The 57,671-nt window shown below is 60.3% G+C and carries 43 protein-coding genes, 1 rRNA gene and 1 pseudogene; 18 read left to right on the forward strand and 27 right to left on the reverse strand.

Going from position 1 to position 57,671, the window contains the following annotated elements; genetic code table 11:
• Positions 1–72 precede the first annotated feature (72 nt).
• Positions 73–188: ribosomal RNA gene (gene rrf, locus H8S56_RS21410) — 5S ribosomal RNA — on the forward strand.
• A gap of 70 nt (positions 189–258) precedes the next feature.
• Here the strand turns inward: rrf and H8S56_RS21415 are convergent.
• The 7 genes from H8S56_RS21415 to H8S56_RS21445 form a co-directional block, all read right to left on the reverse strand.
• Positions 259–738 carry an SRPBCC family protein gene (locus H8S56_RS21415; protein WP_024689436.1) on the reverse strand — a complete coding sequence of 160 codons (480 nt, stop codon included), beginning with the start codon at positions 736–738 and terminating at the stop codon, positions 259–261.
• 34 nt (positions 739–772) lie between these two features.
• Positions 773–4,225, reverse strand: a complete 3,453-nt coding sequence (locus H8S56_RS21420; protein ID WP_187519706.1) for a non-ribosomal peptide synthetase — start codon at positions 4,223–4,225, stop codon at positions 773–775.
• Positions 4,222–5,169, reverse strand: a complete 948-nt coding sequence (locus H8S56_RS21425; RefSeq protein ID WP_187519707.1) for a diiron oxygenase — start codon at positions 5,167–5,169, stop codon at positions 4,222–4,224. Before H8S56_RS21425 ends, H8S56_RS21420 begins: the two co-directional genes overlap by 4 nt.
• 64 nt (positions 5,170–5,233) lie before the next feature.
• Positions 5,234–6,010 carry a DUF3050 domain-containing protein gene (locus H8S56_RS21430; RefSeq protein WP_024689439.1) on the reverse strand — a complete coding sequence of 259 codons (777 nt, stop codon included), beginning with the start codon at positions 6,008–6,010 and terminating at the stop codon, positions 5,234–5,236.
• Positions 6,011–6,792: 782 nt separating this feature from the next.
• Positions 6,793–7,524, reverse strand: a complete 732-nt coding sequence (locus tag H8S56_RS21435) for a GntR family transcriptional regulator (protein WP_187519708.1) — start codon at positions 7,522–7,524, stop codon at positions 6,793–6,795.
• Between the two features lie 313 nt (positions 7,525–7,837).
• Positions 7,838–8,854 carry an aldo/keto reductase gene (locus H8S56_RS21440; protein ID WP_187519709.1) on the reverse strand — a complete coding sequence of 339 codons (1,017 nt, stop codon included), beginning with the start codon at positions 8,852–8,854 and terminating at the stop codon, positions 7,838–7,840.
• A 134-nt stretch (positions 8,855–8,988) separates the two neighbouring features.
• Positions 8,989–9,678: an HAD-IA family hydrolase gene (locus H8S56_RS21445; protein ID WP_024689442.1), complete on the reverse strand. Its 690-nt coding sequence runs from the start codon at positions 9,676–9,678 to the stop codon at positions 8,989–8,991.
• 336 nt (positions 9,679–10,014) lie between these two features.
• Between H8S56_RS21445 and H8S56_RS21450 the strand changes: the two genes are divergently transcribed.
• Positions 10,015–11,496, forward strand: coding sequence for a YdgA family protein (locus H8S56_RS21450; RefSeq protein ID WP_024689443.1), 1,482 nt, complete (start codon positions 10,015–10,017; stop codon positions 11,494–11,496).
• A 26-nt stretch (positions 11,497–11,522) separates the two neighbouring features.
• Here H8S56_RS21450 and cysC read toward each other — a convergent pair whose 3' ends face one another.
• From cysC to tssA, 18 genes and pseudogenes are all read right to left on the reverse strand, one after another.
• On the reverse strand, positions 11,523–12,122 hold the full coding sequence (gene cysC, locus H8S56_RS21455; protein WP_187519710.1) for an adenylyl-sulfate kinase: 600 nt from the start codon (positions 12,120–12,122) through the stop codon (positions 11,523–11,525).
• Positions 12,115–12,810 carry a sulfotransferase family 2 domain-containing protein gene (locus H8S56_RS21460; RefSeq protein ID WP_187519711.1) on the reverse strand — a complete coding sequence of 232 codons (696 nt, stop codon included), beginning with the start codon at positions 12,808–12,810 and terminating at the stop codon, positions 12,115–12,117. Before H8S56_RS21460 ends, cysC begins: the two co-directional genes overlap by 8 nt.
• 262 nt (positions 12,811–13,072) lie before the next feature.
• Positions 13,073–13,684 (reverse strand): annotated as a pseudogene (locus H8S56_RS25050) (Imm43 family immunity protein).
• Between the two features lie 140 nt (positions 13,685–13,824).
• Positions 13,825–14,046, reverse strand: coding sequence for a hypothetical protein (locus H8S56_RS21470; protein WP_187519712.1), 222 nt, complete (start codon positions 14,044–14,046; stop codon positions 13,825–13,827).
• A 133-nt stretch (positions 14,047–14,179) separates the two neighbouring features.
• Positions 14,180–14,842 carry a hypothetical protein gene (locus tag H8S56_RS21475; RefSeq protein ID WP_187519713.1) on the reverse strand — a complete coding sequence of 221 codons (663 nt, stop codon included), beginning with the start codon at positions 14,840–14,842 and terminating at the stop codon, positions 14,180–14,182.
• Between the two features lie 11 nt (positions 14,843–14,853).
• Positions 14,854–19,305: an RHS repeat-associated core domain-containing protein gene (locus tag H8S56_RS21480; RefSeq protein WP_235986842.1), complete on the reverse strand. Its 4,452-nt coding sequence runs from the start codon at positions 19,303–19,305 to the stop codon at positions 14,854–14,856.
• A 12-nt stretch (positions 19,306–19,317) separates the two neighbouring features.
• Positions 19,318–19,743 carry a DcrB-related protein gene (locus tag H8S56_RS21485; RefSeq protein WP_187519714.1) on the reverse strand — a complete coding sequence of 142 codons (426 nt, stop codon included), beginning with the start codon at positions 19,741–19,743 and terminating at the stop codon, positions 19,318–19,320.
• 15 nt (positions 19,744–19,758) lie between these two features.
• The gene (locus H8S56_RS21490) at positions 19,759–21,693 is read right to left on the reverse strand and encodes a type VI secretion system Vgr family protein (protein WP_024695766.1); all 1,935 of its coding nucleotides are present in this window, start codon (positions 21,691–21,693) and stop codon (positions 19,759–19,761) included.
• A gap of 42 nt (positions 21,694–21,735) precedes the next feature.
• On the reverse strand, positions 21,736–24,417 hold the full coding sequence (tssH, locus tag H8S56_RS21495) for a type VI secretion system ATPase TssH (protein ID WP_024687046.1): 2,682 nt from the start codon (positions 24,415–24,417) through the stop codon (positions 21,736–21,738).
• Positions 24,410–25,462: a type VI secretion system baseplate subunit TssG gene (tssG, locus tag H8S56_RS21500; RefSeq protein WP_024687047.1), complete on the reverse strand. Its 1,053-nt coding sequence runs from the start codon at positions 25,460–25,462 to the stop codon at positions 24,410–24,412. Before tssG ends, tssH begins: the two co-directional genes overlap by 8 nt.
• Positions 25,426–27,285: a type VI secretion system baseplate subunit TssF gene (tssF, locus tag H8S56_RS21505; RefSeq protein WP_187519715.1), complete on the reverse strand. Its 1,860-nt coding sequence runs from the start codon at positions 27,283–27,285 to the stop codon at positions 25,426–25,428. Before tssF ends, tssG begins: the two co-directional genes overlap by 37 nt.
• Positions 27,282–27,794, reverse strand: coding sequence for a type VI secretion system baseplate subunit TssE (gene tssE, locus H8S56_RS21510; RefSeq protein WP_408003839.1), 513 nt, complete (start codon positions 27,792–27,794; stop codon positions 27,282–27,284). The genes tssF and tssE overlap by 4 nt, the downstream gene beginning before the upstream one ends.
• Positions 27,791–28,240, reverse strand: coding sequence for a hypothetical protein (locus tag H8S56_RS21515; RefSeq protein WP_024695769.1), 450 nt, complete (start codon positions 28,238–28,240; stop codon positions 27,791–27,793). Before H8S56_RS21515 ends, tssE begins: the two co-directional genes overlap by 4 nt.
• Positions 28,237–28,695, reverse strand: a complete 459-nt coding sequence (locus H8S56_RS21520; protein ID WP_024687051.1) for a type VI secretion system amidase effector protein Tae4 — start codon at positions 28,693–28,695, stop codon at positions 28,237–28,239. Before H8S56_RS21520 ends, H8S56_RS21515 begins: the two co-directional genes overlap by 4 nt.
• A gap of 71 nt (positions 28,696–28,766) precedes the next feature.
• Positions 28,767–29,255 (reverse strand): Hcp family type VI secretion system effector, encoded by a 489-nt coding sequence (locus tag H8S56_RS21525; protein WP_024687052.1) that lies wholly within the window; start codon positions 29,253–29,255, stop codon positions 28,767–28,769.
• A 163-nt stretch (positions 29,256–29,418) separates the two neighbouring features.
• A complete protein-coding gene (gene tssC, locus H8S56_RS21530) occupies positions 29,419–30,912 on the reverse strand; it encodes a type VI secretion system contractile sheath large subunit (RefSeq protein WP_187519716.1) in 1,494 nt (497 codons plus the stop codon).
• A 15-nt stretch (positions 30,913–30,927) separates the two neighbouring features.
• Positions 30,928–31,443, reverse strand: coding sequence for a type VI secretion system contractile sheath small subunit (gene tssB / locus H8S56_RS21535; RefSeq protein ID WP_024687054.1), 516 nt, complete (start codon positions 31,441–31,443; stop codon positions 30,928–30,930).
• A gap of 95 nt (positions 31,444–31,538) precedes the next feature.
• Entirely contained in the window at positions 31,539–32,567 is a 1,029-nt protein-coding gene (gene tssA / locus H8S56_RS21540; RefSeq protein WP_187519717.1) for a type VI secretion system protein TssA, read from the reverse strand.
• 393 nt (positions 32,568–32,960) lie between these two features.
• Here tssA and tagH point away from each other — a divergent pair, with 393 nt between their 5' ends.
• The 15 genes from tagH (at position 32,961) to H8S56_RS21615 (ending at position 54,055) form a co-directional block, all read left to right on the forward strand.
• A complete protein-coding gene (gene tagH / locus H8S56_RS21545) occupies positions 32,961–34,412 on the forward strand; it encodes a type VI secretion system-associated FHA domain protein TagH (protein WP_187519718.1) in 1,452 nt (483 codons plus the stop codon).
• A 47-nt stretch (positions 34,413–34,459) separates the two neighbouring features.
• On the forward strand, positions 34,460–34,966 hold the full coding sequence (gene tssJ / locus H8S56_RS21550; protein WP_187519719.1) for a type VI secretion system lipoprotein TssJ: 507 nt from the start codon (positions 34,460–34,462) through the stop codon (positions 34,964–34,966).
• A gap of 15 nt (positions 34,967–34,981) precedes the next feature.
• A complete protein-coding gene (tssK, locus tag H8S56_RS21555) occupies positions 34,982–36,316 on the forward strand; it encodes a type VI secretion system baseplate subunit TssK (RefSeq protein ID WP_187519720.1) in 1,335 nt (444 codons plus the stop codon).
• A 6-nt stretch (positions 36,317–36,322) separates the two neighbouring features.
• Complete coding sequence (locus H8S56_RS21560; RefSeq protein ID WP_024687059.1) at positions 36,323–37,636, forward strand: DotU family type VI secretion system protein; 1,314 nt, start codon at positions 36,323–36,325, stop codon at positions 37,634–37,636.
• Positions 37,633–41,136, forward strand: a complete 3,504-nt coding sequence (tssM, locus tag H8S56_RS21565) for a type VI secretion system membrane subunit TssM (RefSeq protein ID WP_187519721.1) — start codon at positions 37,633–37,635, stop codon at positions 41,134–41,136. Before H8S56_RS21560 ends, tssM begins: the two co-directional genes overlap by 4 nt.
• Positions 41,133–41,786 (forward strand): type VI secretion system-associated protein TagF, encoded by a 654-nt coding sequence (gene tagF / locus H8S56_RS21570; RefSeq protein ID WP_187519722.1) that lies wholly within the window; start codon positions 41,133–41,135, stop codon positions 41,784–41,786. The genes tssM and tagF overlap by 4 nt, the downstream gene beginning before the upstream one ends.
• Positions 41,786–42,514 carry a PP2C family protein-serine/threonine phosphatase gene (locus H8S56_RS21575; RefSeq protein ID WP_187519723.1) on the forward strand — a complete coding sequence of 243 codons (729 nt, stop codon included), beginning with the start codon at positions 41,786–41,788 and terminating at the stop codon, positions 42,512–42,514. Before tagF ends, H8S56_RS21575 begins: the two co-directional genes overlap by 1 nt.
• Positions 42,515–42,525: 11 nt before the next feature.
• Entirely contained in the window at positions 42,526–45,579 is a 3,054-nt protein-coding gene (locus tag H8S56_RS21580) for a serine/threonine-protein kinase (protein WP_187519724.1), read from the forward strand.
• Complete coding sequence (locus tag H8S56_RS21585; protein ID WP_187519725.1) at positions 45,579–46,295, forward strand: ABC transporter ATP-binding protein; 717 nt, start codon at positions 45,579–45,581, stop codon at positions 46,293–46,295. Before H8S56_RS21580 ends, H8S56_RS21585 begins: the two co-directional genes overlap by 1 nt.
• Entirely contained in the window at positions 46,295–47,488 is a 1,194-nt protein-coding gene (locus H8S56_RS21590) for an ABC transporter permease (protein ID WP_187519726.1), read from the forward strand. Before H8S56_RS21585 ends, H8S56_RS21590 begins: the two co-directional genes overlap by 1 nt.
• Positions 47,481–49,205, forward strand: coding sequence for a formylglycine-generating enzyme family protein (locus H8S56_RS21595; RefSeq protein WP_024687066.1), 1,725 nt, complete (start codon positions 47,481–47,483; stop codon positions 49,203–49,205). Before H8S56_RS21590 ends, H8S56_RS21595 begins: the two co-directional genes overlap by 8 nt.
• An 86-nt stretch (positions 49,206–49,291) precedes the next feature.
• Positions 49,292–50,233 (forward strand): type VI secretion system-associated lipoprotein TagQ, encoded by a 942-nt coding sequence (gene tagQ / locus H8S56_RS21600; protein WP_187519727.1) that lies wholly within the window; start codon positions 49,292–49,294, stop codon positions 50,231–50,233.
• 89 nt (positions 50,234–50,322) lie between these two features.
• Positions 50,323–51,228, forward strand: a complete 906-nt coding sequence (locus tag H8S56_RS21605) for a hypothetical protein (RefSeq protein ID WP_024687068.1) — start codon at positions 50,323–50,325, stop codon at positions 51,226–51,228.
• Entirely contained in the window at positions 51,225–51,731 is a 507-nt protein-coding gene (locus H8S56_RS21610) for a hypothetical protein (protein WP_187519728.1), read from the forward strand. Before H8S56_RS21605 ends, H8S56_RS21610 begins: the two co-directional genes overlap by 4 nt.
• A 662-nt stretch (positions 51,732–52,393) precedes the next feature.
• On the forward strand, positions 52,394–54,055 hold the full coding sequence (locus H8S56_RS21615) for an acyl-CoA synthetase (RefSeq protein ID WP_187519729.1): 1,662 nt from the start codon (positions 52,394–52,396) through the stop codon (positions 54,053–54,055).
• On the opposite strand, the gene H8S56_RS21620 is transcribed toward H8S56_RS21615, so the two are convergent.
• Complete coding sequence (locus tag H8S56_RS21620) at positions 54,022–54,834, reverse strand: hypothetical protein (protein ID WP_187519730.1); 813 nt, start codon at positions 54,832–54,834, stop codon at positions 54,022–54,024. The genes H8S56_RS21615 and H8S56_RS21620 overlap by 34 nt on opposite strands.
• Positions 54,835–55,010: 176 nt before the next feature.
• Between H8S56_RS21620 and H8S56_RS21625 the strand changes: the two genes are divergently transcribed.
• Positions 55,011–56,942 carry a RecQ family ATP-dependent DNA helicase gene (locus H8S56_RS21625; protein WP_024695779.1) on the forward strand — a complete coding sequence of 644 codons (1,932 nt, stop codon included), beginning with the start codon at positions 55,011–55,013 and terminating at the stop codon, positions 56,940–56,942.
• Positions 56,943–57,009: 67 nt separating this feature from the next.
• Here H8S56_RS21625 and H8S56_RS21630 read toward each other — a convergent pair whose 3' ends face one another.
• A complete protein-coding gene (locus tag H8S56_RS21630) occupies positions 57,010–57,492 on the reverse strand; it encodes a glycine zipper domain-containing protein (RefSeq protein WP_024687073.1) in 483 nt (160 codons plus the stop codon).
• Positions 57,493–57,671 lie beyond the last annotated feature (179 nt).

Consider the following 57,671-nt stretch of genomic DNA (forward strand, 5'->3'; position numbering starts at 1 on the left):
GGTTTTGTCTTTTAGTAGAAGTCATTCATTTTCGCCGATACGTCGCTTATTGACGGATTGGCCACAGAATTTCTTGACGACCATAGAGCATTGGAACCACCTGATCCCATCCCGAACTCAGTAGTGAAACGATGCATCGCCGATGGTAGTGTGGGGTTTCCCCATGTGAGAGTAGGTCATCGTCAAGATTCAATTCCGAAACCCCTCATCGCTCGCGCGGTGAGGGGTTTTGTCTTTTCCGGCTATGGAACGTCGAAGTCAGGCAAAGAGACTGCGGACATTGCTCATGGCACTGTCTGCAAACCCCTGTAGAAACGTCTCGAATGCCGGCAGTGCCTCGGCTCCTCCCTGGTCAGGTTCGGCAATGATCGTCCACGTCGCGATGCACTCATTCTCGCTCACAGCCAGTACTGTCATCGAAGCCCATAACTGACCCACAGGCAGACTGGTGTGGATCAATGACCAGGTCATGTACAGGGCCTGATCATCTCGGCTGTTCAATTGTTCGATCGCAACGTTACCGTCCTTGAACAGCTTCTTGCGCACCGAGCGAACACCTTTACCCGTGACCTCAGTGCTCTCCAGGGCAGGAATAAAGGCCTGAAAGCCTCCAAAGTCGCCTACGACTGCCCAGACGCTGTTGGCATCACTGGGGATCTCCACTGCCGATACAACGCGGCACAGGGTCGGATTTTTGATCAGCGTGTCGGGCTTGAGATTGTTGTGGATTGTGTTCATGTCGTTCTCCATTGCACTTGATTGATGACTCGACTCAGATGAAGTCGATTTCCTTCAGGTAATCGCAGCCCTTGCGCAACAGCGCCGGGGTTTTCTGCGGGTACTGCTCGCCCATTTGGCGGATACCAGCCAGGGTGTTCTGGTACTCGATCATCGAGATGTCCCCGATGTCCTCTTCAAAGCCATCCAGATAGAAGCCGAGTACGCCAAACAACGCGTTATCGCTATCGACCCGGTTAAGCTGAGCCTGCCATTGGGCAACGCTGACCAGCTCGAACTCGCGGCCCGCTTCGCGGAACGATTCCACGTAGCCGTTCCAGCTCAGGGGTTCGGGGTTATGCAGATTGAAAACGGCACGCTCGGACTGATAACGGCTGGCATGAAAGCCAATGAAGCGCGCCAGGAAGTCCACCGGCATCAGGTCGAAATTGATGTCGAACTCCGGAACCTGCCCCAGCTGCAGTGACCCCTTGAGCATCAGCATCAAGCGGTTCTTTTGTGGCTGGCACACGCCGGTATGGCGGTTGAATGCGATGTTGCCGGGACGGTAAATGTTGACCCATACGCCTTGATTCCTGGCGTGTTGCAGGATGCGTTCGGCGACCCATTTGGAGAGGTTGTAGCCATTCTTGATGTAAATCGGTGGGGTGTCGGCAGCGGGTTTTTCAAGCACCGTGCCGGCACTATCGATGGCGCTGCAGGCTGACAAGGTCGAGACAAAATTGAAGACCTTCTTGCTGCGCCCCTCACATAACTTCAGGCATTCGAAGACCGGCGCCACGTTGTCTCTGGCCAGCGTCTCGTAATCCTGAACATGGTTCACGTTGGCTGCGTTGTGGACCAGTGCTCCAAATTCCCGGTCCAGCCGTTCATACACCGCCTCGCTCAAACCCAGACAGGGTTGCGTGACATCGGCGGCATAGACCGTTACCCGACTCAGGTCCAGATGACCCAGCCTGTTCTCGGCGAGCGATTGTTCGAAGCGATCCTGAGCGCTTTGCCCTGACGACTCACGCACCAGACACGCAATCTCGGTCGCACCCCAGTCCAGTAGCGCCTGCACGATATGCACACCCAGAAACCCGTTGGCCCCGGTGACGATCACTTTATGCACGTCGCCCAGTTGGCTGACAGGCAGCGTCGTCAACTGGATGTCCGGCCTGGCGTCCCGCAGCGCTTGTGGACTGATGGTGTAGCCTGAGCTGCCTTCGCTGTCGATCAAGCCTGCCAGCGTCAGCAAGGTGGGTGCTTCGATGAAGCGGTTGATGGGAATACTGCGTCCGAACCGTTCCCGAATCTCCAGCAACATGCGCGACAGCAAAATCGAGTGACCGCCCAGATTGAAAAAGCTTTCGTCCGTCGAGATATCGGCCGATGGCAGTTCCAGCAGTTCGGCCCATAGCGCTAACAGCTGCTCCTGGCGCTCGGTCTCTGGCAGGCGCCGGGAATGCTGATCGCTGAAAACCACGGGGATCTCCAGCAACGCCTTGCGATCCGTCTTGCCGTTGCTGGCAAACGGCAAGGCGTCGACTTTTGTGTAAGCGATCGGGTGCATGTAGTCAGGCAGCAACTGCTGCACATGAGCCTTCAGGGCGCTCAGTGTCGCGTCATCACCTTCAGGCCCATGTGGCTGAGCAACGAAGGCCAGAATGCGCCGGTGCGCATCGACGACCACTGCGACCTGCCTGTACAGCTGGCTCGCACGCAGGCAATGCTCGATCTCTTCCGGCTCGACCCTGAAGCCGCGAATCTTTACCTGATTGTCTCGACGCCCGCTCAGCTCGATGCCGTCCGCTGTCCACTTGGCCATGTCTCCAGTGCGATAGGCCCGTAATCGTTCACCGTCCGGGCGCTTCAGCCATACATAACGCTCAGCCGTCAGCTCGGGATTGTTGATATAACCCAGGCCGACCCCTGGCCCGACGATGTACAGCTCACCCTGAGTCTGTTGCGCCACAGGCTGCAGTTGCTCGTCGAGAATCCAGACCTGACTGTTGGCGATTGGCTTTCCGAGATTGCGATTGCTGCTGTGTGGCTGGAACTGGCCTGCCGTCACCAGCACGGTGGCTTCGGTGGGGCCGTACAAATTGTGGAAATGGCACTGCGCAGTGAGCTGCGCGATGACGTGAGGCTCACAGACGTCCCCACCTGTCACGACATGTTCAAGCCCCAGTGGCTGATCGAGCGGCAGAATGCTCAGCAACGCGGGCGGCAGAAATGCATGAGTGATGCCCGCTTTCAAAACACTGATCAGTTGCAGCGGGTCGCGTCGCTGATCTTCATCGGGCACTACCAGTTCAGCACCACTGAGCCAGGTCGGGAAAATATCGATCACTGATGAATCAAAACTCAAGGTCGAAAACTGCAGCACTCGACTGTATTCAGTCAGGCCAACATAGTCGGCATACCATGCCGTGAAGTGGCTGAGGTTGCGCTGGCTGAGCAATACGCCTTTGGGATGGCCGGTCGTGCCGGAGGTATAAAGCGCCATGCACGGCGCATCACAGTCCGGTGAAAAAACCGAAGCGACATGGCCCGTTTCCGTAAGCTGCATAGCGTCGATGTTGAGCGCGGGGAATTCGGCGGCAGCCAGCGGGTGCGAGCCGTCATGCAACAGCAGCATCGCCCCCGAGTTTTCCAGAATGTATTGCTGCCGTTGAAGGGGAAGAGCCGGGTCGAGTGGCAGGTAGACAGCCCCACAGCCCAGAATCGCGAGCACCCCGGCATACAACGCTGTGCACTTGGGCAGGCAGAGGCCGATCACAGGTGGCGCGTCGGTCTTGTTCGCCTGTGCAATCAGTGGCAACAAATGAAGCTGGATAGCGGCGGCGTGCATTGCCAGTTCGCGATAGCTGCAGGACTGACCCTGAACCGACAGGGCTGGCCGCTCGGCGAAGGTCTGTAAGGCCGTTGCCAGCCACTGGGTAAGCGGCGTCTCGGCCCGTTGCAACAGATGAGGCCGCTGCGTGTTGTTCAACTGATGTTCGAACAGCAGCGCATCAATGGCACTCAATCCCTCTTGGCGTTCGCTTTGAGCGGGCTGTGCTGCTGGCAAATGCACGAAGTAATGATCGTCCCGAGAGCGTCGGCTCACCTGCAATGCAACGATCTCCACCCACGCGGCAATGGCCTCATCGCGCAGCATTCGTCCGTTGCCTGATGACTCAACGGGCAGACATTGCCGAATGATCAAACGCCGGGCCTTGGCCGAACCGTGCCAGCACAGCAGTTCCAGCCGCGGCAGCGAACCCGGGACGGGCTCCAGGCCCACGCGCAGACTTAGAAGCGCCGGTTCGCCCAAGCCCTGCAATTGCTCGCTGCTCAACGCAAGGCTGCCATCTTCGATCAGCATTGAAACGGGATCACACGACTGCAGCGCAGCAAGGTCGGACAGGTGATGCACGGCATGGCCATGCGACTGAAGCTCGGTATTCAGTTCGCTCAGGGTCAGGCTATGACCAACAAGCAAGATCTCCAGGCGCTTCATTGCAGCATCCCCTGCGCAGGCAGGTATTGAGCCAGGGACCGCTGTACGCAAGGGGTTTCCAGCATCGAACTGGCCTTGAAGAAGCGCACGATGTTACCGATCAGCGGGTGATGACGATTGATGGGAAAACTGACCGCCAGGGTTTCGGCCTTGAGGGCTTGTTTGATGGGTTCAGCAACGGGCAGATGTTCGATCAGGGCGAAATCGAAGCCGTGCTGGATGTCGCTGGTCAGGTACTGTGCGATGAACACCGGCATGATGTCGGCGATGCACTGGCGGTCGTTCTCGCTAGCGGTGTGCCAGTAAATACGCACCAGTCGTGACCAGAAACCTGAGTGCCGACCTTCGTCCAGCAGGTGGTCAGCCATCAGACCCTTGACCGATTGCTTGACCGAATCGTCCTTGGCAAAAGCTGCCACGTCGTTGGTCACCGTGTTCTCCGCGATGGCCACGCAGATCAATTCCACAGCGCTGCGCAGATGTTCCGGTGCCAGCGCCAGCGCCGCCGGAATGGCCCGGCTCAGCTCGATTTCGCCGGGCAGCTCGATAGGGTCAATACCCGTCAGCGCGATGGTCTGCTGCATGAAGTCCATCGCGACCAGCGCGTGATAATCCTCATCCACTACCACCGTCATCGCGTCATAGCGGCAGGCGAACGGGAAGCGAATCGCAAAGTGGTCCTTGGCGATACTGCGTGCGGTCTTGTCGACGATCTCTGTTTCGAAGATCACCACATCGTTGATGAATTTGTAGAGGCTCTGCACCAGAGCGTAATCACGCAGGTGCGCACATTCGCGGCTAAAGGTCTCGCTCAGCACCAGCGGCTGTCGGCTGAGCGGATAGATCAGTTTTCCATCGTTCTCGACGATCCGGCGTGGGCGAGTACGAATGGTGGCGCGACCTTCCCACGCATCGATGAACGAGCTGTAGTCTTCTGCTTTCATGATGGCTTCCTTGGAGTGGCTTGAGGGCTGATTCCTGAGAGCAGCCCTTGGGAGCGGACCGGTGTTAAGCGCTGACCTGCATCTGTGGGGCGCGCAGGGTGACGCGCAGCGTGTCCCACAGCTGGAGCCTGCTTTCCACTGCGGCGATGGCGGCCTCGTACACCTCGCTTTCGCGCCGTGGATCGCCCGCTACCAGTCGCGCCAGCAGGTTTTCTGCAGCGGGCCCGTGGTCTTCGGAGTCGACTTCGATGTGGCGTTCCAGGTAGTAACGAAAGGTCGGAGCCTGATCACCGGTGATGCCCCAGTCATCGAGAATGCTCTGGAACATCAGCGGGATGACGCTCTCGCGGCCATGCAGAAACGCCGCTGCCACACTGTGAGCGGGGGCGTGCAATGCTGTGTTGAGGGTATTCGTCACGAACACCGATGCCGCCTGACCTGCGTTGACACGCTGCAATGCGGTCGTGTAATGCACGCCTTGCTTCTGAAGCTCAATGAAACGTTCGATTTGCAGTGTGCTGGCGCCGATTTCGCGCATCGCATCCAGATACAGCTCGAAATGGCTGTAATGTCCGTGTCCCAACCGGTCATCCGATTCTTCACCCAATACAATTTCGTTGATCAACCTGGCCGCAGCGGCGTCCTTGGGCGGGAGCCAGGGCAGTTGTGTGCAGGTCAGCTCCTGTTGCAGGCGTTTGGTGAGCGACATGAAGTCCCAGACCGCGAATACATGGGTTTCCATGAACCGTCTTAATACCTCCAGCGAGCAGATCTCACCGAAAATGGCGTGGCGGCTAAGTTCAAGTTTCTTGTGGTCCAGGCGTGTTTTTTGGCAATGCATAGCGAGTTACCTTAGTCGTAGAAAGGCAGATGTATAGATTTAAAGTTGCAGTGTTTACGGCGCTGATGCACAGAGGTCGATACGTATTAATTGCAGGCAGCCAACAGCCTGTTAAAAGACAGAGTTCAGGGTCACTCCCATTCGTCGTACCGCTGCAAGTTAGGGTTCGGCGTACCGTGCGTTCGCCGACAGCCTTTTAAAACGCGGTCTCTGCGCGTTTAAGCAGTGTCCTGCTTCGGCTGTGTGGAAAAGTTAAAACACAATTAGCAACGTGCGCAATTATTTTCTTACATTATTTAAGTTGTCTGATTTGCAGGGTGTAAGTGGCTATATAAAACAGAGGGTTCATGTTTTACAGGGGTGTAGGCAACCCTTCCGATCAACAGGGATCAGAATTAATAATAATGAACGAATGCCTCGTTCAGCGTTGCCGTTATGCCGAACAATTAAAAGGTTTGTATTTTTTGCGAGCGATATCGGAAACGACTTCCAATGTCTCTCTGCCCGGTGCGCTGACTCCTTTTCATTGCGTTAAAATCAACAGATCACTGCCCGGTACCTGCAGGGCAGTTGAATCCTGACCAAAGTCGATCCTCCGGTTGGATCCACCCAGATCACGAACGAGTTTGCCTTATTCCAGTGGCATACCACCGGAGGGCTCAGGAAATTAGGCGTAAAAACGCGCCGTCAGACTGAACGTCTGCGGAGCCTGAGGCGGGCGGAGCGGGGGATGTGCAGTCCGGTAAGCGGCGCTTGCCGGACGTGCGGGGTAGCCGGCGCGGTCAGGCGGGGCTTTTCTTGCGAGTGCGAGGGGGCTCGGTGGCCGCTTTGCTGTTCAGGAATTGGGTAATTGCCTTAACGCCGCGGTTGAGGTGGTGCTGCAACGCTGCCACGATCGGTTCCACAGCTTTTTCTTCCGCCAGACGAAGCAGTTCCCAGTGGTCATCCTGAGAGAGTTTACCCAGTCCCATGGACGACAGATTGAAACGCAGAAAACGCTCTTCTTCGTTCAAACCTTGCTCCACCAGGTGCATCAGGCGCTTGCTCGGTGTTCTGGCATACAAGGACATGTGGAATAACCGGTTAAGCCTGCCGATCTGGGTGTAATCGGTCTCGACTTCGAGCTGCTCGATGTAGCCCCTTGCAGTCGCCAGGTCCTGCTCAGTCAACAATGGAACCGACAAGCGCAAGGCCTCTGACTCCAGCAAAATGCGCAGCGCATAGGCATCGACAGCGTCTTCGGTGATCAATGGCGCCACAACCGCACCTTTGTGCGTTTCGACACGCAGCAGCGATTGTGCTTCGAGTTGTCGCAGGGCTTCGCGTACTGGCATCCGGCTCACGCCGAACAGCGTTGCCAATTCCTGCTGGCGCATCGCAGTGCCGCTGGGCAGGCTGCCATCGATAATTGCGTTACGCAGTTTCTCTTCGATCACTGCCCTGGCAAGGTGCGCCGGGGGTTGCTCGTTGCCCAATACCGAGAGCAGGAAGGCCTCTCTATCTGATTTACGCATCGCCATACTTCTCTACCAACCTGGCTGGATAGGATCCAATAAACCACTGGATTGCTAACAGACTAGCCAAGACTTGCCGGGAAGTCGCGAGAGCAGAGACATCTTTCATTTTTTCAGCGCAGTACATGAAGTGCATTTCAGTGAGTCATCGTGGAACCCGTCAATAATATCTTAGCGCTCATCGGCCCCACATACTGAATGAGCTTTTATACGCCCATCGATTTACCACAATCATTTTCATGCCAAGGCGAGCTGAAACGCCTCTCTCAACTCGCCTAGTGAACCGTATCGCGGCATAAGGCCGCACGGTGGTTCAGGCCCGCTGGCGCGGCAGGCGCCCGGACACGAAATGCTGAACGTCGTTAAAGCCAGGTGTCGACGAATGGCCAGGCGTTACCAGAGAGTCGATGAACGCCTCGTCTTCTGCGGTGATGGTGACGTCCATCGCCTTGGTGTAGCCATCCCACTGCTGCTCGGTACGGGGGCCGACGATGGCCGAGCTGACCGCCTGATTGTTCAGCACCCAGGCGATGGCAAATTCGACCATGCCCACGCCTTTGTCCTGCACATAGGCCTGAATGCTTTGCGCGATACGCAACGACTCGACGCGCCACTCCGTCTCCAGCAGGCGCTTGTCCTGACGCCCGGCCCGGCTGCTGCTGTCCGGTGCGATATCGGGTGCATATTTGCCGCTGAGTACGCCGCGTGCCAGCGGACTGAACGGCACGACGCCGAGCCCGTAAAAGGCTGCCGAGGTGATCTGTTCGACTTCGGCCTGTCGATTGACAATGTTGTACAGCGGCTGGCTGACAACCGGCTTGTCCACCCCGAGCTGCTGCGCGACGTGGACGATTTCCGCAATCCGCCAGCCGCGAAAGTTCGAGACGCCCCAATGACGAATCTTGCCTTGGCGAATCAGCTCGCCGATGGCCGAAACCGTCACCTCCAGCGGCGTATCGTGATCTTCTCTGTGCAGGTAATAGATATCCACATAATCGGTGTCCAGCCGTCTCAGGCTGTTCTCGATTGCGTTGAAAACATGCTTGCGGTTAAGGCCTGAGCGGTTGGGCACAGTGGTGGGTGCGCTGAAGCCCAGCTTGGTCGCCACCACCCAGTCGCTGCGATTGGCTGCAATCGCCCGGCCCACGATTTCTTCCGAACGACCGGCGTTATAGACATCTGCCGTGTCGATGAAATTGACGCCCTGATCCCACGCCTTGTCGATGATGCGCAACGACTCTTCAGCGGCGGTCTGCTCGCCGAACATCATCGAACCCAGGGTCAACGTGGAAACCTTGAGGCCGGACTGGCCGAGAACACGATAATTCATGTTTAACATCCTCCATGTCATTCACGCGGTTTCAATCGAACATACCGGCGCGTTGAAAGGTCAGCGCGCCTGCAAGCAGACAGATGCACTGACCGGGTGTCGCTTGAGGCAACGACCCGTCAGCCTTGTGAGGATCACTTGAGGTCTGGCAGACCCCAGTCCTTGAGCGAGAACTCGGCCAGAGAGCCGATCACCAGATCTGCGTGCTCGTATTGCTCGCGCGGCATGTGTGAATCCGGCACTGCCACCGCGTACATGCCGGCCGCTTTGGCTGCCGTCACGCCAAATGGCGAGTCTTCGAAGACCAGGCAATCGGCGGGCGACACACCCAGACGGCTGGCGGCGATCAGAAAGATGTCCGGAGCCGGCTTGGCGGCCGTTACTTGCGGGTCATCCGCCGTGACCACGGTTTCGAACAACTCGAACCAGGCGCGATGCAGGGTGGTCTTGGCGTGGAAGTAGTGCACCGACGAGCTGGTGCCGACTGCAATCGGAATATTGTGTTCGGCCAGGTGGCGAACCAGCGCCTCGGCACCGGGCATGGCCGGGGAGTGCGGGAAGCGCTCGTCGAGCATGGGCTGACGAATCTCCAGGAACTCCTGCGCAGACATCGGCAACTCAAGCGTCTGGGTCACGTACTCGGCAAAATCCAGAGCACCCCGTCCAATGGTGTGCTGCTTGATCGCCCAGTCGAAGGTCTTGCCATGGCGGCTGGCGATCAGATGAGTGACTTCGGTGTAGATGCCTTCGCTGTCCAGCAACAGGCCGTCCATATCGAAAATGACAGCCTTGATCGGGCCTCGTTGGGTTTGAACTGCGCTCATGTGATTCCGTCCGGTTTGCAAATTTGTTTCCAGCCTAACGTTTCGGCAAAGAACATGGCTACCCCATGTTTCAGGGAATGGCTGGCAAATTCCCGATTCCATGGCGCGAGCCTGCAACAAAAGGCAGAAGGCCATGTCCAACAGCCCGCAATAAAAGCGTAATCGCCCACAGAACTGGCCGAGAACACTGGGCCGTTGTGAGCGGCCGATGATAACCTCTCGCGACTTTTCGGCAGTGCGCAAAGCCCTGTCGACCCATGAACCCTGCGTGCAAACACATGCGCTGTGGTTCCAGGGACGACCCCCCATCATCAGAACGGACATCTTCGAGTCACTATGAATAAATCAGCAGGTATAGCGGTTGGCGTGATCGTCGTGGCAGGAGCTCTGGCAACGGCTGGCGCCTGGTACACCGGTACTCAACTGGAAAGCGCGTTGACCGATTCGATCGGCAAGGCCAATCAGGAGCTGGCGAAGTCATTCAAGGGCACCGACACCAGCGTCACCCTCGAAATGGTCTCTCTGGACCGGCACTTCTTCAGCAGCACCGCGCACTACCGCGTCGACATTCAGAACCTTTCGGATAGCTCCCTGGGGGGGCAGTTCCTGTTCGTGGACCAGATTCAACATGGCCCGATCCCGCTGTCGCGCCTGAAAAAACTCAACCTGCTGCCGGTCATGGCGCTGAGCAACTTCGAGATGGAGAAAAGCCCCAGCGCGGAAAAATGGTTCGCCATGAGCAAGGATGTGTCGCCCATCAAGGGGCAGGCAAGCATCGGCTACGACCGCGCTACCAAAGGCTGGGTGCAGATGGCACCGCTGGAAATGAACGAGGCCGACGGCACGTTCAAATTTTCCGGCATGACCGTGAACGCCGAGTCTTCAGCGGACGCGCAGAAGTTCAGCCTCGACGGCAATCTGGACAGCCTGCAGCTCAATGTCACATCGCCTGACGGCCCGGTGAATATCGACGTCAAAGGCATGACATTCGATACGGGTGGCACCAAGGGCAGCTCCGGTTTTTATCTGGGGCACACCAACATGAAAATCCAGAATGCGGGCTTCCAGCCGTTGGGCAAGCCGCAGATCCAGATCAAGGATTTCACCAACACCAACCTCGCCCAGGAAGATGCCGGAAACTTCGCAGCTCAGGTCAACTACGATATCGGCATGATCGCGTACGGCGGCAAGGACGTGGGCGCTGCGCACATGGGCTTCAAGATCGGCAACTTCAATGCCGTGGCCACGCAGGCGCTGTACCAGCTCTACCAGAACACCATCATGCCGCAGCAGCAGGCAGCCATCCTTGAGGAGCGCCCGTTCGTATTGCAATTGACGCCTGCCGAACGTGAGCTGATGAACGCCCAGCTGAAAACCCTGCTGGCCGGCAAGCCGCACATCGAACTGGAAAAGCTCTCGCTCAAGACCGCCAACGGCGAAAGCCATGTCCGCCTTGCCGTGGACCTGACCGACCCGGGTTCGCTTGACCAGCCTGCCAACGCGCTGGCCATCAAATCGATTGGTGAAGCCGTCGCGAAAGTCGTGGTCTCCAAGCCGATGATTCGCGATATCGCAACTCAGCAGGCGATCCGCGACGGGCAGACCGACATGAAGGTCATCGCCGAGCAGGCCAGCGCTGCCAGTGATATGGCCAGTGCCATGGCCGAAATGATGCAGTTGGCCAAGGTCGACGGCGACAACATCGTCTCCGACTTCCATTACGCCAACGAAATGGTCGACTTCAACGGCCAGAAAATGACCCTGCAGCAGTTCGCGGGCATCGTCATGGGCAAGATCGGAGCGCTTGGCGCTCAGTAGTAAGCCATCAGTGATCGCTCAGGGCTTCATGAGGCCCTGAGCGTCAGGCGGGTCATCACGTCAGAGATAAATGCCTGGCAATCGTCCTGGCTGGTGTCGATGACGAACTCGGGATATCGAGGCACTTCGTAAGGACTGTCGATGCCGGTGAATCGGCTGATCAGACCTTGCTGCGCGGCGCGGTAAAGCCCTTTCGGATCGCGACGGGCGCACTCGGCCAAGGGTGTGCTGACATGGATTTCCATGAATTCGCCCGCTGCCAGCTGTCGCCTCACCGCGTCCCTGTCTGCCCGAAAGGGCGAGATGGCCGATACGATCACAATCAGCCCGGCATCGACCATCAACCTTGCAGCCTCGCCGATCCGTCGCACGTTCTCGTGTCGATCCGCATCCGACATGCCCAGATCCTTGCAAAGCCCTTGGCGTACCTGATCGCCGTCCAGCAGATAGCTGTGCAAGCCTTTGGCCTGAAGGGCTTCATCAAGTTGGTTGCCCAGCGTCGATTTACCCGCACCCGACAAACCTGTGAGCCAGAGGCAGCAGGCCCGCTGACGTTTCATCGCCTGACGCATGGCCTGGTTGACCGAAAGCGTAGGCGAGACGAGAAGAGGTCTGGCGCTATTCATAGGCGAACAGCTCGTAATCGCGAGCGTACACCTCACGCACCTTGCGGCGTGAAGCGGCGGAACAGGTCGTACCGGGTGAACCTCCACGGCTGGCAGACCGATTGACGTGCGGCAGCTCGCCTTTGACATGCAGATGGGCGCATAGGGTGCGAAAGTCCGCGTCGAGGTTCTCGTGGCGACCGATGAAATCGACATCGAGACTGCCCAGCGAATTCTGCAGAAAGTAGTGCTGCGGCGCGAAGTGAATCTGCCGTGTCACGTTTTCTGCGCACAACCAGTTGTCCACGAAGGCATCGAAACTGGGGTATTTGTTCACCAACTCGCCCGCAGCCTGATCCCGACCGGGCGTTGACTGCAACAAGTAGTGGTACGCCGAGAGCGCCCGCTGCAACGGGTCACGGACGAAGCCGAACTTGAAGTAGTGCCTGTAACGCTCATTGAACTGCTTTTCATACCAGTAAAGCGGCAAATGACCCGCCGGCGCGCCGTCAAACAGCGCTTTGGCCACACTGCTGCCCGCACATTTTGGTACATGGATGAAAAGACACTCCAGCTCGTCAAACACCTCGGGAAACCGGGTCTTGCCCGCCAGCGTCTTGCTCACGACCTGCCGGTCAATGACTGGAAGACGCTCGAGCAATAACTCGCGCTGAGACTTTGGAAGTAACTTCCAGAGAAAGCGATTCATGTAAAGGGACCGTCAGGGTGTGTAGAAGTCCGGACAGTTTACGAAGCAAAGATGAAAAAAATGTTTTGTTTCGAGTAATTTACTTATCGGGGGTATTCATGTCAGTTGTGTAGTGGATTGTGTGCGTTTGGACACGCTATGTTGCTCGGTGCGGGCCTGACAATGGAGTTAATCGGTGCAGCTCTAGGTTGGCGTATACCAAAGTCTGAGGTACGCGCCCTCGAATAACGTTGTCCGGGAGTGACCTGACTCCTCACCGCTATCACGCCCGCCTGACAGTGCCGATTTTTTCGGTGCTCACGAGCTCAAAGCCCTTCATTTCGTATTTCGAGAACGCCTCGGCAGCGTCCGACGAAACAAAGGTGTATCCCCAAAGGCTAATTTCAAAAATACTAAAAAAATCCAGCTTCACATCATCTTTGATCGCAAGGGCTATGACGTTTTTTATTTCCCCACTTTTCCTGTAGTTAATGTTCGACTTGTCAAAATCAATAACAGCAGGTGTCTCTTGTTCTTGCATAATCTGACGAATGAAGTAGTATTTTTTTGCCGGCACGCTTTCACCCTTCGGATTCACAATACTGATCTCGGCTGTTTCCCATTAGCCGGTTTTCAAGGTTTTGAAAATCGACAGGAATTGCTCACTTACAATATGGCCTTCAAACGCAGTGCGGAAGTCAAAGTCATAACCTTTATCCTTGGTGATGAGCAGCAATTTTTCAGGCAGTAGAGCAAGCGGCTCTCCCGGTTCAGAGTAGTACCAACTGCCTGACATGCCCTCATCGTAAGCACCTGGGTAGAAGGACTCACTGAGCACACCATCAATAAATACGGGGCAGCTCTTTTCTGTTTTGATCGCCAGTGTATAAAACATAAAATCCTCTTTAACAAAGTCGGCCGGTGCTTGATTTGATTCGTATGCGTCCAGACACAGTTTTCTTACGAAGGCTGCGTTGGAGGGATTCGACCTGCTGCCTTGCCTGAGCCTTGGATATGAATTCAGCGCTGTAACGGTTAATTATTCTGCTCAGTTTGCCAGATCCGGTAGCGTGCCTGCCAAACGGTGCGGTCATCTGTTTCGGTGAGTTGTTCCAGCAGGTCGTTGAGGTTGTTGTGGTAGTAGCGGATCTTTTGCAGGGTACCGCTGCCATCGACAGGGGTCATCGGGTCGTAGCTGTCTTCGGCGTAGACGTACAGGCTGGTCTGGCTGTGTTTGTGTTCCTGAATCAGGCGCATGTCGTCCACAGCCAAATGAAGCGGGTTTCGCCCAGCGGGAATCCTTGGTCATCGGGTTCGTGTTCGCCGATAGGCTTTCACTCTGACCACGCCGGGCGCTCATAATGAAAAGTCTGAGTAAGGCTGATACGTGTCAGGTGAACTGGATAAAAAAATAGCCGCCGTCTGCGCCTTCATCCAGTTTTTTTGCTCGGTTGTCTGCAAATATATAACCCATTCCGTTACCGAATAGCCCCTCATGCTGTGGGCTGATTTTTCGAATATCGTAATCGGTTATCTGTGCCAGAAAGTAGTATCTTGGCGTTTCAGGTATGAGGTCTTGAAGCCAGTGAGGTCGACCGAGCACTTTGCTGATGCTCGCCCCATTGATATCATCCTCCGCTTCTTCCGCATCATCATCTTCGTCAAATTCTTGTAAGTCGATGTACTTTTTGTTTATGAGCTCTCCAGCGCTTTCCGGGAAAATCTCTTCATTAGACTTTTCATGCAGAAGTACTTTGGTGTAGCCTTTTTTAAGGACGTCAAACTCGCTTTTTTGGTTGATGGTTATATTTCTTAATGAAGATCTTTTAAATGAATCTCCAGAACGCTGAACAGAGATGAATACAGTCAAGGCCATGCCTTCAGGGAGGTATTGAATATTCAGTGCATGTTCTGTCAACGTCAGGACAGGTAACATGAGATCTCCGGTTTCTGGATCGGTTGGCCATAGTTCAGTAGTGTTCAGCCAAGCGCCTCCTCCGATTTGTCCGAATGATTTATCCGTGTCCGAGGTTAGAATTTTTTTGAATCCCATTTTTTCGTCCTCTAAAAGCAGCCTTTCCGTTTTGCAAAGGCACTGGCAGATCTTCGTGCGGTACGAAGTTGCTGTTGTGTTATGACCCCTGTTCTGACCAGAGAGTTGTGTATGGCTTGTGACATTAATCTTATTTCAAGCTTTCCGCGTTTTAGCATTTGATTCGGCCCCATCCCCATCTTTGCACGAAGCCTGTTTTCTTCCGCATGGACGTCGTCATGGTGTTTGGGGGTGAGAGCAATGGATGGATTTCCTTTAACTCTTCGCCCTGTCGCAATCCCTTTGTCTTCAAGAAATTTATTGCGAAGAATTTCGTGCGCTTCCAGACCGTCATTTTTGTGGACTTTTGCACCATACCCAGCCACTTCTCCTTCATTCAGCAACCCCCACGGATCCACCCACCCAATCGGATTCGGCGCGTACTGATACAGGTTAATCCCACCCGCCAACCCAATCGGGTCCGGCGTGGTAAACCGGCCGATATCCGGATCATAAAACCGAAACGTGTTGTAGTGCAGCCCCGTTTCGCGGTCCAGGTACTGGCCCTGAAATCTCAGGTTCTGTTCTTCGAGGTAGTAGGGTTCGCGGATTTCTTCGGCGGTGTTGCCCCAGACCCGGTAGCGGGCTTGCCAGACGGTGTGGCCGTCGGTTTCGGTGAGTTGTTCCGGCAGGCCGTTGAGGTCGTTGTGGTAGTAGCGGATTTTTTGCAGGGCACCGCTGCCATCGACGCGGGCCAGTGGGTCGTAGCCGTCGTCTGCGTAGACGTACAGGCTGGTCTGGCTGTGTTTGTGTTCCTGAATCAGGCGCATGCCGTCCCAGGTGAAGCGGGTTTCGCCCAACGGGAAGCCGTGGTCGTCGTGTTCGTGTTTGCCGATGCGCCGACCCAGCGGGTCGTAGGTCATGGTCACGACAGTCGTGCGTGCGCCGTGTTCGGTGCGGACTTCGATCAGTTGGTGTTCCGCATCGTAGGCAAAGCGCTGCACGCGACTGCTGCCGCTGCGTTTTTCGATCATGCGGCCGAATGCGTCGTAGCGGTAGCGCTTGTCCTGATAGGTCAGCAGTTTGTTGTGCACCACCAGGCCTGCGCTGGTGGGCGGGCCGTCGAGCAGGTTGGCGGCGGCGTCGTAGGCAAAGGTTTCGCTCTGGCCCTGAATGTTGTCCTGGCTGGCCATGATGCGGCCGGTGCCGTCGTAGTGCAGCAGTTGGCGCTGTTCGCCGCGCGGCTGTTGATCCAGACGACCGATCAGGTTGTCCGCCGGGTCGTAGTCGAAGTGCTTCTGGGCGGGTGCCGGAAGAATCGGCGACTGGCTGGCGAGCCGTCGTTTGCGGGAACGCAGCCGACCGCTGCGGTCGTATTCGCTGCGCGTGCTTAGCTGTCCTTGGGTGCGCAGCACTTCGCGGTGCAGCCGGTCGCGCTCGAAATCGCTGATGACCTGGCCGTCCAGGTTGATCTGATGCAAGTGACCGCTGCCGTAATACAGGCGGTTGAGCCAGCGTCCGTCGGGCAGTTGGGTCTGGGTCACGTTGCCCAGTTCGTCGTAATGGTATTTCAGGCTGCCCGCTGCGCTCTGTTCTTCCCGCAACTGGCCGAGCGCGTCATAGGTAAAACCAAGTGTCTGCTCTTCGCCAGAAGCGCTGACGAACGCCACCCCTGTCAGGTCGTCCACCGGGCTGTAGTGATACTGCGTGCGGCCGTTATCTGTGACCTTGGCGATCAATCGACCCACCGCGTCGCGTTCCAACTGATGCTTGATGGGCGGTACCGGTTCGTTGGGTACCAGCGCCATCCCGTTGCCGAACGGGGCGGGGGCGTATTCCATCTGGATGACGTCGTCCAGCGCATCGTAGGCGTAGCGACGGGCGCTGCCATCCAGATCCTGCTGTTGGGTCAGGCGGTCGCCCGCGTCCCAGGCGAAGCGATAGCTTTCACCGTTTTCATTGGTCAGGGCCTGCAGGCGACCGTAGGCGTCGTAGCTGAATTGCACGGACCTGCCAACGGCATCGATGCGTTGACGCACCTGACCTCGCAGGTCGTATTGATACCGCGTGGTGTGCCCGGCCGGGTCGACGTAGCCGGTGAGCTGGCCGCTGGTGTCGCGCAGGTATTGCTCAATGCGCCCGTCCGGCAATTCACAGCGCAGCAGCCGACCTTGCCGATCGTGCTCATAAAACGTGCGCTCGCCCAAGGCATCAGTCACCACCTGCAGGTAGCCGTGCCGGTCGTAACCAAAGCGCGTCGGATAGCCCGAGCAGTCGATGTGTTCGATCAACTGGCCGAGGTCGTTCCACTCCAGCGTCTTGTGCTTGTCGGTCGCGTCGATGATCTCGATTGTCTGGCCACGCTCATCGTAGCGATAGCGCGTGGTCTGGCCCAGCGGGTCGATTTCGTGGGTGCAATTGCCACGCTTGTCGTAGCGATACTGCCAGCTGTTGCCCGCAGCGTCGGTCTCCACTAACGGCAGCGACCACAACTCCAGCCACAGAACCGACTCACGACGACCCAGCGGGTCGACGGTTTCGCTCAGGTTGCCGGCGTCGTCGTAGCTGTACTGATACTGACCGCCCTTGGGATCGACGGCACCGAGCAACTGGCGCTCATCGTTCCACTTGAAACGCCAGGTCTTGGCCAGGTTGTCGGTGTATTCGGTGATCTGATGCTGAGCGTTCCAGTAACGAAGACTGACGCGCTGCAGGCCGTCGATGACCCGCGTGATGCCCTGGCTCAGGTCGTAATCGAAGGCATAGCGATCACCTGCATCGGTCCAGTGCCGAACCACGCGCCATTCGATGCCGTCGATGTGCGCCCATTCATAGAAGCAGCGCATCCCGGTGGGCAGTTGGTGCTCGACCATGCGCTGGCCCGCGTCGTAGGCGAAACGGCGCTGGACCTGGCCCAGCGCGTTGCGCACCTCGGCCAGATCGCCCTGTGCGTCATAGTCGTAGGTCACCAGTATTTCGCGCTGCTGATCGGGATACAGGCGTTCGATGTGCTGAACACGGTCAGGCCATTGCGCGCTGTAGATCAGCTCGATCTGTACGAGGTCGAGGGTGTCGCGCAGGCGCACCAGCTTTCCGGCGTCGTTGTAGTCGAGGTAAACCCGGTTGTCGTTACGATCACCCAGCTGGCTCAGGCGCAGCAGCGAAGGGTCGGCCAGTGTCGGCTCGAACAGCCGGTACAGGCCGTCATCACTTTCAATCAGCAATTGCCCGCTGTCGCTGCGCTTGACCGCAAGGCCTTCGCCAGCGCTGAACACCGCGCCGCCCAGCGGGATGGAGCCCATGTCGATACGGCGCGCCTGCTCGTCGGTGTACACCAACCGTTCGCCGCCGTCGGGGTGCGGCTCGATGCGCACACTGACTTCGTAGGTCACGCTCCAGCCAGCACCGAATAGCCCGCCACGTCGTTCGTCACGGCTGTTGTAAAAGCGCTGCCAGTCGATGGCCAGCACGCCCGGCAATACGAAATCCAGCTCATCCACGCCGCCCAGCACCTTGGCACCGGTTGCCGCGTGCACCGGATTGGGCGAGCCCGCCACAGCGTTGGTAATCGCGCCCGTTACCTGACTGACGACGAAGGAGTTGACCCCCGCGAGCAGCATGCAGGGCAGGTTGGCGCGGAACTTCCCTTTGCCGCCCTTGAGCATCATCAGTACGGTCAGCGCCAGGCCCACGCCCGGCGTCTTGCCGCTGCGGATTTCCCGCACCACCACCGAGTCGCCGCCGATGGTGACGTTGGAAGAGATCATCCCGGACGAAACCACTTTGGCTTCGCAGGTGCTGCGATCACCGCTGCGCACGGCAGGCTGACCGTTGATGCTGACCTTCTCCGACCCTTCTGCCAGAAACTGCGGCGGCATCGGCGGATGCTTCATGCAGGTGACCAGGTCCAGCGGCTTGGGCACCGCGCCGGGGACGGGCATCGCGACGGTGGGTTGCCACAGCTGCGAGAAAAACCCTTTGGCCATGTCCAGAAAGCTTTCCTCTTCAGGCGCTGCAAGACTTTTCATGGACATCGAGTCGGGGCTGGCGGGCGCTGTTTCTTCGGCGTTGTCATCGCTGTGCAGCGTCGCCATCGGGTTCATGTGCGCAGGCACGGCCCCTGCTGCGCGCGCCGCCGGAATCGAGTTGATCAGCGTATCGGTGGAGCCGGTGAGAACGGTGGCCTGTACCGTGGGCGGGAACAGGCCGTTGGCAAGGGACTCGCATATCGTGCTCAGTCCTTTGTCGGCACCGGTCTTGCTCATCGCCACGCCGACGACCACCCCCACAACGGCACCGAGCACACACGCGCCGAGCCCGCCCGTTGCAACGGTGATCCCGGTGGCGGCCACGACGGCCATGGTCGCCAGCGAGCCAATCGCCGCGTAGGCCGCGACTTCAAGGACGCCGCCCAGAATGTCGGCCATCATCGAGCTGTGCTCAAGCCCGTCACCCAGTCGGGCGGCCCATAAAGCGTCAGACATTCAGGGCGCTCTTCATGCCAGGATTAGCGTCTGCTTGAGGGTGGCCCAATGGGCCGCCTCCGCATCGCCCAACGGTTGAGCCTTCACGTAACTGAGCGCAATCATTTTGCGTGTGCCCGGCAATACGAAGGCAAGTTGAAACTGATAGACCTTCTCTGCGCCCTTGCTGAACTGGCTGCGCAGCTCGATGCCATCAATGGACTGATCTACGCCCAGGCGTGCGTTCTGAACGGGCTGATAGCGCAGGTCCTGAACCTGCTGCTCCAACCGCTTCAATTGGGTGTCGAAGTTGCTGTGCAGCGTTTCACCTTCCGCCAGTTGACTGCGGCTGACGATCAACGACGTACCCAGCGCCGGGAACTTGAGAATGTTGATCGAGGCGTCCAGCAGCTCGCTCTCGGGCAGCTGGAACTGAAGCTCATTAATGCGATAAGCCATAAGGCGGAACTCTCGTTATTTGGGCTTGGGAAACGCACTGGCGATGTTGGCGTCGATGGCCGCCTTGACACCTTGTCCGTCGGGCGCGGCGTCCGCGCCCTTGCCGTTGTTCAGGTGCAGCACGCCGCCGGTATTGAACTGGGCATCGCCGCTGGCATGCAGGCTGATCTGCACACCGCAAAGATTGATCTGGCCGCTGGCATTGAGCTCGATCACGCTTTTGCCGCACACCAGCCGCAGGTTCTCGCCCACTTCGATGATGTAGCTCTGGCTGATGCTGTCTGTCTTGTTCTTGCCGACAGCCAGCACATCCTCCTGCTTGACGATGCGCACCCGGTTGTTGCCGATCAATACCGTCTCGTCGTGACCGATGCTTTTGACCCGATCATGGCCGACAGAGTGGCTTTCATCGACCTCAACCACCATGTCCTGATTACGCTCGGCATGGATGTACAGCTGCTCCGCGCCTTTCTTGTCTTCCATGCGGATTTCATTGAAATTCGCGGGCGTGCCGCCTTTGCTCGAACGGCTTTTCATGCCGCTCTGGGTGGCGTTGGCGGGCAGATCGTAGGGCACGGTCTGTTCGGCGTTGTACACACGACCGGTGATGATCGGCCGGTCCGGGTCGCCTTCCAGAAAGCTGACGATCACTTCCTGACCGATGCGCGGGATCTGCATCGAACCCCAGTTCTTGCCCGCCCAGGCCTGTGACACCCGAATCCAGCACGAGCTGTTTTCGTTGGACTGGTCGTGGCGGTCCCAGTAGAAATGCACCTTCACCCGGCCGAACTGGTCGGTCCAGATTTCTTCGCCAGCGGGGCCGACCACCAAAGCGGTTTGCGGGCCTTTGACGATGGGACGCTGGGTGTTGGCCAGCGGCCGGAAGCTCTGCTGCGCGTCGATGCAGCTCAGGCCCAGTTCGAACTGCACGCCGCCGCCCGAACCGCCGCTTTCCAGACTTTCCTGAGCCACGTAGTAACGGGCACCGACGATCAGGTATTCGCGGTTCTGATCCTGACGGCCGAAGCCGGTCAGGCTGAACAGATGCCCGGCACCCAGGCCCCGTGCGTTGCCGCTCAGTTCGATGCGTTCGTGCAGGCTTTGCAGGGCTTCCAGGCGGGTGCGCGCGTAATGCTCGCCGTCCTGGCTCTGCACGTAGGTGCCGGGGTAGTCGTACAGCGGATAGTCACCTGCGGTGTGCGGGCGCGGCATGGCCGAGCGCACGTCGATGCTGGCGCTGGGGCGCTGAAAATCGTAGTCGTTGAGCTCCAGCGAACCCGGCTGGACCTCTTGCGCCAGACGCCAGTCATTGATGTGATCGCGTTCGCGGTGCTGGCCGTCCGGCGGAAAATAGGGCACCGACTCATAGCCCGGCGCAGGGTGATGCGCGCCGTAGGCGTCGGCCAGCACCAGTACGTGGCGGTCCTTTTCGTGGCGGAAGAAATAGTAGATGCCTTCCTGTTCCATCAGACGGCTGACGAAATCGAAGCTGCTCTCACGGTACTGGACGCAGTATTCCCACTCGCGGTACGGACGGCTGAGGGCGTCTTCGAAGTCCGAGAACCCGAGGTCGCGAAACACCTGCTTGATGATCTGCGGGATGGTCAGGTTCTGGAAAATCCGGCAGTCGGAGGTGCGTGTCAGCAGCCACAGCCAGGGTCGCAGCGTGACCTGATAACTGGCGAACTGGTCACGGGTGACGTTCTGGCTGCAGCGCGCAACGATGCCATGAAAGTACCGCTGAGCACCGCCCGCCAGTTGCAGTGACAGGCACATGGGCTTGCCGAGCAATTGGTTGAGGTCCAGCGAGCCATCGGTGGAGGTTAACTGCAGGTCGTAGTTGAACAACCGCCCCAGCTCATCGCCGCCGCTCATTTCCTTGAGCAGCAGCACATCCGGACCGAGCGGGCTGGTGACCTGTGCCAGGCGTGTGAGTTGCTGGAAGTTCATAGGCGGTCCTGTTCAGCGTTCGTCAGGTGCACGGCCTGTGGTTCAGGCCGCTGCATCGCTGAATGCGTAGTGCAATTCGTTATCGCGCTGGGTGATGCGCACACCTGCCAGCGCCTTGCCCTCCAGCATGCGCGTCAGGAATTCGCGGCTCATGTCCGGCAGCAGGGTGTTGGTCAGGATGGTGTCGATCATGCGCCCGCCACTTTCGGTTTCAGTGCAGCGCGACACGATCAGGTCCACGACGGCATCGTCGTAATCGAACGCGACTTTGTGGGTGCTCTCGACACGCTTTTTGATGCGGTTCAGTTGCAGCACGGTGATCGCCTTGAGCATGGTGTCGCTGAGCGGGTAGTAAGGGATTGTCACCAGTCGCCCGAGCAGCGCTGGAGGGAAGATTTCCAGCAATGGCTGGCGCAACGCCTTGGCGATGGCTTCCGGGTCCGGGACGTTCAGCGCGTCCTTGCACAGGTGCGAAATCAGTTCGGTGCCTGCGTTGGTGGTCAGCAGGATCAGCGTGTTCTTGAAGTCGATCACGCGGCCTTCGCCGTCCTCCATCACACCTTTGTCGAAGACCTGGAAGAAGATTTCATGAACGTCCGGGTGCGCTTTCTCGACTTCATCCAGCAGCACCACGCTGTAGGGCTTGCGACGCACGGCTTCGGTCAGCACACCGCCTTCGCCATAACCCACGTAGCCCGGCGGCGCGCCCTTGAGTGTCGAGACGGTGTGCGCTTCCTGGAACTCACTCATGTTGATGGTGATGACGTTCTGTTCACCGCCGTACATGGCTTCGGCCAGGGCCAGCGCGGTTTCGGTCTTGCCCACGCCTGAGGTGCCCGCCAGCATGAAGACGCCAATCGGCTTGCTCGGGTTGTCCAGTCCGGCGCGCGAGGTCTGGATACGTTTGGCAATCATCTGCAGGGCGTGGTCCTGACCGATGATGCGTTTCTTCAGGTGCTTGTCGAGGTTGAGCACCGTTTCCAGCTCGTTGCGCGCCATGCGGCCCACCGGAATACCGGTCCAGTCGGCGACCACCGAGGCGACCGCCTGATAATCGACGGTCGGCAGAATCAGCGGGTTTTCACCTTGCAGGTCGCTGAGACGGCGTTGCAGGTCAATCAGTTGCTCGCGCAGCGCCTGGCCTTGCTCGTTCCCGGCGTCGCTGTCGACAACGCCTACGCTGTCACGCAATTGTGCGCGCAGGGCGAGCAGTTCATCGACCAGTGCCTTTTCGTCCGCCCAACGGGTTTCCAGCTCGGCCAGACGGATGCGCTCGGCATCGAGCAGCGTCTCGCTGTGGGCCTGACGAGTCCCGGTGACGATACCGATGGCATGCTCGCGCGCGATGATCTGCAGCTCGGTTTCCAGTGCTTCGATGCGTCGACGGCTGTCATCCACTTCAGCCGGAACGGCGTGCAGGCTGACAGCAACGCGTGCGCAGGCGGTGTCCAGCAGGCTGACGGATTTATCCGGCAACTGACGCGCCGGGATGTAGCGATGCGACAGTTTTACCGAGGCTTCCAGCGCCTCGTCGAGAATCTGCACCTGATGGTGCTGTTCCATGGTCGAGGCCACGCCGCGCATCATCAGCAGCGCCTTGTCTTCCGACGGTTCGGCGACCTGCACCACTTGGAAGCGTCGGGTCAGTGCCGGATCTTTCTCGATATGTTTCTTGTACTCGGCCCATGTGGTCGCCGCGACGGTGCGCAGGGTGCCGCGTGCAAGCGCAGGTTTGAGCAGGTTGGCGGCATCGCCCGTGCCTGCCGCACCGCCAGCACCGACCAGCGTGTGGGCTTCATCGATGAACAGGATGATCGGCTTGGGCGACGCCTGCACGTCCTCGATGACCTGGCGCAGACGCTGTTCGAATTCGCCTTTCATGCTGGCGCCTGCCTGCAACAGGCCGACGTCCAGGCTGCGCAACTCGACATCCTTGAGCGCAGGCGGTACGTCGCCCGCGACAATGCGCAAGGCAAAGCCCTCGACCACCGCGGTTTTGCCGACACCGGCTTCGCCTGTCAGGATCGGGTTGTTCTGACGGCGACGCATCAGAATATCCACCATCTGGCGGATCTCTTCATCACGGCCCACGATTGGGTCGAGCTTGCCGTTGCGCGCCTGTTCGGTGAGGTCGACGGTGAATTTCTTCAGGGCTTCCTGCTTGCCCATCGCGCTGGGCGACATGGCCCCGCTGGCTTCGCCCGGCACGGCACCGGCGTTGAATCCATCGCTGGCGCCCAGTGCGTTTTCCGGCGAGTCGCCGACGTACTCATCGAAACGCTCGCTCAGGGTTTCGGCTTTGATCTTGTCAAACTCCGAAGACAGACCCAGCAGGGCATGGCGCAGGCTCGGGGTCTTGAGAATACCGAGCACCAGATAACCGGTGCGTACCTGACTTTCGCCGAACATCAGGCTGCCGTACACCCAGCCGCGCTCGACAGCTTCTTCGACGTGGGACGACAGGTCGGTGATCGATGTCGAGCCGCGCGGCAGGCGATCCAGTGCTTCGGTCAGGTCGCGGGCCAGGCGCGCGGGTTCGACGTTGAACTGGCGGATGATGCGGTGCAGGTCCGAGTCCTGAAGCTGCAACAGCTGATGAAACCAGTGCGCCAGTTCGACATACGGGTTGCCCCGCAATTTGCAGAAGACTGTGGCGGCTTCGATAGCCTTGTAGGCCACGCTGTTGAGTTTGCCGAACAGCGCTGCGCGACTGATTTCACCCATGTTTCCCGCTCCTTGAAATGTGTGCTGATGTGGCCTGTTCGGCGTAATGCCGGGCCAGGATCAAGTCTTTGGCATCGTGGTCGGGTTGGCCCAGCCAGGTGTTGAACCCCAGCCGTTGACGCCCGTTAAGTTGAAACGCAGGGACTTCGGGCTGCTCAAGGATCAGGTTCAGATCCCAGTCCAGCTCGTGCCCCAGATACTCGGCCACCCAGGCCACCAGCTCCTTGAACGGCTGACCGTCGGGCAGCATGCCCATGTAGTCGTCCAGCTTGAGCGGGCCCAGGCGAATGCGGAATTTATGCTGACGGTCCCAGACGTGGCTGCCGAGGCAGAAATCGACACCCACCTGATTCGAGCTGACACCCAGGCGGCTGCGCTCGGGCAGTTCGAGCCATTGGCCGACGTACTCCTCAATCTCCACCGGCAGGCCGAAATACTCGGACAGAATTGCGCGCAATCCATCCGGGTAACGCGTCTGCGCCGCCAGATGGCCGCTGAAATGCAGTTTGGCCGTGTCGGGAATCAGCCCTTGTTCCAGCAGGCTCGGCATGCCGCGCCCACTCAGCGCCGCGAGCCGCGCAGACCAGTAGTCATCGTCCGGGCGGTCATGACTGACGGTGGGGCGGGCTTCGGCCCAGGCCCGGTAGAACAGGCTCAGCAGGCGGTGATGAAACACGTCCAGAAAACGCTTGCTGGTGCTGTCGGCATTGTTGCGCTGGCGCTCGCGCACGTATTCGGTGATGTGCAGCGGCAGGGGACCATTAGGGCCGCCAAGGCCGAAGAAAAACTGTTCCAGCCGCGCCGGTGTGCCGTCGCCAGCCGGGGTCATTGAGGCCAGTGTCGAGGGCGCGAAGGCGCTTTCGGGCTGCTGGCCCAGGCGCAGCGGATCGTCGGCCAGCCGCACGGAGTGGCCGAATCTGGGCAGGTCCGGCGATTCGCATTCGATACGGCGCAGCGCCTGGAAAAAGTCGTATTCCCAGGGCTCGCTCTGCATGGCCGTCACAGTCTTCAAAGGGTCGGACGGCGTCCGGGTTTGGCTTTCCATCGCATGATCTCGCCGCGTTCGGTGGTACGTAGCACCGTCTCGGTAAAGCTGTTGATCGACACGTAACGTGCCAGGAAACGCTCGAACACGGCACCCAGCAAAAATACGCCGGTGCCGCGAAAGGCGTTCTCGTCAAACTCCAGAGTGATCTCCAGCCCGCGCCCGAACACGATAGGCCCGGGCATCGGCAAGCGACGGGTGCAGGGTTTGCTGCTGACCTCGCGCAGGCCTTCGATCTGCAGCTGCAAGGCCGCGTCATTATCGTCGCCGTACAAGCGCAGCAACTCGCGCAGGGCGGCTGCGCCCTGACCTTGCTCGCTGAGGGACAGGTAGTTGAGCGACAGCTGGCTGATCAAGCGCCAGGCCTTGTTGTCGTGCGCGTGACTGGCGCGTGGCCGGCTCGGGCCTGCCAGGCAGCGGACCGCCGAGACGGGGGCACTGTCGGCCAGCGTGAAGTCGGTCTTGCCGCTGCCCACGCTCATGAACAACGGCAGGTCGCGGTTGGTGCACAGTGCGCTGAGACCCAACTGGCGCAGGTCATGGCGATAGGGCGCCTGCTGACTGTCGACCAGGCTGATGAACGTCTCGCTGCCGACGTAGGTTGAACGCGTGCCGTTGCGTCGTTGTTCGCTGGACAGCACACGCGGCTCGCGGCGCAGGATGTAATACGCTTTGTCGCGACCATAGCGCGAAGGGTCACGCACGGCGTAGAACGGCAGAAACGGCTGGTCGGGGCCTGTGCCGTGGCCGGTCACACTTTTGAGCGAATGAATCTCGAAATCCATCGGCCGGGTGCGGTCGGCGATGGCGTGGTGTTCATGGACGCGGTCGGACAGGTGGATGCGGTCCAGACGACGCGGGAACAGGTTGATGGCCGGCGTGCAGAACGGCACGAACTGTTCCGCCCCGACGCTGCTCTCGAGCGACTGATCGAAGCTGTTGAACAGCACGATCAGTTCCAGCTCCTGGCCTGAACAGCGTTGAACGGCGCGCGTCAGGTGGGTGAAATCGACGAACAGATACCGCTGGGGCAGGGCGAAGTATTCCTGCAGCAGCCTGTAGCCCTGAAACGCCTGAGGCACGACGGGCAGGGCGGCTTCACTGTCATCGAAGCCACAAGGGCGCAACGCGTCGGCAGGCAGACGCTCCACCCAGTCGCCGCCTGGCTGGCGCGCGAAGACGGCGCAGGCGTTGCCAAGCAGTTGCTCGTAAAGGCGGAACGGCTGCTCGTCCGCACCGTGCAGGTAGAGCGGCAGGTTATTCAGCGCCAGGGTGTCGAACGTCAGCTCCGCGCCGGTACGCAACGTGATGCGCAGACCGGCCTTGGCTTTGGGTTCGCTGGCGGCCAGCCGTCCAAGTACGGCGGAAGGGTTGCCGAAGTATTCGGCCTGAGTGATCTGCAGCGGCCACAGCGTGACTTCGTGGGAGGTGCGGTATTCGCAGGGCGTCTGGGAGTCGCGACCCAGAGTTGCGCGCATCACGCTGTCGCGGGGCAGGGTGAAGCCGTCGCTCAACGAGCCCTCGTTTGGGTCGGTCTGCATCTGCACCACGGTCATCGAGGGCGTGGGTGCCAGGTAGTGCGGATAAGCGATTTCCAGCAGGTTGTGGGTGAAGGTCGGGTACTCGGCGTCCAGCTTGAGCTGCACGCGTGCGGTCAGGTAAGCGAAGCCTTCGAGCAGACGCTCGACGTAAGGGTCTGCGCAGTCCAGCCCCGACAAGGTCAGGCGCCCGGCGATCTTCGGGTATTCCTTGGCGAACTCGGCAGCACTCTCGCGAATGTGCTGCAGTTCCTGGTTGTACAGCCCGAGCAGGCGCGGATTCATGAGCGTCGCCTCTGTTCGGCCGGCATCACTCGTACATGGCCCGATTCCAGATCAAGTTCGGTGCGCAGCAGCAAAGGCAGCGGAACCGGTTGTGCCCACAGGTCGCCCTGGATTTCGAAGCTCATGGCGTTATGGTTCATTTCATCTCGACCGACATGGGCCTTCACGTGCAGGGTATGGGGCAGGATGCGCGGCTCGAACGTGACGATGGCCCGGTGAATCAGGCTTTCGAGCAGGTTCACATCGACACTCGACGCACTGTTTCCCGCCAGCGCGGGCAGGCCGTAGTTGATCACCGATGTGCCTGCCGGCGTATGCAGCGTGGCGTCGGCATCCAGCAGCGACGTGGTGTTCAGCAGCCACGCAAGGTCGCGCAACACCGAAGCCTTGAGCTGATTCAACGACAGCACGCGTTTGTCCGGGCTTTCCTGCGGATTGCCCGGGTCTTCGTCGGTCAGGCGGTCCAGCAACGACGGCTGGAGACGCTCACGCAGGGTCAGGTCGCTCACCAGTCGAACAGCGCTGTGTAGTCTTTCTGGTCCCCGGTGCCACGCAGACAACTGGCGCTTCGAGCGATGACCGAAGGCTCAAGCTGTTCGTTGTTGAGACGCAGGGCGCGGTATTCGGAGCGGCATTCCAGGCTGTTCTGCGCGATGGGCATGACGTGCAGCACGATCACGATCGGTACGTTTTTGTAGGTCTCGACATGCGCCTTGCCGTCGCTACCCACGCTGAAATGGCAGGGCCATGGCATGTCCAGCGGCAGTGCGCTGTGGTCCGGCTTGAGCAGGGTGCAGCGTTGCTCTTCATTCCCCAGCGTGTAGGTCTTGCCGGCCAGACTGACCTGCACCGGATAGTCATTGGCGGGCGTCGGTGTAGCAGGTGTCTGCGCGCAAGCGCACAGGCTTGCCAGCAGGCCGCTCAACAGCAATGGCGTGCGAAAAAACAGGGTCATGCCAGCTCCCAGAACCAGATCTGCCGGGCCATGTGCCGGGGGTCGTCGTAACGACCTGCCGTCAGTCCGTACTTCCAGAGGTCGATGTGGTCGCCGGTCCTGGCGTCTGCGGACTGGCCCGATTGTGCGAAACAGTCCTTGAAAAAAACAATGCCGGTCTTGTCGTTCAGCTTCAGCCGGTCCTGCGCCGTACCACCGAGTATGAGTGGACGCCCCAGATGATGTTTCCATAGCCAGTTGGCCAGTGATTCAGCCCCGCGCGCATGTTCATGCTTGCATTTGGGCTCGGTGTAGGTGGACTTGTTGACCTTGATGGTCTTGTCCGCGTTCAGCGTGTAACTCATGCGTATGGCGCACTGATTTTCCCAAGGCCCGTCGCAAGGTTTTCCACCTTCGAACGTTGCCCATATCTTGAGATATTCGTTCCACAAACTGATAAACGAAGGCTTGGCCATGGTTCAGTTACCGCTAGGCAGGAGATTACCAACCGAGCGCTCCTGGTCGGCAAGACCAGGAGCGCCAGGACTCAGCGCTTGGTGTTGGAGCGGATGTTCCAGCCGTATTTGACCGGGCCGCCTTCTTTGGTGCCGTCGGCTTTCTGAGGCTGGTAGTCGACCAGGACCTGGGCGAAGTTCAGGGTGACGTTTTCGATCAGGCGATCATCGCTGCCCGAGCCGCCGGTGCTCAGGGAGGTGATCAGCACTTCTTCCAGATTGATGATCAGGTACTCGACCTGATTTTCGCCGCCTGCTTTGCGCACGGTCAGCTTGACCTTGTCGATGTGCTTGCCGCTGGAGCAGTGCATCATCAGGTTCGGGGTGGATTTGTCGACGTACTTGGTGATCGACAGGTCCTGAATATTGACCTTGCCCGCGCCACCGCCTGTGCCGGTGTGCATGTTGCCGGTCTGGGACATGCCCCAGCTCCAGTTCAATACATCGACTTCATCCTTGTGGGTCTTGTCCATGGACTCGCCCTTGATGTCACCGATCTTGATAAAGATATCGACAGCCATGTGCTCTCCTGATGTGGCGTGAACCACTGTTCTGTTGATTGGCCACGCGCCCCCATGGGCGCACGGCGTACTCGCGATCGAGTGCAGGGCACTCGTAAAACCGATTGGCGCGGTGCTGTCGCAGCAGGCGGCCCGACTGCGACGGCCTCACGCGCCGACGGTGTCAGGCGCCCTTGGCCGACGGCAGCTTGGAGACCAGACGCAGCGATACGGTCAGGCCTTCGAGCTGATAGTGCGGACGCAGGTAGAACCGTGAGTTGTAGTAACCCGGGTTGCCTTCAACGTCCTCGACCACCACTTCCGCCGCTGCCAGTGGATGCTGGGCCTTGGTGGTTTCGGTGGAGTGCGCCGGGTCGCCATCGACGTAATTGAGAATCCAGTCCTGCAGCCAGCGCTGCATTTCGTCCTTCTCTTTGAACGAGCCGATCTTGTCGCGCACGATGCACTTGAGGTAGTGAGCGAAGCGGCAGGTGGCGAACAGGTATGGCAGACGGGCCGCCAGATTGGCGTTCGCCGTGGCATCCGGGTCGTCATACTCGGCAGGCTTTTGCAGCGATTGCGCACCGATGAACGCTGCAAAGTCAGTGTTCTTCTTGTGCAGCAGCGGCATGAAGCCGTTCTTGGCCAACTCGGCTTCGCGACGGTCCGAGATCGCGATTTCGGTCGGACACTTCATGTCCACGCCGCCATCGTCGGTCGGGAACGTGTGAGCCGGCAGGTTCTCGACTTCACCACCCGATTCGACACCGCGAATCCGCGAGCACCAGCCGTAGTGCTTGAACGAACGGTTGATGTTCACCGCCATGGCGTAAGCGGCGTTGGCCCAGGTGTATTTGGCGCTGTCGGCACCGTCGGTGTTCTCTTCGAACGCGAAGGCTTCCACCGGATCGGTCTTGGCGCCGTAAGGCAGACGTGCCAGGAAGCGCGGCATGGTCAGGCCGATATAGCGCGAATCTTCCGATTCACGCAGCGAGCGCCAGCCCGCGTACTCCGGTGTGGTGAAGATCTTGGTCAGGTCACGCGGGTTGGACAGCTCCTGCCACGACCCCATGCCCATCACGGTCGGCGAGGCCGCTGCGATGAACGGCGCGTGCATGGCGGCGCAGACTTTGGACAGCTCGCCCAGCAACTCGACGTCGGGTGGCGATTGATCGAAGTAGTAATCCCCCACCAGACAGCCATAGGGTTCACCGCCGAACTGGCCGTATTCCTCTTCGTACATCTTCTTGAAGATCGGGCTCTGATCCCACGCCGTGCCCTTGAATTTCTTCAGGGTCTTGTGCAGCTCCGGCTTGGAGATGTTCAGCACGCGAATTTTCAGCTGCTCGTCGCTTTCGGTGTTGTTGACCAGATAGTGCAGGCCCCGCCAGGCGCTTTCCACTTGCTGGAAGTCCTGATGGTGGATGATCTGGTTCACCTGAGCGGTGAGCTTGGCGTCGATGGCGGCAATGATCGATTCGATCGACTTGATCGCATCGTTGGACACCAGCTCGGTTTGCGCCAGCGCCTGTTCGGCCAGTGTGCGTACAGCGGTTTCTACCGCTTCGCGCGCGCGCTCGGTCTTGGGTTTGAATTCCTGCAGCAGCAACGAAGCGAACTCACTGGTCTGTTCAGTGGTGCCCTGTTGTACCTGATTTTCGCGACTCGATTCGGTCATGATGTGTGGTCCTGATTACGCGTTGGGCTCGGAGTCCTGAGGCTTTGGCGCACTCGCCAGGGCCTGGAGCAACGCCGGATCCTTGATGGCCTTCATGATGATTTCTTCAGCGCCGGTCTTGCCGTCCATGTAGGTCAGCAGGTTCGCCAGCTGGGTACGCGCTTCGAGCAGCTTGTTGAGCGAGTCGACCTTGCGCGCAACGGCGGCAGGGCTGAAGTCATCCATGCTCTCGAAGGTGATGTCCAGGCTCAGGTTGCCTTCGCCGGTCAGCTCGTTGGGCACGTGGAAGGCCACGCGTGGCTGCATCGCCTTGAGGCGCGAGTCGAAGTTGTCGACGTCGATTTCCAGGAACTTGCGATCGGCCACCGGAGCCAGAGGCTCTGCCGGCTTGCCGGCCAGGTCGGCCATCACGCCCATGACAAAAGGCAGTTGGACCTTCTTCTCGGCGCCGTAAAGCTCCACGTCGTATTCGATCTGAACTCGAGGCGCGCGGTTGCGCGCGATGAATTTCTGAGAACTGGTTTTCGCCACGTTGCTCCTCCTGGTCGCTGCTGCGACGGTGTTGGCGTCATCGGTCGTTGCCGGTAACGGGATTGCGTGATCCGGGTTGAGACTTCGCCTGGAAGTCAGTCAGCCTCGGGTCCGCGCAAGTTTTCGAACTGGGACATACCGTCTGGAATCAGGTTGCGCACGATGGTTTCGAAATCGGCGTGCACCAGATTCTTCGCTCGGTTCAACAGCACAGGCAGCGGGCTGGAAGGCTCGTGTCGGGCGTAATAACTCAGAATTCGATCCAGGCTGCGCAGCACGTCGTCGCGATTGGCAATGCCTTCGGGCGGCTGGGCAGCAACGGAGGCGGGCGCAGAGAAGGCAGGCGCCGGGCTGTCGTTCGTGTCGGTGGGTGATGTGTCGGTAGGCTGTGCATCGTCACGGGTGTGGGCGGGTTCGCCCAGAATCTGCAACGCCTGTTTCAACGGCTGTTTGAGCGCCGACAGGTCCACGCCCTGCGCGGAGCCCACGTGCTCGGAAACGAAGCGCTCGATGAAGTCGGCAGCTTCACGTGCTTCGCTCAAGGCGGTGCGAGTGGCGTTCAGTTGCTCGGGGTCGCTGTCGCGCAAGGCGGCGGACAGGGTCTCGCTGCTCAGGTTTTCGTCGTGGAATGTCTGCAGGCCACTGGCACTCAGCGCTGCGCGCAGGCTGATCGTGCCAAAGGCGCGGGAGCGGATCAGCGGGCTTTCACGCAGCAGCCGCACGTTGGTTTCGCAGGCAAGGCCTGAGAGTGCGTTGACCCGAACGGTAGGATCGTTGTCGTCGTCGGCATCAAGCTGCGGGTAGATATCGGCCCAGTACTGCCTGAGCAGCTCGCTGATGAGTGTCAGCACGTTGCTCACGCCTGAAAATCCGTCGAGGGCGAGCGCACTTTGCAGCAGAAAGTGAGTGATACGCAGGTCTTTGCTGCGCTGTAACAGCGCAACGCTCGACTGTTCGATAGTGCGCCATTGAGGCGGTTCGGCCGGCTGTATCGAGTCGCCCATTGCGCGCTCGGGTTTACCTTTGGCGTCACGCTCCAACTGCAGAAAGTCCGGGTCATATTCCAGATCCTCGCCGCAAGGCAAGTGGGTGGAAACGGCGGCCAGCAACAACGGAACATCCACCAAAACCGATCTCCTTATCAAATCAGATGCTGTAATGCTGCTCTGTGGGAAATTTCCATGGGCAACTTTCTATAGATTGTTGCCAATACCCTTGCGTAATATCAATATGCAATCATCGTGGTTCTGGCGTTGAGCATTTTTGGTGTAGTACATAACGCTTGTCAAGGTTAAGCTATATCGGTTTCGTGCAGTTGTGACGGGCGCTGCAGGACGAACGGTATCTTAAGCGCACCCGTGTCAAAGCCACGAGTTTATGTTTAAAGTCGTGTGTTTTCATGACAGTAGATAATTAAAAATAAATTTTATGAACGTTTCACGCGGATGCAGGTCTCGCGTTCTTCGTTGTAGGCTTTTCGGGTTGTTTTTTGGGTGCGATATAAGCAAGGAGGCACGATGTCGCTGTGTTTGACGATCACTAGTTACCACAAGATCACCCCCGGACAATGTCCTGAGAAATCAATGGATATGGGGATGATGGCAATTGGCCGCGGTCAAGAAAATGACTGGGTACTTCCTGACCCGGAACGGCTCGTTTCCCAGAAACATTGCGTCGTTCAATATAAAGATGGCCGTTACTATCTGACCGATTACAGCACCAATGGTGTCGAACTGGTCAAGGCGGGCATTCGTCTGCGGCGTGGTAACAGCGAACCGCTTGAGGATGGCGAAGTCATTCGCATCGGCGAGTACGAGATCCAGGCGCGCATCGACTCGGCCGTGCAGGTGGCTGATATCCGTTCGGCAGGCGTTGATGCCTCCAACAGCTTCGAGGCGCTGATGGGCCGCCAGAACGCGCCAGTACCGTCGCCTCCACCCACGTTCAGCCCGCCGCCCTCGACGGCGCAGTTCCAGGGCGGTTCGTCGCAGGACACCTTCCCCGATCTGTTCGACTTCCTGTCGCCGCCCAGTATTGCGCCGCCTACCCAGCCTGATCATGTGCCGGCTGAACAGCACGATTTCCGCGCGCCTGCGCCGCTGGCCCGGTCCGCCCCCGTGGCAGCGCCAGTGCCCGCTCCGGCCGCCGGGCTGATCCCCGATGACTGGGATCCTTTTGCCGATATCATCAAGCCGCCTGCGCCGCCTGCGCCGCCTGTTGTGCCCATGCCTGAACAGGCGTTTGAGCCTGTGCCGGAACCGGCGGTGCCTGTCACCCCCGAGCCTGTGTTTGTCACGCCCGAACCTGTCCAGGTGCCCGCGCCGGTCACGCCTCCTGCCGTTGAACCGACTCAGGCTCAGCCAACGGTTTGCGGGCAGCCTGATCTGCTGAAGGCATTTCTGCGCGGTGCCGGTCTTGATCGGTTGCAGATCGACACCGCTCAGGCCGAGGCGCAGATGCACGACATTGGACGCAGCTACCGATTGATGGTGGAAGGCCTGATTGACGTCTTGCGCGCGCGCAGCAGCCTCAAATCCGAATTTCGCATGCAGCAGACCATGATCGGCCCTGTTGAAAACAACCCGCTCAAATTCGCCCCCAATGCCGATGAAGCGCTGCTGTTGCTGCTGCGTCACGGTAATCAGGCTTTCATGGGGCCGGAGCAGGCTGTGACCGATAGTTTCGATGACCTGCGCGCGCACCAACTGGCGGTCATGGCCGGTGTGCAGGCGGCGATCAAACATTTGCTCAAGCGTTTTGAGCCGGCCGAGCTTGAGGCCCGCATGGGAGCGCCTTCAGGTGGCTTGTCGGGATTGTTCAGCGGTTCCCGTCAGGCTCAGTACTGGCAACAGTTCACAGCGCTCTACAGCAACATTTCCCGCGAAGCGGAAGACGATTTTCAGGACCTTTTCGGGCGTGAATTCAGTCGCGCCTACGAGGAGCACAGCGCACGCGTACGTCGCTCCTGAGCGGCCGGATTGACCCATAGAGCCAATAACAGCATTGAGGATTAAGGATGTTTCGCAGCGTTGTATCGGCAGCTCTCACCGTATTGCTGCTGAGTGCTTGTGCCAAGGATGTGCCCGCTCCCAAGGACGCCCCTGCGGCTGACACGCAGAGTACGGTCACGCTCAACTTTCAGGCGATTGCAGGGTTGAACCCCGGTGCGTCGGGTCAGGCCGCGCCCGTGCGGGTACGCATCTACGAGCTGAAAAATACCGCGTCCTTTCTACGCGCCGACTATTTCGCGCTGGCTGATCGCGCGCCGGCCACGCTGGGTGTCGACCTGATCGATCAGGATGAAGTCCTGATCCAGCCTGGCGAACTGCAGAGCGTGGTGCGTCACCTCGATCCGGCCACTCGACATGTCGGCCTTGTGGTCGGCTACCGGGAAATCGACCGCGCCCAATGGCGTGCGCTGCTCGACGTACCGGCGCGACAGACCCGCGAATATCAGATCAGCCTCGATGTGCAGGCCGTACGCACTGACGTCGTCGCCAACCCATCCCGCCCGGCTCAATAGGCAAACGGAGTATCCATGTCCTGGAACAATCGAGTGGTCTGGTCGGAAGGCATGTTCATTGGAACGCAGCACTTCCAGCAGCACGACCGTTATCTGGAAAATCTGATCGATGCACGCAGCCGACCCTTGTCGGCGGGTGCGTGGGGCTTTTCCGAGCTGTTGATCGACCAGGGCCTGCTGGCGCAGGGCAAGCTGGCCATCGTGTCGGCGCGAGGCCTGTTGCCTGATGGCACGCCGTTCAGCATTCCCCATGATGACCTGGCGCCCAGCCCGCTGAGCATCGACGAAAGCCTGCGTGATGGTGTGGTTTACCTGGCCTTGCCGCTTAAGCGGGCGGGTGCGCGGGATACCGTGGATGAAGGTGAAGAGCTGGGTGGCGCGCGCTACCTGAGTCAGGTTCGCGAAGTGCGCGATGACAACGCCCCTTTTGAAAACCGTGCGCCGGTGTCCGTGGGCTCCAGAGCCCTGCGCCTGTTGACCGCGCAGGACGGCCTGAGCGATTACGCGAGCATCGGCGTGGTGCGGGTCAAGGAAAAGCGCGCCGATCGGGCATTGGTGCTGGATGACAGCTACATCCCGCCGGTCCTCGATGTGGCAGCAAGCAGGCCGCTCACCGCGTTTCGCAGCGAGCTGCAAGGCCTGTTGCGTCAGCGTGGCGAAGCGCTCGCGGGTCGGGTTGTGGCGTCGGGCGCGGGCGGCGCATCGGAAATTGCCGACTTCATGCTCCTGCAACTGGTCAATCGTGCCGAACCGCTGATCAACCATCTCAGCCAATTGAGCCCGCTGCATCCTGAGCGTTTCTACAGCGAGCTGGTCAGTCTGGCAGGTGAGTTCGCAACCTTCTCGTCCGGCACGCGCCGTCCGGAAGAGTTTCCCCGCTATCAGCATGACGACCTGACCTTGAGCTTCACGCCGGTCATGCATGCTCTGCGTGAAGCGTTGTCGATGCTGATCGACAGCAAAGCCACGCCGATTCCTATTGTCGAGAAAGCCTACGGCGTGCACGTGGCGATGCTGGCGGACAAGACCCTGATCGACACGGCCAGCTTCATTCTGGTGGTGCGCGCCGACATCCCGAGCGAAACATTGCGCGGGCGTTTCAGCCAGCAGAGCAAGATCGGCTCCGTGGAGCACATTCGCGACCTGGTCAACCTGCAACTCCCCGGTATCGGCCTGCTGCCGTTGCCGGTGGCTCCGCGTCAGATTCCGTACCATGCCGGATCGACCTATTACGAACTGGACCGTGGCAGCGAGCACTGGAAGCTGTTGATGCAGTCCGGTGGCTTCGCCTTCCATGTGGCTGGCGAGTTCCCCGGGCTGAACCTGGCCTTCTGGGCCATTCGAGGATAAGTCGCGATGCATTCCAACGACGACGGTTCGTCTCCACCTGCCAGTGATCGTACCCAGTTCATGCCCCGTCCGGGCGGGCGCAGTGCGCCGCCCGGCCATTCCGATCCGACGCCGCCACTGAGTGTGGCGGCAGCGCCACTGGCGAGCGGTCAGGCCCAGGGTCTCAATCCGCTGGAAAGCGCAGCCGGTCCATTGCTGGCATTGCTGACCCGGTTGCGCAGCACCATCGCGCACCCGGCACCTGCGAGCTTGCGCGCACAGTTGTTGGCGTACCTGCGTCAGTTCGAAGAGCGGGCCGAAGCGGCGGGAGTTGCGCGCAACGACGTCCTGCTGGGGCGTTACGTGTTGTGCACGGCGCTCGATGAAGCGGTGATGAGCACGCCGTGGGGCAGCACCAGTGAATGGGGTAAACAAAGCCTGCTGATCACCGTGCATAACGAGGCATGGGGCGGCGAAAAAGTCTTCCAGCTGCTTGACCATTGCTTGCAGAGCCCGCGTGAGCGGCTGTACCTGCTGGAGCTGTTGTACCTGTGCATGTGCCTGGGATTCGAAGGACGCTACCGGGTCATGAACAACGGGCGCAGCGAGCTTGAGGCCCTGCGTGAACGCACCAGCGCGGCAATTCGCAGTGCGCGCGGCGAGCATGAGCGTGAGCTGTCACCTCATTGGCGCGGCCTGACGCTGGCCCGCGACCGCCTGACCCAGTTCATGCCGCCATGGGTCGGCGTGGCAATCGGCTTGGCGCTGTTGTTGCTGCTGTTGTTCGTGCTGCGTCTGAAACTGGCGTCGGACGCCGAGCCAGTGTTCAAGAACATCCATGCACTGGGCGAAATTCCAGTGCAGTCCATCGACCGGCCGGTGGTACAGCCCAAACTGATCGAACGGCCGCGTCTGGCAGGCTTTCTGGCCGAAGAAATCAAGGCGGGCAAAGTGGCCGTCGAAGACGCCGTGGATCGCTCGGTGGTGACCATTCGCGGCGACGAGCTGTTCGCGTCGGGCAGCGCCACCATCGTCGACGATTTCCAGCCATTGATGCTGCGCATCGCTGACGCCATACGCAAGGTCAAGGGCGACGTGCGGGTCACCGGTCACAGTGATAACCGGCCTATCGCGACCCTGCGATTCCCGTCCAACTGGGCCTTGTCCCAGGCGCGCGCCGAACAGGTGCTGCAGATCCTTGCTGCCAAAACCGGTCAGCCGCAACGCTTCACCGCAGAAGGTCGCAGCGACACCGAGCCGCTGGGCTCCAATGCGACTGCCGAAGGGCGGGCGAAGAATCGTCGGGTTGAAATCACTGTGTTGGCGGAGGGGGTCGAGTGAAGGTTTTTTTCGGTTTTGTCATTCGCTGGCTTGTCCCGTTGCTGGGCCTGATTGCCCTGAGCCTGATCATCTGGTTTGTCGGCCCGCTGCTTGAAGTACTGGTGCCCGAAGGGCGTCGCTGGGCGCTGATCATCCTGCTGTTCGCCGCGTGGATTGGCTACCGTGTGTTTCGCATCATTCAGGCTCGCCGCCAGGCCGCCCGCGTCATGCAAAGCCTGGCCGCCGAGACCGCGCCAGACCCTGCCAGTGTCGCCACGGCCGAAGAGCTGGCCACGTTGCGTCAGCGCATGGACGAGGCGCTGGCGCTGCTCAAGAAGGCCCGGTTGGGCGGCGATCAGCGTCGCAACCTGTATGAGTTGCCGTGGTACGTCATCATCGGTCCGCCGGGTTCGGGCAAGACCACTGCGCTGGTCAATTCAGGCCTGCATTTCCCCCTGGCAGCACAGCTGGGTGCAGGCGCTATTCGAGGCGTTGGCGGCACGCGCAATTGCGACTGGTGGTTCACCGACCAGGCCGTGCTGCTCGATACCGCAGGCCGTTACACCACCCAGGACAGCCACGCGCAAGTCGACAAAGCGGCCTGGCTGGGCTTTCTCGACCTGCTCAAGACCCAGCGCTCACGCCGTCCTATCGATGGCGCGTTCATCGCCATCAGCCTGTCTGACTTGTTGTTGGGCTCGGACGCTGAGCGCGCGGCCCATGCGTCGGCGATTCGTTTGCGCATTCAGGAACTGCACACACAACTGGGTGTGCGTTTCCCCATCTACCTGATGCTCACCAAGCTGGACCTGGTGCCGGGCTTCATGGAGTTCTACGACGCGCTGAGCAAGGAGGAGCGTGCGCAGGTCTGGGGCATGACGTTTGCGCTGGATGACGGCAAGAGTGCGCAAGGCCCGCTACAGGACTTCCAGAAAGAGTTCGCCGCTCTCGAACAGCGTCTAAACGAGCGTCTGGTCGAGCGCCTGCAACAGGAGCGCGATCCGGCGCGACGTGATCTCATCTATGGCTTCCCCCAGCAGTTCGCCGCGCTGCGTCAGTCGTTGCAAAGCTTTCTGGACGGGGTGTTCAAGCCCAACGCGTTCGAAGAGCGCGCCTTGTTGCGCGGGGTGTATTTCACCAGCGGCACCCAGGAAGGCAGCCCCATTGACCGGCTAATCGGTTCGATGGCGCAGAGCATGAATCTTGATCGCCAGCAGTTGGCGCGTCAGACCGGTACGGGACGCAGTTACTTCATTGAAAAACTGTTCACCGCCGTGGCCTTTGCCGAGCAGGGCCTGATGGGGGTCGACCCCAAGGTCGAGCGGCGACGCAAGTGGATCGCCCGAGGTATTCTGGCGGCGACGGTCGCCGTGGTGCTGCTGATCGGTACGCTGTGGCTGGTGAGCTACAACGCCAACCAGGCCTATATCGCGCAGGTCGATCAGAAAGTCGCGCCGCTGGGGCAGAGCGTGCAGAACCTCAGCCCGGCCCAGCGCGACGTGCTGGCGGTATTGCCGCTGCTCAATGCGGTCCGGCATCTGGCCAGTGACCCGCCGGGATGGGCCGAAGGGCTGGGGTTGTATCAGGGCGACATGCTCGAAGCCGAGTCAGGCAGCGTGTATCGCAAACTGCTGATTGCCGTGTTCGCGCCACGGCTGGTCACTCGCCTTGAGGAGCAATTGCAGAGCGGTGGCTCTTCGGACTTCCTGTACGAGGGCCTGAAGGCTTACCTGATGCTGGCCGATAACGAGCATTACGACGCCGACTTCATCAAGGCCTGGATTGCCCTGGACTGGGACAGCAGCCTGCCCCGCGACCTGCCGCCCGAGCAACGTGCGGCACTGGGCGAGCATTTGCAGGCGTTGTTCGAACGGCATCCGCCCAAGGCCCGTCTGGATCAGCGCCTGATCGATGACCTGCGCCGCCAGTTGCAGCAGTTGCCAGTGGCGCAACGGGTTTACGACCGGGTCAAACGCCAGAAGCTGCCGGACGGCGTACCTGATTTTCGTATCAGCGAAGCCGGCGGTCGTGACGCGGCACTGGTGTTCAGTCGCAAGAGTGGCAAGCCGCTGACCGAACCGCTCAGTGGGCTCTTCACCGCCAAAGGCTATCGCGAAGGGTTTCTGCTCAGCAGCCTGAATCAGACCTCGACGCTGGCCGAGGAGCAATGGGTGCTGGGCCGCGATCAGGCCGAGCAGCAGGACGTCGCCAGCCTGGCGGCCGAAGTGCGTCGCCTGTATTTCCAGGACTACATGCGCCAGTGGGATGCGTTGCTGGCTGACATCGACTTCGTGCCGATCACCAGCGTCGCGCAGGCGGCTGATGTGCTGCGGGTCATCTCCGGCCCTAGTTCGCCGTTGAAGAAATTGCTGGCCGCCGTGGCGAAGGAAACGGATCTGCAGGAGGAAGAAAAACTCCTCGCGGCGCAAGGCAAGAAAGTGGATGGCAATGTCGATGAGCTCAAGCAGCGACTGGGGTCGCTGCTTGGCCAGCAGCAGGCCGCCGCCGCTCAGGCACCGGCTGCCACGCAGGATCCGGTCAGCGCGCATTTTGCCGACCTCAAAAGCCTGGTCAGCAAAGGCGAAGGTGAACCCGCTGCCATCGATGCCTTGCTGTCGGACATGAACGCGCTGTATGTGCAGGTCAGTGCCATGGTCGGTGCCAGCGGCGATGCGTTGCTGGGCGAAGCCAAGAATCAGGCCACGGCTGCCGCAGCGCGGGTCAGCCTGACCGCCGAGCGCCAGCCGCCGCTGGTTCAGGGGCTGGTCAAGTCCGTGGTCAGTTCCACCACCAACACGATGATGGGGGGCGTGCGCAATCAGCTCAATGCTGCCTGGGTGAGTGAAGTGGTGAACGTCTATCGCCAGTCCCTCAGTGGGCGCTATCCCATGTCGCCCGGCAGCGCGCGTGACGCGACGCTGGATGACTTCGGCCAGTTCTTCGGCGTGGGTGGCGTGATGGACAGTTACTTCCGCAAGTACCTGCAGCCTTATGTCGACACCTCGGCGAGCACCTGGCGCTGGCAGCCGGGTGCCGCGCAGAAGCTGGGCATCAACGCGGGCGTATTGCAGACGTTCCAGCGTGCGAGCGCCATTCGTGACGCGTTCTTCCGTTCCGGTGGCACACAGCCGACGGTGCGTTTCGAGCTCAAGCCGGTGGCCATGGACGCGACCATCACCCAGTTCCTGCTGGACCTGGATGGCCAGCAGATCAGTTACGACCACGGGCCAAGCCGCCCGGTTGCCATGCAGTGGCCCAATCCGGGCAGCATCGGTGTGGTGCGGTTGTCGATTTCACCACCGTCGGCCAGCGGCCGTTCCGGTGTGACGCTCGATGGCCCGTGGGCCTGGTTTCGACTGCTTGAACAATCGGACCTGACGGCGGGCAACTCGCCGGACCGTTTCAACCTGCGTCTGCGTGTGGATGGTGCCAGCATCTCGTACGAGCTGCGCGCCAATAGCGCGTTCAACCCGTTCAAGAGCCGTGTACTCAGTGGCTTCAGCCTGCCGGAGCGGTTATGACAGCGGTGGGTTTCTACGGAAAACTGGCGAGCCGGGGCGATTTTGTCAGCCGTGGCTTGCCGCAGAATTTTATTCAGCCATGGGACCAGTGGCTGGCCGCCGGCCTGCTGGCCAGCCAGAAACAATTGGGCGGCCAATGGCTGGACGCTTACCTGGTCAGCCCACTCTGGCGCTTCGTGCTGGCGCCCGGTGTTTGCGGGCCAGATGCGGTTGCAGGTGTGCTGATGCCGAGTATCGACAGGGTGGGGCGTTACTTCCCGCTGACCGTTGCGTTTGTGCTGAAAGCCGATCAGGCACCTGGCGCGTTGCTCTGCGGCGCGGAGGACTGGTTCGAGCGAGGCGAAGCGTTGCTGCTGGAAACGCTTGAACCCCATTCGACGTTTGAGTCTTTCGAATCTGGATTGCAGGCGCTGGGTTTGCCTGCGTTGACGCAACGTGAGCCTGCGAGCGAGTTCGCCGGTCTGCAACGCTTCGCTTGCGCCACGCCTCAAGCGCGAGCGGCGGCACTGATCGAGCGGGCCTGCGAAGGCAGCAGCCTGTGGTGGGGCAAGGGTTCGGAACGCATCGAGCCAGGCCTGCTGCGTTGCCAGGGCCTGCCGGCCGCTGCGGACTTCGGCAGTTTTCTGCTGGGCAAGGGGGCTGAGCATTGATGAGTTCAGCCGCTGAAATGTCATATCGATCGGCCAGCTACAGCCACGTCGGTATGGTGCGTCAGGTCAACGAAGACGCTTTTCTGGAAATGCCCGCAGAGGGTCTGTGGGTGGTGGCCGATGGCATGGGCGGACATGCGGCAGGCGATTACGTCAGCAGCCTGATCGTCGATACCCTGCGCAGCGTTCAACTGGCATCGGCGCTGGATACCTGCGCGGCCCAGTTGCGTCTGCGCCTCGATGAAATCAACACCACGGTGCGTGAAGAAACCCACCACCGAGGCGTCAGCGTCATGGGCTGCACGGTGGTGGTGCTGGCCGTGCGCGAGGATGAGGGCATTTGCCTGTGGGCCGGGGACAGTCGCTTGTACCGCCTGCGTGACGGCGTGCTCGATGGCATTTCCCGCGATCACAGTTACGTGCAGGACCTGATGGACAGCGGTCTGCTCAATGAAGCCCAGGCGCGCGTGCATCCACGGTCCAACATCGTGACCCGTGCCATCGGCGTGCAAGACCAGCTTGAACTGTCGATGGCCCGCTTGCAGATCCTGCCCGGCGACAGCTACCTGCTGTGCAGTGACGGTCTGAACAAGACCGCCGAAGACCATGAGATTCGTGACGTGCTGGGCCACAAGGACCCTTACGAAGTCGTTCGCAGCCTGGTGCACCTGGGGCTGACCCGGGGCGCGCCGGACAACATTACAGCCATCGTCGTCAAAGCCGGTTGAAGAATAAACACATGGGCATAGAGATTCCTGGGTTCGACATTGAAGGCGAGATTGGTGAAGGCGCCATGGCGACCGTTTACCTGGCGACCCAGCGCTCGCTGCAGCGCAAGGTGGCGCTCAAGGTCATGGCCGCTTCGCTGGCGGCCGACCCGAGCTTCTGCGAGCGCTTCTTGCGCGAAGGCCGCACGCTGGCCCGCTTGTCTCATCCTCATACCGTCACCATCCATGACATCGGCAACGTCGATGAGCTGTATTACATGGCCATGGAGTACCTGCCCAACGGCACGCTCAAGGAGCGCATTGCGTCCGGGCTGAGCGCCGAGCAGGGCCTGCAGTACATTCGCCAGATCGCCTCGGCACTGGGCTATGCCCATGAGCAAGGGCTGGTGCACCGCGACGTCAAACCCGCCAACATCCTGTTTCGCGCCGACGGCAATGCCGTGCTGTCGGACTTTGGCATCGCCAAGTCACTGGACGACCGCACGCAGTTCACCCAGGCCGGTTTCGCCGTGGGTACACCCAGCTACATGAGCCCTGAGCAAGCACGCGGCCAGGACATCGACGGTCGTGCCGATCTGTACGCGCTGGGTGTCGTGCTCTACGAAATCCTCGTCGGCGAGTTGCCGTTCAACGGTATCGATGCGTTGTCCACGGCGCTTGCCCATCTGACCGAGCCCTTGCCCGAGTTGCCGATTCATCACGGCCGTTATCAGGACATTCTCGGCCGTCTGCTGGCCAAGGACCCGGCCGACCGGTATCCGAACGCCAAGGCTTTGCTGGTTGCTCTGGATGCGCTTTCACTCAACGACACCGAGCGCACGGTATTCCAGCCGCTGGTCAAACCTGCGCCCGAGAAAGATGAGCTGGCAGGGCTGACGCCGGTGTCCATCGACATTCCGAGCGGGCCGCCGCCGCGTTCTGCGCCGACACCGCCACCTGCGCCCGACCTGACCCTTGAGAAAACCCCGGAGCCTGAAAAGCGCCGCATTCTGCCTTTGGCCTTGCTGGCGGTTGCCGTGGCAGCGGCCATTGGTGTGGGCGGCTACTGGTTTTTGCATGCGGATGCGCCCGTGACCAGAACCGATACCAGGACACCCACGAGCGCTGCGGCCACGCCACCTGTAACGCCGCCTGCCGGAACGCCGCCATCGGCCACGACGCAGGCCGCGTCACAGGGCACGACTGTGTCAACGCCCGACAGCGATGGCGGTCAGCGGCCGTTATTGATGCCCGGCAAGAAGACCCTGTTTCAACGCGTGCTGAGCAAGCCCGGTGCCCGTTTTGCCAGTGAACCCGGCGCAACGGCGGACAAGGCGTTGCCGGCCTTTTCGGTGCTGTATGTCTACCAGCGCCAGACAGTCGATGGCCGTGCCTGGTTGCGCGTGGGTGCAGCCAGTGACGGGCGCAGCGAAGGCTGGTTGCCCGCCGAGCAGGTCAGCGACTGGAAGCAGAGTCTGGTGCTCAAATTCACCGAGCGCTCGGGTCGTGCGCCGGTCATGTTCGTGCGTCAGCCGGAGCAGCTGGAAACGCTGATCGAAAACCCTGCAAAAGCGAAAAACCTGTTGCTCACGGCGCAGAAAAATCCGGAGGACAATGCTCAGGTGGTGGCGCTGGAACCGGCTGCCAGCGCCGTGCCGCAAGAGCAGTTTTACCTGCTGCCGATTTTCGAATCGCGGGAAAGCTTCGATGAAAACGGTCAGCCGGTTCAGTTGCTGAACGTGGCCTCGATCGATCCGGGCAACCTGCCGCAAAAGACCGCGGGCAACGAGGCCAGAAAACCGGTCAGTGCTGACGCATTCCGCACGGCGGTGGTGCTGGTGGTGGACACCTCCGTGTCGATGCAGCCCTACATCGACCGGGTGCGCGATGTGGTGCACGAGCTGCAGGAAAAGATCGGCCAGCGCGGCGAGCTGGACAGCGTCAGCTTCGGGCTGGTGGGCTTTCGCAACAACACCACCAGGACGCCTGGCCTTCAGTACCTGACCAAGACACTGGTAACGCTGGATCAGGGGCGCGATCCGCAGCGCTTCATGGAGTTGGCACAACAGGTCAAGGCCACCACGGTCTCCAGCCATGCCTTCAACGAAGACGCGTTTGCCGGTGTGATGCAGGCCGTTAATGGCATGGACTGGTCAGGTTATGGCGGGCGTCTGATCCTGCTGGTGACCGACGCCGGATCGCTGCGCAAGAACGACCCGCTGAGCAGCACCCAGATGAACGAAGCCGAAGTGCGCCAGGCCGCGCTCGGCAAGCAGATCAAGATTTACGCGTTGCACCTGCGCACCGATGCCGGCAAGAAGAACCACGCGTTCGCCGAGCAGCAATACCGCACCCTGACGGCCGATGCGAACCCGCAGATCGGCGACCTTTATGTGCCGGTCGAAGGCGGTGACGTACGCCGGTTCGGCGAGCGTGTCGACGAAATCGGTTCGTCGTTTGCCGACCTGGTGCATCACGTGCGCAGCAACCCTGCGCAAAGCGTACCGACGTTGACTGCCGCCCCGAGTGTCGCTGAGAAGTCGGCGGCCATCGGTTACGCCATGCACATGGATTTTCTGGGACGCAAATCGGCCAGCCAGGCCCCACAACTGGTCAGCGCCTGGACGGCTGACCGTGACGTGACCAACCTGTCGCTGCCAGCCTTTCAGGTCTGCGTGATGCTCACCAAGCTGCAACTCAACGACTTGCAGCAGTCGCTGAAACTGATCGTCGATGCGGCGCGCAAGACACAGACTTCGCCCAAGGATTTCTTCCAGGAAATCGCCAGCGCCAGTGCCTACATGAGCCGTGACCCATCAGCCTTGCGCAAGGGCGGCAACCTCGCTGAAGGCGGCGTGCTGGGCGAATACCTGGAAGGTCTGCCGTACCGCAGCAAGTCGCTGAACATGACTCAGGACCTGTGGCTGTCGCTGAGTGTGGCCGAGCAGGAAGACTTCATCGACGAGCTGGATTCGAAAATCCGCCTGTATGAAACCTTCCACAACGACCTGGCCAATTGGGTCCGTTTCGGCGATGCCGAGCCGGGTGATGCGCTGTACCGCGTTCCCTTGTCGACGCTGCCGTAATGCTGAACCTGCGCGAAGTGCACAAAACCCGGGGCCAGGGCAGCCAACGCTATCGCCTCGTGGTGCCGCGTCTGGAGCTCAAGGCCGGGCAGCATTATGCGCTGGTCGGCCCCAGCGGCTGTGGCAAAAGCACCTTGCTGGACATGCTGGCGCTGGTGTCGTCACCCGACCAGGTGCAACGTTTCGATTTCTCGACACCGAACGGCGAACACGACATCGGCAGTCTGTGGCGCGATGGGCGACACAATCAGTTGGCCGAGCTGCGCAGCCGCCATCTGGGCTATGTGCTGCAAACCGGTGGCTTGCTGGGCTATCTGGACGTTCGCGGCAACATCGATTTGTCACGCAGGCTGCTGGGCTTGAGCGACGACGGCACGGTCAAACGCCTGGCCGATCAGCTGGAAATCGGTGACCAGTTGCGCAAGAAACCGGCAGCGCTGTCGGTCGGGCAACGCCAGCGTGTGAGCTGTGCCCGGGCGCTGGCTCACGCGCCACAGCTGCTGCTGGCCGATGAGCCAACGGCTGCGCTGGACCCGCTCAACGCGTCACGCGTCATGCAACTGCTGCTGAACCAGGCCACCCGACAGCGAGCCTGCTGTGTGATCGCGACGCACGACGAGGCGCTGGTGCGCCACGCAGGCATGGTGGTGCTGCGCATCGAGTGCCGACGCGATACCGACGGCGGCGTGACCGCCACGCTTGCGGAGGCCTGCTGATGCGCACGGCCCTTGTCGCCAGCATGGCCTGGCAGGATTATCGCGCTGAAAGTCGGCTCTCGGCCTGCAGCGTGTTGGCGCTGGTGGCGGTGATCGCACCGTTGCTGGTGCTGTTCGGCCTTAAGTTCGGCCTGATCGGCAGCCTCACCGAACGGCTGGAACAGGACCCGGCCGTACGGGAAGTGATTCCGCTGGGCGGCGGGCGCTTCACCGCGCAGTTCATCGAGACCCTGGCCCAACGCCCGGAAGTCAGTTTTGTGCTGCCCCGTACCCGTCAGATTGCCGCGACGGCTGATCTGTCCGTAAACGGCCAGACGCTCAACGTCGAGATGATCCCGACCGCAGCGGGTGATCCGCTGTTGAACGGCTCGGCGACAACACAGCGCATGGACAGCGTGCTGCTGAGCAAGACCTCTGCCGAAAAACTCAATGCACAGGTGGGCGACTGGATCGAGGCTGCATTCAGTCGGCAGGTTGCAGGGACGGTGCAGACCCAACGCACACAGGTGCGCGTGCAGGCGATTCTGCCGCTGGAAAGCTTTCAGCGCGATGCGCTGTTTGCACCGCTGGCGTTTCTGGAAGCGGCCGAAGACTATCGCGATGGACGTGCCGTGACCGTCTTTGGCTGGGAAGGTGAGCCGCGCTCCGACAAGCCGCGCATTTACCCGGCGTTTCGTCTTTATGCACGCGGTTTGAACGATGTCGAACCGTTGCGTCGCTACTTCGCCGACAACGGCATTCTGGTGTCTACGCAGTCTCAGGCCATCGCCCAGGTGCAGTCCCTGAGCCGTAACCTGACGATCGTATTTTGGGTGATTGCCGGGCTGGCCGTGGCGGGTGCAGGTGCGGCGATCTTTGCCGGCGCGCTGGCGTCGGTCGAGCGCAAGCGTCGTGAGTTATCGGTGCTGCGGCTGCTGGGTTTCAGCACGGGCGGGCTGTTGTTGTTCGTCGTGCTGCAGGCGCTGTACAGCGGCACGCTCGCAGCGGTGTTGGGCGCCGCGTTGTACGGCGTCGCCGAGCTGGGCCTGAACCGGTTGTTTGTGCAGGTCGGCGGCGAATACGCCAGCCACCTGTTGCCTCATCACTATCTGGTGGCGCTGCTTGCTGTCCTGAGTGCCAGCACGGTCGCTGCGACACTGGGTGGCTTGCGTGTCGCACGTATCGAAGCTTCGGAAGGAATCAGAGATGTTTGAGTTGCGCAGGGCTGGTCTGGTGCTGGCGATGGCTGCACTGTGCGTATCGTCGTGGAGCGTTCAGGCCGACGACGATGACAAGCTGGACAACCCCAAGCCGCTGGCTGACGACATCAGCCTGCCGCTGCCTTGCGACGGCGAAATGGTCTTTCGCTACGTGTACATTCTGGCGCAGGGCAGCCTGGACGATCGCGAGATCAGCCTTGGCTACCCGTTCAGTGAGGGCGAGCCAGGCTACAAGCAGTCGTTCATCTCCGGTTATCGCCGGGACTTCATCAACGGTCAGTTCACCCTCAAGGATCTGCCCGCCGACTGGCGCAAGACCATCAGCCCGTTGCTGCCCAAAACCGATGCGGGCACGCCGCTCAAGCCGATGATGTATTTCATCGGCAAGTACGAAGTCACAGCGCGCCAGTACGCGCAGGTCATGTCGCAGGCGCAGTCGCTGGCCAGCGGCGAGCCCGCACCTGCCTGTGACGCACCGACCGGCATGGCGGGTCGTCTGCCCAAGGTCAAGCTGTCGCGTTTCGAGGCCGAGCGCTTTTCGGCGGTGTACAGCGCCTGGTTGATGAAATACCACCGCGAACTGCTGCCGGTCAGCGGACGCGGCACGGACGCAGAGGAGGGCGGAACCGGCTTTGTGCGCCTGCCGACTGAAGTGGAATGGGAATTTGCAGCGCGAGGCGCGCAGGCCGTGAGCCGCCAGGACATGGACGGCCGATTGTTTCCTCGCAGGCTTGAAGGCAGCGAAAGTGACGGCCCCTTGTCTGACTGGGCGGTATTCAATCAGGTCGCCGGAGGCACTGGGCAAGCCGCGCGCCTGATGCCGATCGGCACCAAACTGCCTAATCCGATCGGCATGTTCGACGTGATCGGCAACGCGGCGGAAATGGTTCAGGAGTCGTTCCAGCTGGTGCATGCCGGGCGTCGTCAGGGCGCTTATGGCGGCTTCGTGGCCAAGGGCGGCAACTACCTGGAAGGCGAGGGCACGCTGTTCACCGGCATGCGCCGCGAGTACCCGCTGTTTGCCGCCGACGGCTCCGAGCAGAGTAATGAAACCACCGGCTTTCGGGTGGCCATCGGCGCACTGTCTGCCCCGCGCTCACGCTACAAGGAGCTGTTCGAGCAATGGCAGAAGGAAGGTCGACTGGCATCCCTGACCGATGCCATCGACGATGCGCAGGACCCGACCAAACGTCTGGACAGTATCATCGCCGCCAGCGCCGATCCGCGCTTGCAGGCCGAGCTTGGGCTGGTCAACGAAGAGCTCAAGCGCAATGTCTCGCTGATCGCCCAGCAACGTGAAGAGGCGGCTGGCAACCTGATCCAGTCCGCTGCGCTGGTGGCGGAGACCATCAATAACTACAACATCCGCCTGACCAACCTGAAGAAGAGCCAGCAGCAGGCCCTCGCCGCCAAGGACGAGGCCAGCGCCAAGCTGTTCGGGACCGCCATCGATAACGGTCGCAGCGCGCTGGATGGCGCGGTAGCGATCTACATCGACAACCTGGCGACCGGCACGCGCTATACCGATGCGGTGATTCAGGCGCAGTTTCAGCGGATCAAAGAAGAACTCAATCGCAAGCCGATCATCGGCAAGAGCCTGGTCACTCGGGCGACGCTGTTCGTGCGTCATGTGGGCGAATACCGCCAGCAGAAACGCGCTGATCCGGAAACGATTGTGAAGCAATTGCTTGCATCGGCCAGTCAGCAATGACCGGCCGGTGTCTGGCAAGCACAGAGGGGACTCGGGCGGCATCAGGCCGCACCGGGCACGTCAAACCTAAAGAAGAGAACGCCACTATGCTTTTGTCCCGTAAACCCTTTGTCTCGGCCTCGAAAAGCCGTGCCTTGCTGCTGGCTACCGCCGGCTTCGGCGCTGTCTTGCTGACCGGTTGCGCAAGCTCCCCGGTTTCCAAAGTCGGTGCCAGCACCAAGGTCGAGTACTACCCGACCTGCTACGAGCCTGTGCAGCACCTGCGTCAGACCGACTCGGACATGACCAAGTCGGTCGCGACCGGCGCGGCACTGGGTGCAGTGGGCGGCGCGCTGGCGGGTGCCCTGACCGGCAACTCCGACAAGCGTGCGCGTAACGTTGCCATCGGTGCCGCAGGCGGCGCGCTGGTCGGCGGCGCAGCGGGTTATTACACCGAGCGTCAGAAGCAGATCACTGACGACAATGCACGTATCGCTTCCTACTCCTCGGACATCAACAAAAGCGCGTCCGACATCGACCGCAGCACGGCGTACGCCAAGGCTTCGCAGTCCTGCTACCAGCGTGAGTTCACCAGCCTGATCTCGGGTCGCAAGGCCAACACCATCAACGCCACCGAAGGCCGCAAGCGCCTTGCTGAAATCGTGGCCGGCCTGAAAGAGTCCAACGACCTGATCGCCGCGGTCAACGGTCGTGCCAGCGAAGACCTGAGCAGCTACACCCAGGCCTACGAGAAAGACCTGCAACAAGTGGGTGTGAAGCGCAACGACGTGGTGATCGTCGCCAATGCCGATACCGCACCGGTTGCGACCACTTCGACCAAGAAGACCGGCAAGAACACCAAGGCCAAGCAGCAGAAACTGCCTGACGTGCCGAAAGAAGCGGTCGGTACCGAGAAAAACCTGCAGCAGGCCAAGGTCAAGCAGGCCGAGAGCGCGCAGGTGGCGAGCGCTGGTCAATCCCAGGTCAACAGCATGTGCAAGAACCCTGACGTCGGCGATTGGGCTCCAGTGCCTTGCCCGAACGTTTGAGTACGTTGATGCCTAAGCATTGATCGACAGCTTCACCGGCCTCTTTGACGAGGCCGGTGAAGTACGTCGAACGGATTCAAGGAAGACTGATGTCCCAAGCCATGATCGGGTTGTACAACAGCCCTTCGCAGGTTCTGGCGCGCCAGAACATTGCAGCCAGAATCAACGTTCAACGTCTGTTTGCGTCCATCGATTCCGATCCGGGCATCGCAGGCGCAGGCGTCGTGTACATCGACAGCGACTTCAACGTCGTGACGCTTCGAGAATTCACGCCCATCTGCAGCATCAAGCCCAAGCGGCTGATCCTGCGGGAGGCCAAACGTAATATCGCGCCCCAGCAGTTCGCCCGCGAGGTGCAGACCAACCCTCGCGAGTCCCGTCTGCTGTACGAGGCGTTCAGTGCCACGATGTCTTGTGGCGGGGCGGTCCTGGGCTGGATCGCCGTCTTCGGTGGTGGCGCGGCCGTGCCGTTTTCGGGCGGTGCCAGCCTGGTCATCACCGCAATAGGCTACGCCTCGGCAGCCGCCAGCACTGCGCAGTGCGGTATCGGTCTGGCCCGCACCCTGAACGAAGTCAGGGCACCGGCCGCCAACGACAGGCTGGACGATTCAGAGTTGTATCAGGTCATCGCCTCGGTGCTGGACATTGCTTCCCTGTCGGGTGTCGGGGCCACGGGGCTGACCACCTACAAGTTGATGCAGGCGCGCAAAGCCGCTACCGGACGCAGCTGGTTCGACCTGACCAAGGAACTCAACCGGCAACAGCGCAAGGCGTTGACCGAAGAACTGCTGACGCTTCAGAACCCCAAGCTGACGTCCCGGTTGCTCAAGCTCAAGCAGCGCAGCGGGGAATTGCCGACACGCATGACGCCGACTCAACTCAAGCCGGCTACGGTCATCCAGTTGCAGGACGTGCTCAGCGTCGGGATGGGGCTGGTGGGCAGCAGCTACATGCAAAGCATCGCGGTCGGCCTGTATGAGGAAGTGACCGAATGACCGATCGTCATCATTACTTTGCTTTCAGAGCCCGTTACTTTCCGACATTTCTGGGCTCGATGTTGCTGATCACGTTCTCCATGGCCTTGGCCACGTCGCAGGTGTTCTACACCTGGTTCAACGAGGCGCAGGACGGCACAATCGTTCAGGTCATGGTGCTGATCGGCGCAGCGATGGTGCTGGCGCTGGGCGGTTTGCTGGTGACCCGAGGGCGTCGCGAGGGCTTCTGGGTGCTGGTCGCGATGCCCATCGTGAGCCTGTTGGCGGTGCTGCCGACCTTTCCGGGTTATGGCAGCGGCATCGAACTGTTTATCTATGCGCTTGGCCTGTTGCTCCCATTGCTGGGGCTGCTGATGCTCAACAGCCAGCGGCAACGGGAAATGCGCGCCGACTTCATCGCGCTCAGGATCGAACGCGAGCAGGCCTGTGCTGAGGCGGGTCGTCAGCAGGCACTGGAAAAGAATCGCGAAAAGCTGCGCAAGAACAAGGCGCGCGGCCGCTAGTCCATCGCAGACAGTCACGTTTGTGCAGGCAACAAAAAACCCGCCGAAGCGGGTTTTCCCAAGACCATCCCGACTTCCTGTCGGCCGCCTCCCAGGCGATGGTCGATCATCCTTGATCCTGGTGAACTCCCTGTTCACCACTTGTTGGATCCAATCATACGGCTCTTGTTGTCGGACAAAAATAGCCAACTGCCCCCAGGGCGTGTAAGCCTTTGGCTATACGAGGCCGTTGCAGCCCTGTTCCTCACTCAACATGACGCGACAATGTGACAAGTGATCAGTGATGGAACAGATGGTGTACATTTTTTGATCAGCGGCTCACTGAGCGGCAAGAAATCGCAGGCAATAAAAAACCCGCCGAAGCGGGTTTTTCCAAGACCATTCCAACTCCCTGTCGGCTGCCGTCCCGGCGATGGTCGATCGTCCCTGATCCTGGCGAGCTCCCTGCTCACCAGTTGTTGGATCCAATCTTACGGTCCTGGCGTAGACTCACAAAGAGCCAAACAGCTCGATTGCGTGTAAGCCATTGGCTATACGTGCGTGGGATCTATCCGAAGGTCTGATCACGCAAAACGTCACCGCACGCTATAACTGAGCACAGCAGCCTCGCGAAATCACCGGCCCATGTGGGTCCAGAGCTAACAATACGCCAAGGTGTTTCTATGTCGATCTTCCATCAGGGCCTTTCCAGAGGCCCGGCCAACCACATGGCGCTCACCCCGCTGAGTTTCATTGAACGCACCGCCGCGACGTACCCGGACTATCCGGCGGTGATCCACGGTGCAATTCGCCGTGACTGGGCGCAGACCTACCGCCGCTGTCGCCAGCTTGCGTCAGGGTTGAGCCAGTTGGGTGTGAAAAGTGGCGATACGGTTGCTGTCATGCTGCCCAACATTCCGGCCATGCTCGAGGTGCACTTTGGCGTACCGATGCTGGGTGCGGTGCTCAATACCCTTAATGTGCGACTGGATGCCACCGCCATTGCCTTCATGCTCAAGCACGGTGAAGCGCGGGTGTTGATCGCCGACCGTGAGTTTCATACCGTGGTGCATGCGGCCCTGGCCCTGCTGGACAACCCTCCGCTGTTGATCGACGTGGACGATCCCGAATACGGCGAAGGGCGGCCGTTGAGCGAACTGGACTACGACGCGCTGCTGGCCGCAGGCGACCCCGATTTCGAGTGGCAATGGCCGCAGGACGAATGGGCGCCGATCTCGCTGAACTACACCTCCGGCACCACCGGCGATCCCAAGGGTGTGGTCTATCACCACCGCGGCGCGTACCTGAATGCCATCGGCAACCAGATGGCCTGGGGCATGGGCTTGCATCCGGTTTACCTGTGGACGCTGCCGATGTTTCACTGCAACGGCTGGTGTTATCCCTGGACCATCACCGCGCAGGCGGGCACGCATGTGTTTTTGCGTCGGGTCGATCCTCAGAAAATCATCACGCTGATCAGCCAGCACACCGTCAGCCATTTATGCGGCGCGCCCATCGTGCTCAACGCCCTGGCCAATCTGCCCAACGCCGCCGACGTGGCGTTCGGTCATGCAGTCAATGCCATGACCGCAGGCGCCGCACCGCCTGCGCGGGTGATTGCCTCGGTCGAGGCGATGGGCATCTGCATTACTCACGCCTACGGGCTGACCGAAACCTACGGGCCGGTCACTGTCTGCGCCTGGAAAACCGAGTGGGATGAGCTGCCGGCGGACGAGCGGGCCTCAGTCAAGGCGCGTCAGGGCGTGCGTTACCCCACGCTTGAGGGCGTGATGGTCGCCGACCCGCTGACCCATCAGCCCGTGCCGAAGGACGGCCAGACCCTTGGCGAGATCTACATGCGCGGCAACACGGTCATGAAAGGCTATCTGGGCAATCAGAGCGCCACCGACAAGGCGTTCGAAGGCGGCTGGTTTCACTCCGGCGACCTGGCGGTCTGGCACGCCGACGGTTATCTGGAGATTCGTGACCGCAGCAAGGACATCATCATTTCCGGTGGCGAGAACATTTCCACCATTGAGGTCGAAGGCGTGTTGTACCGCCATCCGGCCGTTCTGGAAGCGGCCGTGGTTGCCAGGCCCGACGACAAGTGGGGCGAGACACCTTGTGCGTTCGTGACCCTCAAGGCGGGGTTGGACGAGGTGACGGGCGAGCAGATCATGCGGTTCTGTCGCGAACACCTGGCAGGCTTCAAGGTGCCGAAAACCGTGGTGTTCACGGCACTGCCGAAAACCTCGACCGGCAAGATCCAGAAATTTCTGCTGCGCGAGTGGGCGAAAAACGGTCAGACCGATCAGGGCGTGAAGGTCGAGGCTGCTTCACAGTAGCGCGCCTGGGCGTTCCTGCTCTGCGCGTCGCGATCACGACCGGCGCGGCGCGTCCATTCCTGGCACTGTTCGCGGAAATTGACTTCGGCTGATTTGCGACACTCGCGCCGCTCCACCGAGCGGGCGAGGAAGTTCTCGCACACGCTGTCGCCATCGATGGTGTTGTCGTAGATACGCCATTGCGCGCGGTAGCGGTTGCGCCCGTCCCACTCGCGTATGGACACCGTCGCGACCGTGTAAGGACGTGACGGACGGGATGAAGGGCGGGCGGCATCGGCTTTGAAGTCAGCCATGTAACCTGCAGACACCATACCTTTCGCCGGCTCGCTCTGAACCGGACGGGGCACCTGGCCGAATCGGCAGTTCAGGACACTTTCGTCGATGACATTGCCGTTTTTCAGGCAATTATCCAGTGGCTGCACCGTTGCGCTCGGCGCAGGCGTCGGCAGCACAGAGGGTTCCTGCCGCAGCGCAACGGGCGTCGCACGGGGCGTTTGCGGCGGCGGGGTTTCGATTTCAGCGGGCTGTACCGCCGGGGCAGGTTGCTCGACGGGCGGTGCAGGGGTTGCCTTGGGTTTGCGTAGATGCGAGGCGACCATGGTGCTCAGGCAAGCCACCACAATCAGCCCGGCCAGCCACAACGCGTAGGCGGGCTTTTTGCGCGTCGGGGGCAGCGCTTTTCGGTTGGGATGCGAGCCCAATACCACGTCGACCTGGCCAGGCACGAGACGCTGAATGCGGATAACCCCATCGTCCTCGGGCTGTTCTGTGGAATCCATCCCTGCTCCTTGAATCATCTGCCACGCACTGCCCACGCATCAGGCGCGAAATTTCAAGGCTATCGGCAAATGCTGCGATTTCTGAAATGTTTTGGGGGTGTATTCGTTCAGCCTGGCAGGCTATGGTCAGGTCCGTTTTGATTCAACCGCTTTGATTCAACAAGGAAACACCTTTAATGCATGAACGTCTTGAGCAGGTTTTCGGGTACTCGCAGTTTCGTCCGGGGCAGGAGGCTGCCATCAGCGCGGTGCTGGCGGGTCGTTCTGCTGCTGCGATTTTTCCGACCGGCTCAGGCAAGTCGCTCTGTTACCAGTTGCCTGCACTGATGTTGCCGCACCTCACGCTGGTGGTTTCACCGTTGCTGGCGCTGATTCAGGACCAACTGGCCTTTTTGCAGCGTCATGGCATCCCGGCCGCGAGCATCGATTCGGCGCAGAGCCGCGAAGACGTCGCGCAGGTCATGGCAAAGGCGCGTTCAGGCGAACTGAAAATCCTGATGATCTCCGTTGAGCGCCTCAAGAACGAGCGTTTCCGGCAGTTCATTACCCAAGTGCCCATCTCGCTGCTGGTGGTGGACGAGGCGCACTGCATTTCCGAGTGGGGTCACAACTTTCGGCCCGATTACCTGAAATTGCCCGACTACCAGCGCGAATTCAACATCCCGCAAACCCTGCTGCTGACGGCCACGGCTACGCCGCAGGTGATCATCGACATGCAGGACAAGTTCACCATCGCGCCGGACGACGTGGTGACCACCGGCTTCTATCGCCCCAATCTGCACCTGTGGGTCGAGCCGGTCAGCGGGCATGACAAGCGCCAGCGACTGGTCGAGTGGCTGAGCGTGCGAAGCGGTCAGCCGACCATCGTCTACGTCACGCTGCAAAAGACGGCCGAACATATCGCCGCGCACCTGCAACAAAACGGGCTGCCAGCCAGTGCCTATCATGCCGGGTTGCCCAACGATAAGCGCGAGGCCATCCAGAAGCAGTTCATGGGCGGCGGCCTGAACTGCATTGTTGCGACCATCGCGTTCGGCATGGGCATCGACAAGAGCGACATCCGTAATGTGGTGCATTTCGACCTGCCCAAGTCCATCGAGAACTACAGCCAGGAAATCGGCCGGGCAGGGCGCGACGGGGCTGCGTCCGATTGCCTGGTGCTGGCCAACCGCGACAGCCTCAACGTGCTGGAAAACTTCGTCTACGGTGACACGCCGGAGCGCGAGGGAATCGTCCGGGTGCTGGAAGACCTGCTCAGTGCTGGCCACGACGGGCAGTGGGAGTTTCTGCTGAACCCGCTGGCGGATCTCAGCAACATCCGCCAGCTACCGCTCAAGACGCTTCTGGTGCAACTGGAGCTGCGCGGGATCATCGCGCCACGCTACGCCTATTTCGCTGAATATCGCTTCAAATTCCTGATCGAGCCAGGCGAGTTGATGACGCGCTTCGAGGGCGAGCGGCGCCAGTTCGTCGAGGCTGTGATTCAGACGTCCAGCCGCGCACGCACCTGGGCGACCGTGGATTTCGACGCGCTGTACCAGCAATACGGCGCCGAGCGCGCACGGGTGGTCAAGGCGCTGGACTACTTTCAGGAAAAGGGCTGGATCGAACTGGAAAGCAAGCAGATGACCGAGGTCTACAGCGTGCTGCGCACTGACTTCGATGTGAAGGCGCTAAGCAGTGAGCTGCATCGCTACTTCAGCGATCACGAAGCCACAGAGGTCGCCCGTATCCATACGATGCTGGACGTGTTCGCCAGCGATCACTGCCTGACCCACCGCCTGGCGCAATACTTTGGCGACCACAACGCGCCGCAGCGTTGCGGGCATTGCTCGGTGTGCCATGGTCAGGTCGCCCACCTGCCAGAACCTCCCGCGCTCCCGGCGCTGGAGACGCGGGACTTTCAAGCGTTATGTGGAGCGTTCATCCGCAAGCATCAGGACTACAGCGGCCAGCCGCCCAGCGTCGAATGCCTGACGCGTTTTCTGTGCGGCATCAGTGTGCCGTTGTTCACCAAGCTCAAGGCCCGCGCCACCTCAGGATTCGCCGAGCTGGAAGATTATCCCTACGCGCAGTTACGGGCGTGGGTGCAGAGCAGGGCAGGCTGAACGGATTGCGGCCCCTGAACGAAAACCGGCCGCTCAAGAGCGGCCGGTTATTCATGCGTTCTGACGATCAACGATCACGGTAGTAACCACGACCATGCTTGCGATGGCCGTAATGCTTGCCACGGTTGCCATGGCCACGGTATTCACGACGGTCATCACGACCACCGCGGTAGCGGCGATCATCATCGCGGCTTTCGTTACCCATGTAGTTGCCAAGTGCCGCGCCACCGCCGCCGCCGACGGCCGAGCCGATCAGGCTGCCGGTGTTGCCGCCTACGCTGCGACCGACCACGTTACCGCCTGCAGCGCCCAGACCGCCGCCAATGGCTGCTTCTGTACGGTTGTGACGGTTTGCACCGACTGCACCGCCCGCTGCGCCGCCCAGGCCTGCGCCAATCGCTGAACCGGTGCTACCGCCGATCTGCTGACCGACGACCGAACCGAGTACCCCACCCAATGCTCCGCCTACACCCGCCGTCACGTTATCGCCTGCTGAGGCGAAACCGGTGGCCAGGGTAAGAGACAACAACAGTATCGAGGAATACTTCATGTAGGGAATCTCATAGGGATGACGGCGCGATCTTGGTGTCAAGTGAAGAATGTAGCAATGTAAATCCGACGAGTAACACGACTGCAACACAAACAGCTAAGTTACTGTTTTGGAAGAGGAACTTAATTCAGAAAGTGCAGTCATAGGCTACTTGTGACAGGCCCGTTTCCAGCGAAACG

The organism is Pseudomonas triticifolii, from assembly GCF_014358015.1.
Taxonomy (GTDB): domain Bacteria; phylum Pseudomonadota; class Gammaproteobacteria; order Pseudomonadales; family Pseudomonadaceae; genus Aquipseudomonas; species Aquipseudomonas triticifolii.

Bases quoted from the DNA above. Each gene is read 5' to 3' on its own strand.
- tssG (WP_024687047.1), bottom strand. From the start codon at position 25,462: ATGGAAAGCCAAACCCGGACGCCGTCCGACCCTTTGAAGACTGTGACG.
- H8S56_RS21585 (WP_187519725.1), top strand. From the start codon at position 45,579: ATGCTGAACCTGCGCGAAGTGCACAAAACCCGGGGCCAGGGCAGCCAA.
- H8S56_RS21515 (WP_024695769.1), bottom strand. From the start codon at position 28,240: ATGACCCTGTTTTTTCGCACGCCATTGCTGTTGAGCGGCCTGCTGGCA.
- H8S56_RS21610 (WP_187519728.1), top strand. From the start codon at position 51,225: ATGACCGATCGTCATCATTACTTTGCTTTCAGAGCCCGTTACTTTCCG.
- H8S56_RS21440 (WP_187519709.1), bottom strand. From the start codon at position 8,854: ATGAATTATCGTGTTCTCGGCCAGTCCGGCCTCAAGGTTTCCACGTTG.
- H8S56_RS21605 (WP_024687068.1), top strand. From the start codon at position 50,323: ATGTCCCAAGCCATGATCGGGTTGTACAACAGCCCTTCGCAGGTTCTG.
- H8S56_RS21520 (WP_024687051.1), bottom strand. From the start codon at position 28,695: ATGGCCAAGCCTTCGTTTATCAGTTTGTGGAACGAATATCTCAAGATA.
- H8S56_RS21450 (WP_024689443.1), top strand. From the start codon at position 10,015: ATGAATAAATCAGCAGGTATAGCGGTTGGCGTGATCGTCGTGGCAGGA.
- H8S56_RS21415 (WP_024689436.1), bottom strand. From the start codon at position 738: ATGAACACAATCCACAACAATCTCAAGCCCGACACGCTGATCAAAAAT.
- H8S56_RS21460 (WP_187519711.1), bottom strand. From the start codon at position 12,810: ATGAATCGCTTTCTCTGGAAGTTACTTCCAAAGTCTCAGCGCGAGTTA.
- H8S56_RS21430 (WP_024689439.1), bottom strand. From the start codon at position 6,010: ATGCATTGCCAAAAAACACGCCTGGACCACAAGAAACTTGAACTTAGC.
- cysC (WP_187519710.1), bottom strand. From the start codon at position 12,122: ATGAATAGCGCCAGACCTCTTCTCGTCTCGCCTACGCTTTCGGTCAAC.
- H8S56_RS21560 (WP_024687059.1), top strand. From the start codon at position 36,323: ATGCATTCCAACGACGACGGTTCGTCTCCACCTGCCAGTGATCGTACC.
- H8S56_RS21475 (WP_187519713.1), bottom strand. From the start codon at position 14,842: ATGGGATTCAAAAAAATTCTAACCTCGGACACGGATAAATCATTCGGA.
- H8S56_RS21470 (WP_187519712.1), bottom strand. From the start codon at position 14,046: ATGCGCCTGATTCAGGAACACAAACACAGCCAGACCAGCCTGTACGTC.
- H8S56_RS21480 (WP_235986842.1), bottom strand. From the start codon at position 19,305: ATGTCTGACGCTTTATGGGCCGCCCGACTGGGTGACGGGCTTGAGCAC.
- H8S56_RS21420 (WP_187519706.1), bottom strand. From the start codon at position 4,225: ATGAAGCGCCTGGAGATCTTGCTTGTTGGTCATAGCCTGACCCTGAGC.
- tssJ (WP_187519719.1), top strand. From the start codon at position 34,460: ATGTTTCGCAGCGTTGTATCGGCAGCTCTCACCGTATTGCTGCTGAGT.
- H8S56_RS21435 (WP_187519708.1), bottom strand. From the start codon at position 7,524: ATGCGTAAATCAGATAGAGAGGCCTTCCTGCTCTCGGTATTGGGCAAC.
- H8S56_RS21580 (WP_187519724.1), top strand. From the start codon at position 42,526: ATGGGCATAGAGATTCCTGGGTTCGACATTGAAGGCGAGATTGGTGAA.
- H8S56_RS21620 (WP_187519730.1), bottom strand. From the start codon at position 54,834: ATGGATTCCACAGAACAGCCCGAGGACGATGGGGTTATCCGCATTCAG.
- H8S56_RS21490 (WP_024695766.1), bottom strand. From the start codon at position 21,693: ATGAACTTCCAGCAACTCACACGCCTGGCACAGGTCACCAGCCCGCTC.
- tssH (WP_024687046.1), bottom strand. From the start codon at position 24,417: ATGGGTGAAATCAGTCGCGCAGCGCTGTTCGGCAAACTCAACAGCGTG.
- tagH (WP_187519718.1), top strand. From the start codon at position 32,961: ATGTCGCTGTGTTTGACGATCACTAGTTACCACAAGATCACCCCCGGA.
- tssF (WP_187519715.1), bottom strand. From the start codon at position 27,285: ATGAATCCGCGCCTGCTCGGGCTGTACAACCAGGAACTGCAGCACATT.
- H8S56_RS21595 (WP_024687066.1), top strand. From the start codon at position 47,481: ATGTTTGAGTTGCGCAGGGCTGGTCTGGTGCTGGCGATGGCTGCACTG.
- H8S56_RS21615 (WP_187519729.1), top strand. From the start codon at position 52,394: ATGTCGATCTTCCATCAGGGCCTTTCCAGAGGCCCGGCCAACCACATG.
- tagQ (WP_187519727.1), top strand. From the start codon at position 49,292: ATGCTTTTGTCCCGTAAACCCTTTGTCTCGGCCTCGAAAAGCCGTGCC.
- H8S56_RS21485 (WP_187519714.1), bottom strand. From the start codon at position 19,743: ATGGCTTATCGCATTAATGAGCTTCAGTTCCAGCTGCCCGAGAGCGAG.
- H8S56_RS21625 (WP_024695779.1), top strand. From the start codon at position 55,011: ATGCATGAACGTCTTGAGCAGGTTTTCGGGTACTCGCAGTTTCGTCCG.
- H8S56_RS21425 (WP_187519707.1), bottom strand. From the start codon at position 5,169: ATGAAAGCAGAAGACTACAGCTCGTTCATCGATGCGTGGGAAGGTCGC.
- H8S56_RS21445 (WP_024689442.1), bottom strand. From the start codon at position 9,678: ATGAGCGCAGTTCAAACCCAACGAGGCCCGATCAAGGCTGTCATTTTC.
- H8S56_RS21630 (WP_024687073.1), bottom strand. From the start codon at position 57,492: ATGAAGTATTCCTCGATACTGTTGTTGTCTCTTACCCTGGCCACCGGT.
- tssC (WP_187519716.1), bottom strand. From the start codon at position 30,912: ATGACCGAATCGAGTCGCGAAAATCAGGTACAACAGGGCACCACTGAA.
- H8S56_RS21590 (WP_187519726.1), top strand. From the start codon at position 46,295: ATGCGCACGGCCCTTGTCGCCAGCATGGCCTGGCAGGATTATCGCGCT.
- H8S56_RS21575 (WP_187519723.1), top strand. From the start codon at position 41,786: ATGAGTTCAGCCGCTGAAATGTCATATCGATCGGCCAGCTACAGCCAC.
- tssK (WP_187519720.1), top strand. From the start codon at position 34,982: ATGTCCTGGAACAATCGAGTGGTCTGGTCGGAAGGCATGTTCATTGGA.
- H8S56_RS21525 (WP_024687052.1), bottom strand. From the start codon at position 29,255: ATGGCTGTCGATATCTTTATCAAGATCGGTGACATCAAGGGCGAGTCC.
- tagF (WP_187519722.1), top strand. From the start codon at position 41,133: ATGACAGCGGTGGGTTTCTACGGAAAACTGGCGAGCCGGGGCGATTTT.